At 63.3% G+C, this 57,671-nt stretch carries 49 protein-coding genes and 1 tRNA gene (2 of these 50 running past the window's edge); 11 read left to right on the top strand and 39 right to left on the bottom strand.

Annotated elements, in window-relative coordinates; genetic code table 11:
• The 3 genes in view from dapB to BLP76_RS08735 are tightly spaced (at most 28 nt apart) and all read left to right on the top strand, a layout consistent with a single transcriptional unit that may run on beyond the window.
• Positions 1-83, top strand: partial view of a 4-hydroxy-tetrahydrodipicolinate reductase gene (dapB, locus tag BLP76_RS08725; RefSeq protein WP_092812086.1) — the 3' portion only. Its footprint begins 718 nt before the window's first position; the window shows 83 of its 801 coding nt (coding positions 719-801); its start codon lies off the left edge, out of view; it ends in the stop codon at positions 81-83.
• Between the two features lie 28 nt (positions 84-111).
• Positions 112-744, top strand: coding sequence for a 2,3-bisphosphoglycerate-dependent phosphoglycerate mutase (locus BLP76_RS08730; RefSeq protein WP_092811694.1), 633 nt, complete (start codon positions 112-114; stop codon positions 742-744).
• Positions 741-1,340: a hemerythrin domain-containing protein gene (locus tag BLP76_RS08735; RefSeq protein WP_244514514.1), complete on the top strand. Its 600-nt coding sequence runs from the start codon at positions 741-743 to the stop codon at positions 1,338-1,340. Before BLP76_RS08730 ends, BLP76_RS08735 begins: the two co-directional genes overlap by 4 nt.
• 481 nt (positions 1,341-1,821) lie before the next feature.
• Here BLP76_RS08735 and BLP76_RS08740 read toward each other — a convergent pair whose 3' ends face one another.
• Both BLP76_RS08740 and mbfA read right to left on the bottom strand, forming a co-directional pair.
• Positions 1,822-2,691 (bottom strand): aldo/keto reductase family oxidoreductase, encoded by an 870-nt coding sequence (locus tag BLP76_RS08740; RefSeq protein WP_092811696.1) that lies wholly within the window; start codon positions 2,689-2,691, stop codon positions 1,822-1,824.
• 106 nt (positions 2,692-2,797) lie between these two features.
• Positions 2,798-3,775, bottom strand: coding sequence for an iron exporter MbfA (gene mbfA, locus BLP76_RS08745; RefSeq protein ID WP_092811698.1), 978 nt, complete (start codon positions 3,773-3,775; stop codon positions 2,798-2,800).
• Positions 3,776-3,891: 116 nt separating this feature from the next.
• Here mbfA and BLP76_RS08750 point away from each other — a divergent pair, with 116 nt between their 5' ends.
• The gene (locus BLP76_RS08750; RefSeq protein ID WP_111328818.1) at positions 3,892-4,734 is read left to right on the top strand and encodes a C40 family peptidase; all 843 of its coding nucleotides are present in this window, start codon (positions 3,892-3,894) and stop codon (positions 4,732-4,734) included.
• 65 nt (positions 4,735-4,799) lie between these two features.
• Here the strand turns inward: BLP76_RS08750 and rpoN are convergent, their stop codons facing one another.
• The 5 genes from rpoN to BLP76_RS08775 form a co-directional block, all read right to left on the bottom strand.
• A complete protein-coding gene (gene rpoN / locus BLP76_RS08755) occupies positions 4,800-6,296 on the bottom strand; it encodes an RNA polymerase factor sigma-54 (RefSeq protein ID WP_338081674.1) in 1,497 nt (498 codons plus the stop codon).
• Positions 6,297-6,423: 127 nt separating this feature from the next.
• Entirely contained in the window at positions 6,424-7,188 is a 765-nt protein-coding gene (gene lptB, locus BLP76_RS08760; protein ID WP_092812091.1) for an LPS export ABC transporter ATP-binding protein, read from the bottom strand.
• A gap of 163 nt (positions 7,189-7,351) precedes the next feature.
• Complete coding sequence (locus BLP76_RS08765; protein ID WP_092811702.1) at positions 7,352-7,963, bottom strand: LptA/OstA family protein; 612 nt, start codon at positions 7,961-7,963, stop codon at positions 7,352-7,354.
• Positions 7,964-7,974: 11 nt separating this feature from the next.
• On the bottom strand, positions 7,975-8,664 hold the full coding sequence (gene lptC, locus BLP76_RS08770) for an LPS export ABC transporter periplasmic protein LptC (RefSeq protein ID WP_092811704.1): 690 nt from the start codon (positions 8,662-8,664) through the stop codon (positions 7,975-7,977).
• A 75-nt stretch (positions 8,665-8,739) separates the two neighbouring features.
• The gene (locus BLP76_RS08775; RefSeq protein ID WP_092811706.1) at positions 8,740-9,354 is read right to left on the bottom strand and encodes a ribonuclease D; all 615 of its coding nucleotides are present in this window, start codon (positions 9,352-9,354) and stop codon (positions 8,740-8,742) included.
• A gap of 383 nt (positions 9,355-9,737) precedes the next feature.
• Between BLP76_RS08775 and BLP76_RS08780 the strand changes: the two genes are divergently transcribed.
• A complete protein-coding gene (locus BLP76_RS08780; protein ID WP_092811708.1) occupies positions 9,738-10,199 on the top strand; it encodes a GFA family protein in 462 nt (153 codons plus the stop codon).
• A 45-nt stretch (positions 10,200-10,244) separates the two neighbouring features.
• Here the strand turns inward: BLP76_RS08780 and BLP76_RS08785 are convergent, their stop codons facing one another.
• From BLP76_RS08785 to BLP76_RS08800, 4 genes are all read right to left on the bottom strand, one after another.
• On the bottom strand, positions 10,245-10,853 hold the full coding sequence (locus BLP76_RS08785; protein ID WP_092811710.1) for a DsbA family protein: 609 nt from the start codon (positions 10,851-10,853) through the stop codon (positions 10,245-10,247).
• A gap of 1 nt (position 10,854) precedes the next feature.
• On the bottom strand, positions 10,855-11,604 hold the full coding sequence (locus BLP76_RS08790) for a L,D-transpeptidase (RefSeq protein ID WP_092811712.1): 750 nt from the start codon (positions 11,602-11,604) through the stop codon (positions 10,855-10,857).
• A gap of 251 nt (positions 11,605-11,855) precedes the next feature.
• Positions 11,856-14,348, bottom strand: a complete 2,493-nt coding sequence (locus BLP76_RS08795) for a plasma-membrane proton-efflux P-type ATPase (RefSeq protein WP_092812093.1) — start codon at positions 14,346-14,348, stop codon at positions 11,856-11,858.
• Between the two features lie 300 nt (positions 14,349-14,648).
• Positions 14,649-15,272: a cupin domain-containing protein gene (locus BLP76_RS08800; protein WP_200170499.1), complete on the bottom strand. Its 624-nt coding sequence runs from the start codon at positions 15,270-15,272 to the stop codon at positions 14,649-14,651.
• Between the two features lie 270 nt (positions 15,273-15,542).
• Between BLP76_RS08800 and BLP76_RS08805 the strand changes: the two genes are divergently transcribed.
• The 4 genes from BLP76_RS08805 to BLP76_RS08820 all read left to right on the top strand — a co-directional run bounded on the left by BLP76_RS08805 (position 15,543) and on the right by BLP76_RS08820 (position 19,042).
• A complete protein-coding gene (locus BLP76_RS08805; RefSeq protein WP_092812097.1) occupies positions 15,543-16,286 on the top strand; it encodes a substrate-binding periplasmic protein in 744 nt (247 codons plus the stop codon).
• Positions 16,287-16,368: 82 nt separating this feature from the next.
• Positions 16,369-17,025, top strand: a complete 657-nt coding sequence (locus tag BLP76_RS08810; protein ID WP_092811714.1) for an amino acid ABC transporter permease — start codon at positions 16,369-16,371, stop codon at positions 17,023-17,025.
• The gene (locus BLP76_RS08815; protein ID WP_092811716.1) at positions 17,022-17,753 is read left to right on the top strand and encodes an amino acid ABC transporter ATP-binding protein; all 732 of its coding nucleotides are present in this window, start codon (positions 17,022-17,024) and stop codon (positions 17,751-17,753) included. The genes BLP76_RS08810 and BLP76_RS08815 overlap by 4 nt, the downstream gene beginning before the upstream one ends.
• Positions 17,754-17,776: 23 nt before the next feature.
• Entirely contained in the window at positions 17,777-19,042 is a 1,266-nt protein-coding gene (locus tag BLP76_RS08820; RefSeq protein ID WP_092812099.1) for an NAD(P)/FAD-dependent oxidoreductase, read from the top strand.
• Between the two features lie 162 nt (positions 19,043-19,204).
• Here the strand turns inward: BLP76_RS08820 and BLP76_RS08825 are convergent.
• The 12 genes from BLP76_RS08825 to BLP76_RS08880 all read right to left on the bottom strand — a co-directional run bounded on the left by BLP76_RS08825 (position 19,205) and on the right by BLP76_RS08880 (position 28,627).
• Positions 19,205-19,289, bottom strand: a tRNA-Leu gene (locus BLP76_RS08825).
• Between the two features lie 41 nt (positions 19,290-19,330).
• Positions 19,331-20,410: a hemolysin family protein gene (locus BLP76_RS08830; RefSeq protein WP_171904380.1), complete on the bottom strand. Its 1,080-nt coding sequence runs from the start codon at positions 20,408-20,410 to the stop codon at positions 19,331-19,333.
• A 59-nt stretch (positions 20,411-20,469) separates the two neighbouring features.
• Complete coding sequence (gene ybeY, locus BLP76_RS08835; RefSeq protein ID WP_092811720.1) at positions 20,470-20,970, bottom strand: rRNA maturation RNase YbeY; 501 nt, start codon at positions 20,968-20,970, stop codon at positions 20,470-20,472.
• Positions 20,971-20,976: 6 nt separating this feature from the next.
• Positions 20,977-22,008 (bottom strand): PhoH family protein, encoded by a 1,032-nt coding sequence (locus BLP76_RS08840; RefSeq protein ID WP_092811722.1) that lies wholly within the window; start codon positions 22,006-22,008, stop codon positions 20,977-20,979.
• Positions 22,008-23,384, bottom strand: a complete 1,377-nt coding sequence (gene miaB, locus BLP76_RS08845) for a tRNA (N6-isopentenyl adenosine(37)-C2)-methylthiotransferase MiaB (protein WP_092811724.1) — start codon at positions 23,382-23,384, stop codon at positions 22,008-22,010. Before miaB ends, BLP76_RS08840 begins: the two co-directional genes overlap by 1 nt.
• 67 nt (positions 23,385-23,451) lie before the next feature.
• Positions 23,452-24,297, bottom strand: coding sequence for a lyso-ornithine lipid O-acyltransferase (gene olsA, locus BLP76_RS08850; protein WP_092811725.1), 846 nt, complete (start codon positions 24,295-24,297; stop codon positions 23,452-23,454).
• A gap of 130 nt (positions 24,298-24,427) precedes the next feature.
• Positions 24,428-24,907, bottom strand: coding sequence for a GNAT family N-acetyltransferase (locus BLP76_RS08855; protein WP_092811727.1), 480 nt, complete (start codon positions 24,905-24,907; stop codon positions 24,428-24,430).
• Positions 24,904-25,623 (bottom strand): tRNA (adenosine(37)-N6)-threonylcarbamoyltransferase complex dimerization subunit type 1 TsaB, encoded by a 720-nt coding sequence (tsaB, locus tag BLP76_RS08860; RefSeq protein WP_092811729.1) that lies wholly within the window; start codon positions 25,621-25,623, stop codon positions 24,904-24,906. Before tsaB ends, BLP76_RS08855 begins: the two co-directional genes overlap by 4 nt.
• A gap of 62 nt (positions 25,624-25,685) precedes the next feature.
• Positions 25,686-26,240: a NifU family protein gene (locus BLP76_RS08865; protein WP_092811731.1), complete on the bottom strand. Its 555-nt coding sequence runs from the start codon at positions 26,238-26,240 to the stop codon at positions 25,686-25,688.
• Positions 26,241-26,380: 140 nt separating this feature from the next.
• A complete protein-coding gene (locus BLP76_RS08870; protein WP_092812101.1) occupies positions 26,381-27,046 on the bottom strand; it encodes an O-methyltransferase in 666 nt (221 codons plus the stop codon).
• A 78-nt stretch (positions 27,047-27,124) separates the two neighbouring features.
• Entirely contained in the window at positions 27,125-28,018 is an 894-nt protein-coding gene (locus tag BLP76_RS08875; protein WP_420867612.1) for a bifunctional helix-turn-helix domain-containing protein/methylated-DNA--[protein]-cysteine S-methyltransferase, read from the bottom strand.
• A 75-nt stretch (positions 28,019-28,093) separates the two neighbouring features.
• Complete coding sequence (locus BLP76_RS08880) at positions 28,094-28,627, bottom strand: DUF2244 domain-containing protein (protein ID WP_092812105.1); 534 nt, start codon at positions 28,625-28,627, stop codon at positions 28,094-28,096.
• 22 nt (positions 28,628-28,649) lie between these two features.
• On the opposite strand from BLP76_RS08880, the gene nth reads away from it, so the two are divergent.
• Positions 28,650-29,363 carry an endonuclease III gene (nth, locus tag BLP76_RS08885; RefSeq protein WP_244514515.1) on the top strand — a complete coding sequence of 238 codons (714 nt, stop codon included), beginning with the start codon at positions 28,650-28,652 and terminating at the stop codon, positions 29,361-29,363.
• A gap of 158 nt (positions 29,364-29,521) precedes the next feature.
• Here nth and cysK read toward each other — a convergent pair whose 3' ends face one another.
• The 7 genes from cysK to dut form a co-directional block, all read right to left on the bottom strand.
• On the bottom strand, positions 29,522-30,514 hold the full coding sequence (gene cysK / locus BLP76_RS08890; RefSeq protein WP_092811735.1) for a cysteine synthase A: 993 nt from the start codon (positions 30,512-30,514) through the stop codon (positions 29,522-29,524).
• A 205-nt stretch (positions 30,515-30,719) separates the two neighbouring features.
• Positions 30,720-31,178, bottom strand: a complete 459-nt coding sequence (locus BLP76_RS08895) for a hypothetical protein (protein ID WP_139163728.1) — start codon at positions 31,176-31,178, stop codon at positions 30,720-30,722.
• Positions 31,179-31,308: 130 nt separating this feature from the next.
• Complete coding sequence (locus tag BLP76_RS08900; protein WP_092811739.1) at positions 31,309-32,634, bottom strand: alpha-amylase family glycosyl hydrolase; 1,326 nt, start codon at positions 32,632-32,634, stop codon at positions 31,309-31,311.
• A gap of 185 nt (positions 32,635-32,819) precedes the next feature.
• Positions 32,820-33,842 (bottom strand): glycine betaine/L-proline ABC transporter substrate-binding protein ProX, encoded by a 1,023-nt coding sequence (proX, locus tag BLP76_RS08905; RefSeq protein ID WP_092812107.1) that lies wholly within the window; start codon positions 33,840-33,842, stop codon positions 32,820-32,822.
• Between the two features lie 92 nt (positions 33,843-33,934).
• The gene (proW, locus tag BLP76_RS08910) at positions 33,935-35,122 is read right to left on the bottom strand and encodes a glycine betaine/L-proline ABC transporter permease ProW (RefSeq protein WP_092811741.1); all 1,188 of its coding nucleotides are present in this window, start codon (positions 35,120-35,122) and stop codon (positions 33,935-33,937) included.
• Entirely contained in the window at positions 35,115-36,320 is a 1,206-nt protein-coding gene (proV, locus tag BLP76_RS08915; protein ID WP_092811743.1) for a glycine betaine/L-proline ABC transporter ATP-binding protein ProV, read from the bottom strand. The genes proW and proV overlap by 8 nt, the downstream gene beginning before the upstream one ends.
• Before the next feature lie 234 nt (positions 36,321-36,554).
• Positions 36,555-37,028, bottom strand: coding sequence for a dUTP diphosphatase (gene dut / locus BLP76_RS08920; RefSeq protein ID WP_092812109.1), 474 nt, complete (start codon positions 37,026-37,028; stop codon positions 36,555-36,557).
• A 226-nt stretch (positions 37,029-37,254) separates the two neighbouring features.
• Between dut and BLP76_RS08925 the strand changes: the two genes are divergently transcribed.
• Positions 37,255-38,145 (top strand): MBL fold metallo-hydrolase, encoded by an 891-nt coding sequence (locus BLP76_RS08925; RefSeq protein ID WP_092811745.1) that lies wholly within the window; start codon positions 37,255-37,257, stop codon positions 38,143-38,145.
• 43 nt (positions 38,146-38,188) lie between these two features.
• On the opposite strand, the gene BLP76_RS08930 is transcribed toward BLP76_RS08925, so the two are convergent.
• The 9 genes from BLP76_RS08930 to putA form a co-directional block, all read right to left on the bottom strand.
• Positions 38,189-39,820 carry an alpha-D-glucose phosphate-specific phosphoglucomutase gene (locus BLP76_RS08930; RefSeq protein WP_092811747.1) on the bottom strand — a complete coding sequence of 544 codons (1,632 nt, stop codon included), beginning with the start codon at positions 39,818-39,820 and terminating at the stop codon, positions 38,189-38,191.
• A complete protein-coding gene (gene glgA, locus BLP76_RS08935; protein WP_244514516.1) occupies positions 39,817-41,292 on the bottom strand; it encodes a glycogen synthase GlgA in 1,476 nt (491 codons plus the stop codon). Before glgA ends, BLP76_RS08930 begins: the two co-directional genes overlap by 4 nt.
• 8 nt (positions 41,293-41,300) lie before the next feature.
• Positions 41,301-42,581 carry a glucose-1-phosphate adenylyltransferase gene (gene glgC, locus BLP76_RS08940; protein WP_092811751.1) on the bottom strand — a complete coding sequence of 427 codons (1,281 nt, stop codon included), beginning with the start codon at positions 42,579-42,581 and terminating at the stop codon, positions 41,301-41,303.
• Between the two features lie 142 nt (positions 42,582-42,723).
• Positions 42,724-44,556, bottom strand: a complete 1,833-nt coding sequence (gene malQ / locus BLP76_RS08945; protein ID WP_092811753.1) for a 4-alpha-glucanotransferase — start codon at positions 44,554-44,556, stop codon at positions 42,724-42,726.
• Positions 44,557-44,613: 57 nt separating this feature from the next.
• Entirely contained in the window at positions 44,614-46,689 is a 2,076-nt protein-coding gene (gene glgX, locus BLP76_RS08950) for a glycogen debranching protein GlgX (RefSeq protein WP_092811755.1), read from the bottom strand.
• A gap of 36 nt (positions 46,690-46,725) precedes the next feature.
• Positions 46,726-48,945 (bottom strand): 1,4-alpha-glucan branching protein GlgB, encoded by a 2,220-nt coding sequence (glgB, locus tag BLP76_RS08955; RefSeq protein WP_092811757.1) that lies wholly within the window; start codon positions 48,943-48,945, stop codon positions 46,726-46,728.
• A complete protein-coding gene (gene treS, locus BLP76_RS08960) occupies positions 48,942-52,217 on the bottom strand; it encodes a maltose alpha-D-glucosyltransferase (RefSeq protein WP_200170509.1) in 3,276 nt (1,091 codons plus the stop codon). The genes glgB and treS overlap by 4 nt, the downstream gene beginning before the upstream one ends.
• 68 nt (positions 52,218-52,285) lie before the next feature.
• Entirely contained in the window at positions 52,286-54,292 is a 2,007-nt protein-coding gene (locus BLP76_RS08965) for an alpha-1,4-glucan--maltose-1-phosphate maltosyltransferase (protein ID WP_092811759.1), read from the bottom strand.
• Between the two features lie 157 nt (positions 54,293-54,449).
• Positions 54,450-57,671: the 3' portion of a bifunctional proline dehydrogenase/L-glutamate gamma-semialdehyde dehydrogenase PutA gene (putA, locus tag BLP76_RS08970; protein WP_092811761.1), read on the bottom strand. The gene runs 516 nt beyond the window's last position; 3,222 of the gene's 3,738 nt are visible here — the last part of the coding sequence; the start codon falls outside the window, past its right edge; its stop codon occupies positions 54,450-54,452.

Consider the following 57,671-nt stretch of genomic DNA (forward strand, 5'->3'; position numbering starts at 1 on the left):
GCGGGGCGCTTCGTGCCGCCTTGTGGGCATTCGACAAAAAGCCCGGCCTTTACGACATGGCCGACGTTCTCGGGCTGCACTGAAACCATTTGCCTAATTGAGGGAGACAATATGGATCGCCTTCTCGTTCTCGTCCGCCACGGACAGTCGGAATGGAATCTCAAGAACCTCTTCACCGGCTGGAAAGACCCTGGCCTCACGGAGAAGGGGATCGAAGAAGCCCGCAAGGGCGGCCGGCTTCTCAAGGAGGCAGGTCTCGGCTTCGACCTCACCTATACGAGCGCCCTGACACGGGCCCAGAAGACACTCGATCTCATCCTGGAAGAGCTCGGCGTGCCGCTCACCGGCGAGGGTTCTCTGCCGCGCCAGCAGGATCTCGCCCTCAACGAGCGCGATTACGGCGATCTTTCCGGCCTGAACAAGGACGATGCGCGCCAGAAATGGGGCGAGGAGCAGGTGCATATCTGGCGCCGCTCCTACGATACGGCCCCTCCGGGAGGGGAGAGCCTGAAGGATACCGGCGCCCGCGTGTGGCCTTACTACATGACGCACATCTTGCCCGACGTGATGAACGGCAAGCGGGTTCTGGTGTCGGCCCACGGGAATTCGCTGCGGGCGCTCATCATGGTGCTCGACCGGCTGACGCCCGACGCCGTCACCAAGCTTGAACTCGCAACCGGCGTGCCGCTCGTCTACCGGCTCAACGCCGACACCACCGTCGCCGAAAAGGTCATCTTGCAGTGAGCGATGCACCGCCGATCGATCCTGCGCTTAGGCTCGGTTCGCGGGCGCATCTGCCGGATGACCTCCTCGCCCTCCTGCGGAAATATCCGCGGGAGGTCTGGCCGGAGCACGAGAATTTGGGCGAGCTCGCGAAATTCTGGCTCGCCCGTCACGACATGTTCCGAGAGCTTTGTGCCATCCTCGCCAAATCGGCGGAGGATCTCCGGGAGGGACGCATCGATCCGGCCGAGTTCCGCGGCTTCTTCGCCCCGCGCATGCGTTTCTTTCTGCACCAGCTGAACGGGCATCACCAGATCGAAGACCACGCCTACTTCCCCGCCTTCATGGCAGCGGAGGCGAGCCTTACCCGCGGCTTCGAAATCCTGGAAAACGACCACGAGATCATCCACGGCGATCTCGTGCGGATGGGCGAAGCGGGCAATGCGCTCGTTGAAAGTCTTAGCCAAGACCGGGATGCGCAGATGCGCAGCGCCGAAACGATGAGCGGCGAACTGACCGGCTTTCTAACCGGCCTTCACCGCCATCTGGCCGACGAGGAGGACATCATCGTGCCGCTCATCCTCGATCGGACGGAAGAAAAGCTCGGCGTGAAGTAGACCCGCCGGGTCTTCAGGCGATCGCGAGACGCCACGACCGTTCCCGCGCTTTTTGATCCGGCCACTCAGTTGCGGATGCGCTTGACGAGTGACCGAACTAAAAAGAGAGGCTCCGGGGCTGGTTGCGGGCCGCACATGCGGGGCCGGCGCCGCGCATGTAGTGCTTTTCGGGCCGGTAGGCGGTAGAAAAGAAAGCGCGGGTGCTGTCACCCAGGCGGCGAACCCATTTTCTGAACAGCAGCATGGTCTTAACTCTCCCGTCCGACCGGACCTCAAGCGCGGGCGGAGCCTTTCGATATGGCTCAAGCGATAGCGCCGAATATCTGAACAGAAGATGACCTGGGGCTTGCGCCCGATGAATTCTTACCAATTCGATTAAACTGTTGTGCCGCGGCAACAGGTAGCAACGCCGCCAGGCGCCGTCCGGGCGGCGGATACTGGCGGCGAATACTGCCGGCGGTCGTGGCTATGCGGCACGCATTCAGGCCCCGTTGCCGATGTCCTCCAGCTCCTGGAGCACACCCTGCGGCAGACCGAGCTCGGCTGCGGCCAGATTCTCCTCAAGATGCTGCAGCGAGGAGGTGCCCGGAATGAGCAGGATATTGGGCGAACGCTGCAAGAGCCAGGCGAGCGCCACCTGCATAGGCGTTGCGCCGAGGCGTTCGGCAACCGCGTTTAAGGACGAGGATTGCAGCGGCGTGAAACCGCCGAGCGGGAAGAACGGCACATAGGGAATGCCCTCTTTCGCCAGTTCGTCGATCAGCTCGTCATCTGTGCGATGGGCGAGATTGTAGAGGTTTTGCACACAGACGATCTCGGCGATTTTGCGTGCCTCCGCGACCTGCGTCGGGGTGGCGTTGCTGAGCCCGATGTGATGGACGAGCCCCTCTTCCTGCATCTTTGCGAGAACCGTGAGGGCCGGCTCCACCGATCCTTCAGCCGGCCCCTCTGCGAACATCAGCCGGAGATTGACGACCTCAAGCCGTTCCAGCCCGAGATTTTTCAGGTTGTCGTGGACGGCCTGCCGCAACTCCTCGGGCGCAAAGGCGGGCAGCCAATTGCCCTTGTCATCACGGCGCGCACCGATCTTCGTGACGATGACGAGATCGTCCGGGTAAGGGTGCAGCGCCTCGCGGATGATCTCGTTGGTGACATGCGGTCCGTAAAAATCGCTGGTGTCGATGTGGTCGACGCCCGCCTCCACCGCCCGGCGCAGCACCGCGACCGCAGCATCACGATCCTTCGGCGGGCCGAAAACGCCAGGGCCTGCAAGCTGCATAGCGCCGTAACCCAGACGTTTGACCGTATGGCTGCCGAGCTTAAACGTGCCGGCCTTGTCGATATTGGGCATGAAACGAATTCCTCTCCGCAAGCGCTTGGCCCGAGACATAGCGCCGTGGGCGACAAAGTGCAGTGCGGAAAGTGCAGATCTCAGCCGTTCGCCGGACCGGCTTGGCTCAGGCGTTGCCGATCAAAACACCCGCGGCAAAGACGAGAGAGCCGCCCAAGATCACCTGCATGGCAGCCCGCCAGAAGGGCGTGTCCATCCAGCGCTGCTGGATCCAGGCGATCGCCCACAATTCCGCGATCACGATCGCAAAAGCGAGCGTCGTCGCCGTCCAGAAATGCGGGATGAGGTAGGGAAGCGCATGACCGAGCCCGCCAATCGCCGTCATCACGCCTGACGAAATGCCCCGCTTCAACGGCGATCCCCGGCCGGTCAGCGCGCCATCGTCGCTCGCCGCCTCGGTGAAGCCCATGGAGATGCCGGCGCCGATCGCAGCGGCAAGGCCGACGAGAAAGGTCTGCGAGGTGTCGTGCGTGGCAAAGGCGGCGGCAAAGATCGGCGCAAGCGTGGAAACCGAGCCATCCATCAGCCCGGCAAGGCCCGGCTGCACATAGGTCAGGAGAAAACGGCGATGCGCGGCCCGATCTTCTTCCGAACGCGCCTCTGCCGGCAGATATTCCGCCTCGAGCCGTTCTGCGGTGGCGATGTGGTGGCCTTCAGCGACGGCAAGATCGCCCAGGAGCTTGCGCGTCTCCGCATGGGCCGTGCGCGCAGCCGCCTTCTGATAGAAATTGCGCGCTTCCTCTTCCATCGCCGCAGCTTCGCTGCGGATCCGGTCGAGGCTCAAATTGGCGACGAGCCACACCGGGCGCCTTCGCATGAAGCCCGCCACATGCTCGCGGCGGATGAGCGGGATCGTATCGCCGAACGCGGCCCGGAAATGATCGATGAGCAGGCGCCGGTGGCCGTCCTCTTCCTTGCCCATCGCAGCAAACATCGCCGCCGTCTGCGGAAATTCGTCTTTCAGACGCTCCGCATACGTGCTGTAGATCTGGCTGTCCTCCTCCTCCGCGGAGATAGCGAGGGCCAGTATCTCCTTCTCTCCCAGCTCGGAGAAGCGAAGGCGGCGCTGCATGTTGATCAGCATGGGGATCCTTTCATCCGCTCCATGGCGCGCAATCGTCGCATGCGCAAGAGCGCCAGTCGCCGCAAGTTCAAGAGCCCCTTGACCAAGCCCGTCCGGATACTTCTTCTTGGCAGAGCATGACGCAGCAAGCTGACACCTTTCTGGAGCGCACGGGGCACGTCCTCGCAGGCTGGCTGCGCACCGAAACGCGCGACTACGAACCCTTCGCACCCTTCGACGCGGCGGCGCTGCGCAAAGTCTTGAAACCCGGGGACATCATCCTCGTCGAGGGGCGGGAGTATATTTCCCAGGTCATCAAATACCTGACCACGTCGACCTGGTCGCATTCCGCGCTTTATGTCGGCGATATCCCCGGCAAAACGGAAGAGGACGGCGAACCGCACTGCCTCATCGAGGTCGATGTCGGCGAGGGCTGCATCTCTCTGCCCTTGTCGCGCTACGACACCTACAACATCCGTATCTGCCGACCGGTCGGGCTCTCATCCGCCGATCGCGAGGAGGTGACGCGCTTCATGATTTCGAAGATCGGCCTTTCCTACGACATGAAGAACATCTTCGACCTGTTGCGCTATTTCTTCCCCCTGCCGCTGCCGGCGAGATGGCGGCGCCGGGCGATCGCCTTCGGATCGGGCGATCCGACGCGCGCAATCTGTTCCTCGCTGATCGCAGAGGCCTATCAGCGCGTGCATTACCCGATCCTGCCCATCATCCGCACGGAAGAGAGGCGCCGCTGGGGCATGGGCGCAAGGCGGCGCGAGATCTATTTCATCCGCCATCATTCGCTGTTCGCACCGCGCGACTTCGACCTCTCCCCCTATTTCGCCATCGTCAAGCCGACGCTCGAAAGAGGCTTCAAATACAAAAAGCTCGTCTGGGGAGAGGGCGATCCGCCGCCCAAGGAAGAAGAGGTGGTGCGGGCAACCGAAAAAGCCGTCGAAGAGGCCGCCGCGCACGGTTAGGCCCTGTCATAGATGACAGCCGCTTTGATAAACTGCCGCCTTCTCACGCGGCCATATCAGCCCTTTCAGGATGCAAGCTTCTGGCGCTGCATGCGGCGGCGATTGACGGATGAGGGAATGCCCATCGCTTCGCGGTATTTGGCAACCGTGCGGCGGGCGATGACGATGCCCTCGTCCTTCAGGATCGCCACGATCTGGTCATCGGAGAGGACGCGCTCGCCCTCGCCTGCGACGAGGACGCGAATGCGCTGGCGCACCGCCTCGGCGGAATGGGAATCGCCGCCATCCGTCGCAGCAAGCGCGACGGAGAAGAAGGCCTTGAGCGGAAAGATGCCGCGCGGCGTCGCCATCGCCTTATTGGCCACGGCGCGGCTCACCGTCGATTCGTGCATGCCGATCTCGTCGGCCACCATGCGCAGCGTCAAAGGCTTCAGATAGGCGGCGCCGTCATGCAGGAAACGATCCTGCCAGCGTACGATTTCGGCCGATACGGCGAGCAGCGTGCGGGCGCGCTGATCGAGGCTCTTCTCGAGCCAGGTCGCCTTCTGCAGGCATTCGGAGAGAAACTTGTCGGTCGCCTGGTCACGGCGGCGACCTTTAACTTCCGTATGGTAGCGCCGATCGATGAGAAGCCGCGGCAGAACCGCATCGTTGAGATCGATCAGCCAGGCGCCTTCCGGCCCCGGCCTGACGACGATGTCCGGCACCAGCAGCGCCACGGGATCGCTCAGATAGCGCAGGCCCGGTTTCGGATCGAGCGCCCTCACCTCGGCGATCATCTCGATCATGTCTTCCATACCGACGCCGCAGGCGTTGCACAAAGCGGCTCGATTGCCCGAGGCGAGAAGCTCCAGATTGTCGATGAGGGCTGCCATGGCCGGGTCGCAACGATCGAATTCGGCCAACTGGATCTTCAGGCATTCCTTGAGCGAACGGGCGAAGACGCCGGCCGGCTCGAAACCCTGGCAGCGAGAAAGGACGCGCAGCACATCTTCCACGGCCACTTCGAGGTTCGCCGCGAGAATCTCCGGCTCGGCGCGCAGATACCCGGCCTCGTCGATTTCGCCCAGAAGTGTGAGCGCGATCATGCGCTCCGTGGCGTCGGAAAAGGCCGCATCGATCTGCTGCTCGAGAACCGCGAGAAGCGTGGGCGTGGACGCCGCGTAGCTGTCTTCGTCGGGGAATTCGGACGTGTCGCGGCTGCCGGCGCGGGCAAAATCGCTCGAACCGGAAAGACTGCGGTCATCATCTGGGTAGAGATCTTCGCGGGCGACGTCGGTGTCGCTGACGGACGCAGCCGCCGTCTCTGCCGTGAGCTCTCCGCCCGCACTTTCCGCGGCGGACGCCTCTCGGGTCTCCTCGGCTGCCTCAGATGCGCGCTCCCCCGCATCGGCGCTCCCCTCACCGCTCTCGTCGCGCGAAAGCAGCGGGTTTTCTTCAATCTCACGGTCGATGAAGTCTTCGAGCTCCGGCGCCGACATCTGCAGGAGCCGGATCGCCTGCATGAGCTGCGGCGTGATGACCAGTGACTGCGACTGCCTGAGCTGAAGTCTCGCCGACATGTTCATCGTTGACGCCCCACGCCTTGGGGCCAGACGCCAACACCCTGCCGATGACCTTCAAATGACCTTCAGAGGAGGCAGCTGGCCCGTTCCTTGCAGGGAAAGCTTAACCGGCTTTTGGAGCGTGTCAAAGCCGGAAGTGCTCGCCCAGGTAAACGCGTCGCACCTCTGGATTGGCGACGATCGCTTCGGGGCTTCCTTCCGTCAAAACCTCGCCGGAATGGATGATATAGGCGCGGTCGATGAGCCCCAGCGTCTCCCTGACATTGTGGTCGGTGATGAGGACGCCGATGCCGCGCGAGGTCAGATGGCGCACCAGTGACTGAATGTCGCCGACGGCGATCGGGTCGATGCCGGCGAAGGGCTCATCCAGCAGCATGAAGGCAGGGCGGCTCGCCAGCGCCCGCGCAATCTCGCAGCGCCGGCGTTCGCCGCCGGAGAGCGCAATCGCGGGCGATTTGCGCAGATGCCCGATATGGAATTCTTCGAGAAGCGAATCGAGTTCCTCCCGCCGCTTCTTGCGGTTGGGCTCCACCACTTCGAGGATGGCGAGGATGTTGTCCTCCACGCTGAGCCCACGGAAGATCGACGCTTCCTGCGGCAGATAGCCGATGCCCAGCCGCGCACGCCGGTACATCGGCAGACGCGTCACGTCGTAGCCCTCGAGTTCGATGCGGCCGCCTTCGGCACGGATCAGGCCGGTGATCATATAGAAGACCGTGGTCTTGCCGGCACCGTTTGGCCCGAGGAGCCCGACGGCTTCTCCCTGACGCACGGCGAGAGACACGTCCTTCACGACCGTGCGCCCCTTGAACGATCGCCTGAGGCCGCTCGCAACGAGCCAGCCGTTGCGATCAAGGGCTTCGGAGCCTCCGGATTCTTCGCCGGCCATGCCGGTGTCCTTGTCGAAATCGGAGGCTTCTGCGGTCGAGGCGGCCCCGTCGGCGGGGCGGGAGGAATCACGCGACAGGCCAAAGAGACCTCGTCGCGAGCCCCCCTCAGCCTCGGTTTCGGCGGGGGCGCCTTTCGCGGCGCGGCGCATCAGCATTGCTCCGTTACTGTCCGCTTTGACCGGACGAACCCGGCGCGAGGATTGTCTGCACGCGCCCGCCCTGCATCTGCGCCTGCTTGGTCTTCAAATTGACGACGAGCTTTTCTCCGCGCAGCACGTTGTCGTCCTCCGTCAGGACGACATTGCCGTAGAGGGTGACCATGTCGGTCGCCATTTCGAAGTCCGCCCGGTCGCCCGTCGCGGTGCGGTTTTCGGAGGTGACGAGGACGCCGCCTTCCGCCTCGATACGGGTGATGGAAGAGCCCGGCGTTGCGGAGGCGTTCGAGGAGGCCTTGCCGCTGTTTCCGCCACTCTCCCCCGTGCTGCCTCCGTTGCCCCCGCCGCCATTGAGGCTTTCGCTGGGGTTGCCGGAGTAATGAACTGTCAGTTTGGCCGTCTCCAGCACGGTTTCGGCCTGGCGGACTTTCACATTGCCGCTGTAGATCGCAACCTTGTCGTTGTCGCGCACCTCCAGACGATCGGCTTCCACCATGATCGGATCGTTGGAGCTTGAGGAGAAACCCGAGAAGGTTTCCCCGAAATCCTGCGCCGGCGCCATCGAAACGAAGGGCAGAACGCAAAGCGCGGCGAGAAGCGCCGTAAGCCGCAAAGACATCAGCAAAGACCTCAATTGACGGCCGCCCCTTGGCCACGTTTCGGCGGCATGATGCGCGTGCGCACATTGCCCTGGATAATGATGCGTTGACCGCCGTCGGTGGCGTCGATCGAATTCCCGGTCGTTTCGCTATCTTGATAGGTGATCGAAACGGGGTTGTCGGATTTGAGCGTGCCGCTCTTCGTATCGATCTGTGCGCCAGTCAGCGTCAGACCGTAACCGTCGGCGGAATCGACGACGATGTTGCCGCCCATCTGGAGATCGCCCTTGGCATTGTCGAAATCGGCCGTGACGGCGTCGATCGCCACCGGCCCGCGGCCTGGCGAGTTGATGTGCGCGGTGATGTTCTCCAGCGTCACGGCGTCGGGCGAGGTGAACTTCTGGATGGCACGATCGGCTTCCAGACGGAATTCGCGATCGTAGCGATCGAAGCCCGTGAGCTTCGGATTGTCCATGATGATGGCGTTCTTGGCGATCGTCGTCTTGGCGATCGACAGGTCGAACTGTTCATCGCTCGAGAATTGCCCGATGAGCGCAAGGACTGCGATGCCTGCAACACCGCCCACCGGCAGAAGGACGCGCAGAAACCGCACGAAGGCCGAATGACGCTTCGCCTTGCGGAAAGCCTTGTCGCGCGCAGAAAGCCGGGCACGCCCGAAAATCTGCGGCTGCGCCGTCGCGGTTGCTGTCGCAGCTGCCATCAACTCACCTTCTGGTGTCGGGGTCGCCACACTTCATGCCGTCCAACATGGTGATTTTTGGGCGGACGCCAACCTTTAGGCATGCGCGAAGATATCCGAATCCTCCCAACCGAGCAAATCGAGCTCGGCGCGCACGGGCACGAAACGGAAGCAGGCTTCGGCGAGCTCAAGGCGATGCTCGCGGGTCAGCCTTTCCACGAGAACCTCGCGCATGGCGTGGAGATGGAGAACGTCGGCGGCCGCATATTGGAGCTGCGCTTCACTCAAAGTGTCGGCGCCCCAATCGGAGCTCTGCTGCTGCTTCGACAATTCGAGACCGAGGAGCTCGCGCGCCAGATCCTTGAGACCGTGGCGGTCGGTGTAGGTGCGCACGAGTTTGGAGGCGATCTTCGTACACCAGATCGGCGTCGTGATCACGCCGAACGCATAGCGCAAAGCCGCCACGTCGAAGCGGGCGTAATGAAAGATCTTCGTGCGCTCCTGATCGGCCATCAGCGCCGTCAGATTGGGTGCCGCGTCCTGACCCTGCGCGATCCGCACCACATCAGCGGTGCCGTCGCCCGGAGAAAGCTGCACGACACAGAGCCGGTCGCGGCCGGGCCGGAGCCCCATCGTCTCGGTGTCGATCGCGACGAACTCGCCGTAATTGGAAAGATCCGGCAGATCGCCTTCGTGAAAGCGGATGGTCATGTCTTAGCCTCTTCGTTGGCAAAGCTCCTGACATGATCTGCGCCCTCCGACAATGGGTGACGGCCGCCTCGCCCGCGGGGCCGGCGCCCGGAACGGACGCCCAAAGAGCCCGCTCGCGTGGCCTCACTCTCCTTGCCCCGTTCACCATTGCCATTGTGCCGGCAACCTGATCCCGGCAGATCTTCTCTCTTATTCCAGCGGATCTTCTCTCCGCCGTGATGCTTTTCAGCGTGGTTCCTGCCATCGTCGTTGCAAACGATCCGCAATCAGCGAGGCGGCCGATTGCAGGACGAAGGGGTCAGAGCCGCAGCCCCTCTCTTGCACGCAGCCAATCCTTGCTGTTGCCCTCCGCCCCTCTCAACAGCCCATGAAAGGCCACGCCCATGACTTCGACCGAATGGAAAACACGCCAAGGCTCGTGTCGCTGCGGCAGGCTGCGCTTCGAAATCACCTCGCCCCCGCTCGTCACGACGGCGTGCCATTGCAAGGGATGCCAGCGGATGAGTGCGAGCGCTTTTTCCCTGAGCGTGGCGGTGCCTGCAGCTGGATTCCGAATTCTCTCCGGCGAGCCCGTCATCGGCGGCGCGCAGGAAATGCAGGGGATCGTCCATTCGTTCTGCGGTCACTGCATGAGCTGGGTCTTCACGCGCTTTCCCGAAGTGATGGGCGAAATCGTCAATGTTCGCAGCACGATGCTTGACGACACAACCGGTCTGGAACCCTTTATCGAAACCTGCACGGCCGAAAAGCTCGACTGGGTCACAACGCCGGCAAAGCACAGCTTCGCCCATTTCCCCGCACCCGAGGAGTTTCCTGCGCTGATCGAAGAATATGGCAGGCGCTGAGCATCTCTCTCCGCCGATGGCGGAAAGCGATCGCTTGAAAACGCCTCAGCCGCGGGCCTTGGCAAACGCCTCCAGCAGCGCCTTTTCGTCCATCACGCCGGGATAAAGTGTGGTCTCGGCGACGAAGGCCGGGGTGCCGGGAAAGCCAAAAGCTTCCGCCTGATGCGAATTGCGCATGATGAGCGCGTCGATCTCGCCCTTGCGCTCACGGTAGGCGTTGCGAAGCGTTTCCACGTCGAGCTCAGCTTTCTCCAACGTCGTCTCGACCGCCTGCCGGCTGAGCGCCCCTTTCGTGTTCAAAAGCGCTTCCTGAGCATGGGCGTAGCCGCCGGTCGGTACGGCGGCGAGGACGAGATGCGACGCATAGACGGAGGCCTCGCCGAAGATCGGCCAGTCTTTCATGACGAGGCGCACCTTGCCGTCTGTTTCGACCGCGCGCATCACCTCCGCATGGCTGCCCTTGCAGGCCGGACATTGGTAGTCAAAGTATTCGACCAGCGTCACGTCACCGTCGGGGTTGCCGCGCACGGGGGCGGTCGGATCGGAGAGGACCTCCTCGACGGTCAGTCCCGTCTGCCCCCGCGCGAAGCCCGGCAACAGAGCAAAGCCGGCCGCGCCTGCGGCCAGCATCATGAAACGGCGGCGATCCAGCATGTCAGCTCAGCCCTCCCGACGCCGCGGCGCCGGTCAGAGGTCCCGCAGCCATCGGGCCATTCGGCACCGTTCCCTGACCGGATTGCGAACGATTCAATACCACGACGCGCGACCCTGGGGGGACGCGGCTGGCGAGATCGATGATATCCTGGTTGAACAATCGGATACAGCCTGACGAAACCGCCTTGCCGATCGACCAGGGCTCGTTCGTGCCATGAATGCGGTAGAGCGTGTCCCGGCCGTTCTTATAAAGATAAAGCGCGCGGGCCCCGAGCGGATTGGAAACGCCACCGTCGAGCCCGTCGGCAACCTTGCCATATCGATCCGGCTCGCGTTTGATCATCGCCTGTGTCGGCGTCCACCGCGGCCATGCCGCCTTGCGCGCAACTTCCGCCTTGCCGGCAAATTCCATTCCCGAACGGGCGACGCCGATGCCATAGCGCATGGCCTTGCCGTTCTCCATCACGAGATAGAGAAAGCGTTCGTAAGGATCGACGACGATGGTGCCGGCCGGATAAGGCGAATTGTAATCGACCATCTGACGCAGATAGCGGGGATCGACTTTCGACACATCGATTGCAGAGACGTTCCAGCCATCATCTTGCACCGGGCCATACATGCGCACATAGCTTTGATCGATGCGCGGCCCCTCAGGTGGTGCAGGACGTGTCGTCGTGCAGGCGGCGAGCGCCAAGACAAGCGCAGCGACGGCCGGAAGCCGCAGGGCCACCCCGCGGCTTTTCTCAAACATCCAGTTCGGCAATTCTTTCTCCTTCTTGCGCGTTCAGCCGACCCAACCCCGCCCATGAATGGGAGCAAGGCCGTGATGGCCGGCGGGCCGCGCCCTCGCAGTGCGGACAAAGCTCCCGACTGCGGCCCCGCGCGGATGGCCATCGCTTCAAGGCGAAGATGTGACCGAACCATCATTTGTCGAGAGAGATCACGTTCTTATCACTGCAAGTGAGAACGAACGCGGCGCGCGTGCAACACATGGCAAGCCGTTCAGCGCCCGGCGAGACGACCCTCCGTCCGCGCCAGATGGCTCGCCTGATGTGCAGCCTTCATGTCGAGGGCGCGACGCAGGGCAATCGCAATCGCGCTCTCGATCGGAAGCCAGGCAAGCGCATAAGCCCAGACGCCAAGCGCATAGGTCCAGCCGATCGGCGTCACGAAGATGCCGTAGACGGCCACAAGCGTGCCAAGAATCTGCGTCGCCTCCGTCGTCAGGAACAGCTTGAGGCTCGGGAAAGGCCTTGACCAGAACCAGCGCTGGTTACGCGTAACGTAGAGGGTCAGGTGGCCAGCGACGAGAAGCTTGAGGAAAATCACCGTCTGGATGACCTCGCGCGGCAAATGCATGACCGTGTCGACGTACCAGAAGAGCAGAAAGGTCTCCGCCACGCCTAGGAGGCCGAGGCAGCTCGCGATGGTGAGTACCCGCGGCATATTCCAGCGCACAGGCTTTTCGGCGACATTGGCGTTGTCGTAGGCAATCATCATGATCGGGAAGTCGTTCAGGACCGCCAGAAGCACGATCATGACGGCCGTCACCGGATAGAAGTCGAAGATCAGGATCGACAGGCTCATGAACACCAGAACCCGGATCGTCTCGGCGATGCGGAAGGTGGCGTAGCTCGTCATCCGTTCGAAGATCCGCCGCGCCTCTTCGATCGCCGAGGAGATGACGCCAAGACCTGAACTCGTCAGCACGACATCGGCGGCGGCACGGGCGGCATCCGTCGCCCCGCTGACCGCGATGCCGGCATCGGCCTGTTTCAAGGCCGGGGCATCGTTCACGCCGTCGCCCGTCATCGCCACGATGTGGCCGCGGTCCTGCAAGGCGCGCACGATCTTGAATTTGTGCTCGGGCAGGACGCGGGCAACGCCGTCGGCCTGTTCGATGCGCTCGCTGACCTCGCCGTCGCTGCCATCGGCGAAGACGGTGTCGGCGGAGCGGATGTTGCGACGAAGACCGAGCTTGGCCGCGATCTGGCGCGCGATCGCCTCATGGTCGCCGGTGATCATCTTGACGGCGAGGCCCATCCGGCCGGTTTCGGCAATGGTCGCGGCCGCATCCTCACGCGGCGGATCGAAAATCGAGACGAGGCCGATGAACTGCCAGACATCGCCCTCGCGGCGGGCCACGCCGAGGGCGCGGTAACCTTCCTCGGCCAGGCGGTCGACCTCTGCCTCGATGCGCGCACGGATCTCCGCCGGCGGCGTGGCGAGATCGAGAATGACCTGGGGAGCGCCCTTGGAGAAGGCGATTTTGCGATCGCCCAACGTCGCCTCCACCATCGTGCGTTTCGACACCGGGTCGAAGGGCGTGAAATCGCCGATCACGTAGCCGGCACCGGCGGCTGCGCCTTCGGCGGCGAGCACCGCCTTGTCGATCGGATCGGGATCATTGGCGTTGCTTGCAAGCTGCGCGGCAAGGACGACATCGGACGCCTCCACCCCCTGTTCGGGGAGGATGTCGGCGACAGTCAGCGCGTTCATTGTCAAGGTGCCGGTCTTGTCGACGCAAAGGACATCGACGCCGGCCAGTTCCTCAATCGCCACGAGGCGAGAGACGATCGCCTTCATCCGGGCGAGCTTTTCCGCGCCGACCGCCATCGTCACCGACAGGACCGTCGGCAGAGCGACCGGGATCGCCGCCACCGTCAGAATGAGCGAAAATTGCACGGTCTCCCAGAAGGGCGTACCGCGGAAGACGGCCACGAGCACGATCACCGCGACGAGGACGAGCGTCGTCAGGATCAGGAAATTGCCGATAGAAAGCACCGCGCGCTGGAAATGCGAGCGCGTCTCGGCAGAGGCGACGAGCTGCGCCGTCTTGCCGAAATAAGTGTTCATGCCCGTCGCCGTCACAACGCCCGTCATCTCGCCGAGCTTGACGACAGAACCGGAATAGGCGGCGTCGCCGACAGCCTTATCGACCGGCATGGATTCACCCGTCAGCGCCGCCTCGTCGGCGCTCAGATAATCGCCGGCGACGAGCCGGATGTCGGCGGGCGTGACATTGCCGATGCGCAAAAGCACGACATCGCCCGGCACCAGATCTTTCGCCGGCAGCGTCTGCCAGGTGCCGTCGCGCAAGACGCGGGCGGTGAGCGCCAGGCTCTCCTTCAAAAGCTCGATGGCGTTGCCGGCCTTCCTTTCCTGCCAGAAATCGACGGCCGCATTGACGAGAAGCATGGTGACGATGATGGCGAAACCGGCCCAGTCACCGAGTGCTGCGGAGAGGATCGCCGCCGCCTCGATCATCCACGGGATCGGCGCCCAGAAATAGCGCATGAGCCGCTGGAGAGGGCTCGTCTTCTCTTCGCTGATGGCGTTTTCGCCGAACGTCGCCAGTCGCTCCTGGGCCGTCTCGCTCGTCAGGCCGGTTTCGAGATCGGTCTCCGGCAGGGGCGCTTCTGCCGGTGTCGCACCCTCCGGCAGTTCTTGAGGGGGCTGTTTTTGAGGGGGCTTCGCGGCCGTTTTATCGTTCATGTCTTCGATCCTCCGCCAGATCACGACCAGGGGAAACAGCGCTGCGCGCCCCCGCCGTATCCGCGTCATCTCCTGTGATGAAGGATCCTCCTTAACGTCTCACTGCACCGGGCCGCCGCAGGTAAATTCGGCGTTCGCCGGCGGTGCGGCTTATGCTGCCGCAGCGTCACCAACGCCTCAGAAAAGGCGATCTTGTGGAGACAAGATTAAGTTCGCGAAAGATTGGGGCGCGGATGCCCGTCTCCTCCCACATGGAGCGGAATCAACGGGCCACGCGACTGGCGGCCAGGCTTTGCCCTCTCACCAGACCGGCGGCGTGGTGACCCAGAGAATGCGGGTCCTCACCTCTGCAAGGTTGCGGAAGCGGTGCGGCAGTCGGCTTTCGAAGGCGAAGGAATCGCCTTCCTTCAAACGGTAAACACTGCCGTCGACAAAGAGCTCCAGGCGGCCTTCGAGCACGACACCCGTCTCTTCGCCATCATGGCTGTAGGCTTCCTCGCCCGAGCCGCCGCCAGGCTCGAGGACGATCTCCATCATCTGAAGCGTGCCTTCTTCGTTCGTCGTCAGGAAGGATTTGATCATGCCCTTGGCACCGAAATCCACCTGCCGGCGTTCGGCCGCACGAACAATGCGCCGGGCTTCGAGTTCGGACTTCGCCTCCATGTCGCCAAAGAGCGTGAAGACCGGCATGTCGAGCACATTGCAGATCGCCCTCAGTGCCCGCACGGAAGGCGAAGAAATGCCCCGCTCGATCTGACTCAAGAGACCGACCGAGATGCCGGCGCCGTCGGCGACCTGCTTCAGCGAAAGACCGCGGCCGCGGCGTGCTTCGCGGACCGCCGAACCGAGCGAACGGTCCTCTTCACCCGGCTCGTTGTCGAGTTCGTGGACGGCCAAAGCTTCGCGCGGGTTCGAACCCATCATCCGTGCGCTCTCTTTTTCATCACCATGAACACAATATGGGATTTCTGCTGTCTGGGAAACTGTTCAGCGGCGGTGTTCGCCATTCCAACTCCTTGGAGACAAAGAAGGCGCGGGACGCTGCCACAAAATCGTTCAATTCGCGGGTTTGCGCGTTTATCGGATTTCATGATAATGAACCTACGCGCGTTTTCCTGACGCGCCGGATCACCAAGCTCCGCCCGATTGCGGCGCTTTTATCGATCGTAGCGGAAGAAATAAATGGGGAATTTCATGGATATGAAACACGTCGCCTCGCTCGCCTTCGGTCTCGCGATGGCGTTTGCAGCCCCTGCCTATGCCGAATCCGTCAATGTCGGCGTCACCACGACAGGCGTTCCCTTCACCTTCGTCGACACGGCAACCCAAGAGCCGACGGGCGCGATGGTCGATCTCGCCAAGGCTATCACGGCGGATATCGGCGACGAGGCCGAGTTCAAGGTGGTGGCGTTTTCCGCGCTGATCCCGGCGCTTTCCAGCGGCAAGATCGACCTCATCTCGGCCGGCATGTTCGCCACCGACGAGCGCAAGAAAGTGGTCGATTTCTCCACCCCCGTCTATTCCTACGGCGACGCCATGTTCGTCGCGGCGGACGATGCGACGAACTACACGCTCGATGATCTGAAGGGCGAGACGGTGGGCGCGCAGATCGGCACGACCTTTGCCGACAAGCTTCAGGCTCTCGGCACGTTCGGCGAGGTGAAGCTCTACGATTCGATCGCCGACATCATGCGCGACGTGAAGCTCGGGCGCATCAAGGCGGGCTTCGGCGACAAGCCTATCGTCGCCTACCAGATATCTGAAAAGCCGCAACTCGGCGTGCGCCTTGTGGAAGGCTACGAGCCCATGCAGAAGGGCGATGTCGCGGTGGCCGTCTCCAAGGAAAATCCCGCCTTTCTGGAAAAGGTCAATGGAGCGATCGCAAAGCTGAAGGAGAGCGGCGAGCTCGACAAGATCTTCGCCAAATACGGCCTGTGAGAGACCCACGAGAGCGTTTCGGTCTCATGATCCTTATCATGCGTGAGGCGGCCTTCGGGCAGCCTCACCAGCGAGGTCTCGCATGAGCGACTTCTTCGTCAGTGCGCAAATCTACCTGCCCATCCTCCTCAAGGGCATGTGGCTGACGATCTCCGTCACGCTTCTGTCGCTCGCGCTTGCCACCGCGCTCGGGCTGGTCTGGGCACTGTTTCGGACCTCCGGCGTCCGCTGGCTTTCCATCTCGACACGCATCGTGGTGGAATTTGTGCGCGGCATCCCGATCCTGGTCGTCCTCTTCTACATCTATTTCGTGATGCCGGAATTCGGCCTCGACCTCACCGCCTTCCAGGCGGGCGTCGCGGGCCTCGCGCTCACCTATTCCTGCTATATCGGCGAGACGTTTCGGGCGGGCATCGAAGCCGTCGACCGGGGCCAGGTGGAGGCCGCCAAATCGATCGGCATGAAAACGCCCTTGATGATGCGCCGGGTGGTGCTGCCGCAGGCCTTCAGGATCGTGGTGCCGCCCTACGCCAACAACATGGTGATGCTTCTAAAGGATTCCTCGCAGGTGTCGGTGATTTCGGTCGCCGAACTCACCATGCAGGGCAAGATGCTCGCCTCCTCCACCTTCGACAACATGACTGTCTTCACGCTCGTCGCGCTTCTCTATCTGTGCCTGACGGTGCCGCTCAATTTCGCCATGCGCTATGTCGAAGTGAAGATGGGACAGGCGCGATGATCAAGCTCGAAAACGTACACAAGAGCTTCGGCGATCATGAAGTCCTGAAGGGCGTCCACGCGGAGATCGACAAGGGGCAGGTCGTGTGCCTGATCGGCCCGTCGGGCTCCGGAAAATCGACGCTTTTGCGCTGCATCAACGGGCTCGAGACCTATCAGGCGGGCAGGATCAGCATCGACGACGAGACCGTCGACGTCACCGCCCCTTCGATCCACGACCTGCGCACGCGCGTCTCCATGGTCTTCCAGCGCTTCAATCTCTTCCCGCACAGGACGGCGATCGAGAACGTCATGGAAGGGCCGCGCTATGTCCTGAAACAGGGCAAGGCGGAGGTGCGTGAGAAGGCGGAGCGGCTTTTGACGCGGGTCGGGCTCGCCGACAAGCTCAACTCCTATCCCGCAGCACTCTCCGGCGGCCAGCAGCAGCGCGTGGCGATTGCCCGGGCCCTCGCCATGGAGCCGGAGGCGATCCTCTTCGACGAGCCGACATCGGCGCTCGATCCCGAAATGGTCGGAGAAGTTCTGCAGGTGATGCGGGCGCTGGCGGAAGAGCACATGACCATGCTCGTCGTCACGCACGAGATCCTGTTTGCGCGCGAAGTCGCGGACCGCGTGCTTTTCCTGGACGGTGGCCGCATCGTCGAGGAAGGTGCGGCCGATGAGGTCCTGCGGCAGCCGAAGAACGAACGCACCCAGGATTTTCTACGCCGCGTCACCCATCCGGTTTGATCATCGAACCTTCGGACACTGCCATGTCAGAACATGTTGCTTCTCTTTGGGCCGCCACCGCCACGCCGGCGCCGGACACACAGCCGCTCATCGGCGAGGTCAGTGTGGATGTCGCCGTCATCGGCGCGGGTTTCACGGGTCTTTCCACCGCGCTCAGGCTCGCCGAAGGCGGGGCCAAGGTCGTCGTCATCGACGCGTACGAGCCGGGCTTCGGCGCGAGCGGGCGCAATGGCGGCCAGGTGATACCCGGTCTCAAATACGATCCCGAGACGCTCGACAAGCTTTACGGCGAGGCCACGACAGAATTTGCCGGACGCACGGCGGACGCGACATTCGCGCTCATCGCCAAACACGGCATCGCCTGCGACGCCCAACAGCACGGCTGGATCCAGGCTTCGCTCAAACAAAGCCATCTGCCGCTCCTTCGCACCCGCATGGAAGAATGGCAGCGACGTGGGGCGCCGGTGGAAATGCTCGATGCGGCGGGCATGGCGGAGAAGACCGGCAGCGAGCGCTTCGCAGGCGGCTGGATCGATCGCCGCGCGGGGCGCCTGCACCCGCTCAATTACGCCCGCGGGCTTGCCAAAGCGGCAATCGCGGCCGGCGTGCGCGTCTGCGGCGACAGCGAGGCGCGTTCGCTCACACGCACGGAGAGCGGCTGGATGATCGCGGTCGGCTCAAGGGGCAAGCTCCGCGCCAATGAGGTGGTGGTGGCGACCAACGGCTATACCGGCAGGCTGTGGCCCAAGCTGAAGGCGACGGTGGTGCCGGCCACCAGCATCCAGATCGCCACGAGACCGCTTCCCGAAGACCTTCTCGCCAAGATCCTGCCGGAGCGCAGCGTCGTCTCGGACAGCCGGCGCATCGCCAATTATTTCCGCATCGGCCCGGAGAACCGCTTCATGATCGGCGGGCGCGGCCCCTTCGGCGCGCCAGAAGTGCCAGGCCATTACCGCCGGCTGATTGCGGCCATGCACACGCTCTATCCCCACACGCGGGAGCTCGCGATCGACTATTTCTGGGCGGGCCGCGTGGCGATGACGCGCGATCACCTTCCGCATGTGCATCAGCCGGCACCCAATCTCACCATGGCACTCGGCTACAATGGCCGCGGCGTCGGCCTTGCGACCTCGCTTGGCCAGGCGATCGGTGCGCATCTTCTCGACCGCTCAGCACCCCTGCCGCTGAAGCTCACCGACATCACGCCTTTGCCGGTGCACGGCTTGCACCCGATCTACGCCACGGCGATGATCAACTATTACCGGCTGAGAGATTTTTTCGAGAAGTAAGAGCGAACGATTCCGGCGCCCGTTCGTGGGATGGGCGCCGGGCGTCTCCGCCAAGCCCAAGCCGCACACACGCCTAATCAGGCGGCAAAGCACCGAAAATGTCGTTGGATGAACGCTTTGGCGGGGTGCCGGCGCGCCTTATTCGGCGCGCCTCCCGAAGAGTGGTGCCCAGGAGAGGACTCGAACCTCCACGCCTTGCGGCACACGGACCTGAACCGTGCGCGTCTACCAATTCCGCCACCTGGGCTCGGGAGCGGGCACCCCCTTAAGCCCTGGCGAGGGGTGAAGTCAATCGGAAGTGTCGCTTGATGACGGACTTTCCGTCGCGCGCGGCTTATCGGCGATCTGGAGGGCCGGCGGGGACCCGGACGGGGCCGGCAAAGCGGGCTCCGTGGCCTGGCGGCTCTTCACCCTTTGCACCAGCCGTCCCTTGCGCCGTTCGCGGATCCTGACGCGCTTGATGCGGCGCGGATCGGCCTCCAGGATCTCGATCTCGAAGCCGTCGAGCGCATTGACGATCTCGCCCCGCACCGGGATGCGACCAAGCAGCGTATAGATGAGCCCGCCCACGGTCTCGACCTCCTCGCCGAGCTCGCCCATCTGGAAGGCGGGACCGATCACATCGGCCAGCTCGTCGAGTTCGGCACGTGCATCGGCGACGAAGACGCCTTCCGCCACTTTGGCGATATCGGCGTCCTCCTCGTCGTCATGCTCGTCTTCGATCTCGCCGACGATGGTTTCAACGAGATCTTCAAGCGAGACGAGCCCGTCGGTGCCGCCATATTCGTCGATGACGAGCGCCATCTGCGTGCGTCCCGCCTGCATCCGCTCCAGGAGCATGCGTGCGGGCATGGAGGGCGGTACGAAGAGGATGGGGCGGATAATGCCGGATGAGCGCAAAGGCTGGCTGAGATCGACGGGCGAGAAATCCAGCGAGGCAGAGAAACGGAAGCGGCGTTCTGTCTCCTCCTCGGCCGCCGCCATGCTTTCAGGCTGCTCCAGATCCTTGCGCGCGTGCTCCAGCATCCAGCCCACGACGTCCTTCAGATGGACCATGCCCATCGGATCATCGAGCGTTTCGCGATAGACGGGCAGGCGCGAATGCCCGGCCTCCTTGAAGGCCATGAGGACGGTGGCGAGCGGCACGTCATGGTCGACCGCGTCGATATCGGCGCGCGGCACCATGACATCGTCGACACGCATATCCCCGAGCTTGAGGACGGCGCGCAGCATGGCGCGCTCTTCCGGCGCGAAGGCTTCTCCGTCGACTTCGTCGGCGGCGAGCACATGTTCGATTTCGGAGCGCGCGGAGCCGTTCGACTTGCCGCCGATCAGGACCTTGAAGCTCGCGCGCAGGCGATCTCCCACACTTTCGGGCGTAGATTCATCGTAAGAAAGTCCCGCAGGACTTCGAGATCGGTCGTCGTTCATGATCCTAGGACCGGGAAGGCCGCATCGACCTGACGGTAGGGATCGGCAATGCCGAGCCTGGCCAGCGCTTCCTTCTCCAGCGTTTCCATCTCCTCTGCTTCGCTGTCTATTTGGTGATCATGGCCCACCAGATGCAAGCAGCCATGCACAAGTAAATGGGCGAAATGGTCGAGAAAAGCTTTCTGCTGCTCTTCGGCTTCACGCTCAATCGTCTCAAAAGCGAAGACGATGTCGCCCAAAAGGGGGCCCGGCGGCTGCGGATAGGACAGGACGTTCGTCGGCTTGTCCTTGCCGCGCCAATCGCGGTTGAGGTGCGCAATCGTCGCATCGTCGGTCAGGACGATGCTAAGTTCGACAGGCTCAAGGACGCCTTGTGGAGGCGTCCAGCCGGCCACGGCAAGGGCCGCGTCGACGGCCTTGTCCATCAACGAGTCGAGCTCGGTCTGCGAAGGCCAGGCCTCCGTCTCGCGAATCACGTCGATCACAACGGGAGACATGTGCCCTCAGAGCTCGCCCTTGGAGACGGCACGGCTTTGCTTGTCATAGGCGTCGACGATGCGCTGCACGAGAGCGTGGCGCACCACATCCTCCGCACCGAAGCGCACGATCTCGATGCCTTCCACGCCGTTCAGGATGCGCGTCGCTTCCATGAGGCCGGAAATGTCGCCTTCCCTGAGATCGATCTGCGTCGGGTCGCCCGTCACCACCATTTTCGACCCCTCGCCGAGGCGGGTCAAAAACATCTTCATCTGCATCGCCGTGGTGTTCTGCGCCTCGTCGAGAATGACGACGGAATGGGCGAGCGTGCGCCCGCGCATGAAAGCGAGCGGCGCGATCTCGATCGTGCCGGAGGCCAACAGCCGCTCCACCTTGTCGGCGGCCATCATGTCATAGAGGGCGTCGTACAGCGGCCGGAGATAGGGATCGACCTTCTCACGCATGTCGCCCGGCAGAAAGCCGAGCCGCTCGCCGGCTTCGACGGCCGGGCGCGACAGGATGATGCGCTCGATGTCGCCGCGCTCCAGAAGGGCGGCGGCGAAAGCGACGGCGAGATAGGTCTTGCCGGTGCCGGCCGGACCGATGCCGAAGATGAGCTCGCAGCGGTCCATGGCCCGAATATAGACGTCCTGGCGCGGCGTGCGGGCGGTGACGGAGCGCTTGCGCGTGCCGATCTGGGCAAGCTGCACCCGCGAGCCCGTCTCCAGGCTCGGCAGCGACCATTGTGCGCCCGGCGTGTCGGCCATGCGGATCGCACCCTCGACGTCGCCCTGGAGCACGTCATGGCCTTCCAGGAGGCGCTGATAGAGCGTGTTGAGAATGGCGCGCGCCTGACGCAGCTCATCCGGCTCGCCGATGAGACGCACGACATTGCCGCGGGCCACGGCTTCGACACCGATCCGCCGCTCGATCAGGGCAAGGTTCTGGTCGTATTCGCCGAAAAGAGCGCTCGCCAGACGGTTGTCATCGAAAACGAGTTCGATTTCTTCCGACGTGGCGGATCTTTCCCGCTTCGGCCGCGGACGCGACACTGCCATCAGGCCGAAAGCCTTTCCAATGGGGGGCTCATCAGGCTGGCGAAGAGCGAGTTGGAGCCGATCTCATCCACCTTCACCGATACGATCTCGCCGATGAGATGCGCCGGCGCATCAACATGCACGGCCTGCAGGAAGGGCGAGCGGCCGACGAGCTGGCCCGGATGCCTGCCGGGCTTTTCCAGGAGCACATCGATCACCCTGCCCTGCATCGCCGCATTGAAGCGCGTCTGCTGCTCGCTCAAAAGCGCCTGAAGGCGCTGCAGACGTTCCGACTTCACCGCTTCGTCGACCTGCTCACGCTCGGCTGCCGGCGTGCCGGGACGCGGCGAATATTTGAAGGAATAGGCCGAGGCGTAACCGACGCGGGCGACGAGATCCATCGTGGCGGCGAAGTCTTCCTCGCTCTCGCCCGGAAAGCCGACGATGAAATCGCCCGACAGAGCAAGATCGGGGCGCGCCTCACGCAGCCGGTCGACGAGACGGAAATACTCATCGCGCCCATGACGGCGGTTCATGGCGGCCAGGATCTTGTCGGAGCCCGACTGCACGGGAAGATGCAGATACGGCATCAGCGTGTCGCAGTCGCGGTGGGCTGCGATCAGATCGTCCGCCATGTCGCGCGGATGCGAGGTCGTGTAGCGGATGCGCTCCAGCCCATCGATGTCCGCCAGCTCCAGCACGAGACGGGCGAGCGACCAGTCGGAACCGTCTTCGGCCTCGCCGTGATAGGCGTTGACGTTCTGGCCGAGGAGCATGATCTCGCGCACGCCGGAGCCCACGAGACGCCGCGCTTCGGCGAGGATCTTGGCGACCGGACGTGAGAATTCGCCACCTCGCGTATAAGGCACCACGCAGAAGGTGCAGAACTTATCGCAGCCTTCCTGCACGGTCAGGAAGGCCGTCGGATTGAGCGCAAGTCCGGGACGTGCGCGGGCCCGCGAGGGAATATGGTCGAATTTGTCTTCCGCCGGGAATTCGGTCTCCACCGCCGCGCCACCTTCACGGGCGCGAGCAAGCGCGGCGCCGAGACGATGATAGCTCTGCGGGCCGACGACGACATCGACGATCGGCGCGCGGCGGATGATCTCCTCGCCCTCCGCCTGCGCCACACAGCCGGCGATGGCGATCTCCACCCGCCGGCCTTCCTCCTTCGCCGCCTCTTTCAAGGGGCGCAGGCGGCCGACCTCGGAATAGACCTTCTCGGCGGCCTTTTCGCGGATATGGCAGGTGTTCAGGACAATAAGATCGGCGTCTTCCGCCGTCTCGACAGCATCATAGCCGTCACGTGCCAGCACGTCCGTCATACGATCGGAATCGTAGACGTTCATCTGACATCCGTACGTCTTGATGAAAACTTTGCGTCTCGCCGTGTTCATGAAAAACGGCGCGTGCTCCTCGCCAAGCGCATCATATACCAGCTTTAACCGAATTAAGCCGCGCTCGCTAGGCCCTTTCAGGCTCAGGTTCAAGCGATATTTCTTCCGCCATACGCATCACTTTTTGGGGATCGCGGCCGGCATTGAGCTCGGCCACCACCTCTTTGACGAGGGCACCCGCCGCACGCGTGACGCGCTTGCGATCGCCGTCGCGGGTGATCGTCACGGGCGGCAGGAAGGCGACGTGCACATCGACGGCCCCCTGTGACATCAACCGGCTCAAATGCGGCAACAGATCCATGCCGCCATACCAGGCGACCCACGTTCTGTGCTGACGACCGAAAGGCATGCCGAGCATGCGAGTATAGGCGATGGCGACCGGCTGCAGCGTGACGGGCCGGCCTTCGGAAAAACTGCGCTGGGCTGCACCGACGATGGCAGAGCGAAAGGCGAGCACCTTGTTGCCATCGGAGGACGTGCCTTCCGGGAAGAGCACCATGACATCGCCCGCGACGAGGCGCGCAGCGATTTCATCGGCCGCCTTGCCGGTTTGATGGCGTTTTTCGCGGTCGATGAAGACGGAGCGCTGCAATTTGGCGAAAAGGCCGAAAAGCGGCCACTCAGCCACCTCCTTCTTGGCAATGAAGGAGACGGGCGCGATCGCGCTCAGAACGGGGATGTCGAGCCAGGAAATGTGATTGGCGAGGAGAAGCAGCGGGCGGTCGGCGGCGATGGTCCCATGCACGAAAAGGCGGACACCGAAAAGGCGCAGAACGAAGCGATGCCAGTAGAGCGGCACGATCTTCGCCCAACGGCCGCCGAGCCAGAGGCCGAGCACCTGCGCCGGAATGGCGAAAGGCAGAGACAGGAGGAAGAGAAAGGTCGCCGTTGCAAGCCGCAGATATGCAAACATCGGCCCCTACCCTGCGGCCGGCGCTGATTGAGCGCAGATGGACGACCGCAAGAGACCACCGCAACGGCAGGCACTCGCATGGCGCAGGCAGCACGGCTTGTCTCGCATGGGTTTGTCTCCGGAGCTGCGGCTAGATGAGATCCCGACGCATGACAAGCGCCGGCAGGCGGGTCTGATCATCGCGGGCGTAATAGGCGGGCCTTTTGCCGACCTCCTCGAAGCCGAGCTTGCGGTAGAGCGAAACGGCCGCCGCGTTGCCGGCCTCCACCTCCAGATGCAGTGTCGCCACCCGCTCATGGTAGAGCCGGCGCATCGTCTCCTCGACGAGCCTCTGGGCGATGCCGCGCCGCCGATAGGAGTTCAGGACGGCGAGCGTCAGAACCTCCGAATCGTCCGCTGCCTGACGATAAAGGATGAAGCCCGCCGGCGCCCGGCGCGTGACGCGGCCGGCATGGAACGCTAACAGCGCCTTGACGCCGTTCTGAGACAGGAAGGAGGCGAAGTCGCCATCGGTCCAGGCGTGGCGGAAGGCGTCGGCGTGGATGCGGGCGAGAATCGGGCTGTCCTCGGAGGTCGCCTCGCGCAGGGTGATCTCGATACGGGGAATCATGGTGTCTTAAGGCGCCGTCTCAGGGATTTGTCCGTCTGCGGTTTGGCGTCGGGAGGACGCAGATAAAGCGGCACGGGCGGGTTCACCGCATGTCCTGAAAGGGCAAGACGGGCGACCATGGCGATATCCGCCGAAGGGCGCTTATCGGCGACGATTGCGGGAAGGCCGTCGCCCGCAAGCACCCCGGCAATTCCATCCGCGCCTGCGCCACATAGCACGAGCCCTTCGAACGCATAGGGCGCAAGAAAGGCAGCCGCCTCGTCCTGCACCTCCCGTTGCGAGGCGATGATCTCCTCTCTGGAGGAAATCTCTTCCATGCGCAGGAAGACATTGCCGCGGCCGGCATCAAGGATTGCTGCGACGAGACCCGCCGCACAATGCCCGGCCTCGCTGTGGCGAATGCCCTCGCACAGCGCCTCAAGGACGTCGACGCCGAGGGCTGGGATTTGGAGCGCGAGAGCAAGGCCGCGTGCGGCCGCAACGCCAATACGAATGCCGGTGAAGGAGCCCGGGCCGAGGGTGGTCGCAACCGCCGTCAGATCGGAATAGGTGGCGGAAGCGTCCGCCAGGCATTCCTCGATCAAGGGGAAAAGCCGCTCGGCATGACCGCGGCCGATTTCCACCTCGCGGCGGGCATGACAATTGATCTGGCCGTCTTCGAGGGTCGCGAGCGCGACGGCGCAAAAAGGTCCGGCAGTGTCGAGGGCGAGAAGCATCACCCCGCTCTACTCACGGGGGCAATCGCTGTCGAGATGAAGAAAGCGAAGGGCTGACCCGATCAGACCGGGCGCACCTCCTGAACATCCGGCACGAAGTGGCGCAAAAGGTTCTCGATGCCGTGCTTCAACGTCGCCGTCGACGACGGGCAGCCAGCGCAGGCACCGCGCATGTTGAGGAAGACGATGCCGTTCTTGAAGCCCTTGAAGGTGATGTCGCCGCCGTCATTGGCCACGGCCGGACGAACGCGCGTTTCGATCAATTCCTTGATCATGCCGACGGTCTCGCTATCGGCATTGTCGAAGAATTCGTCGCCGTCCTCTTCCTCATGTGCATCGGCCAGCACCGGCTCGCCGGAGAGGTAATGCTCCATGATCGCGCCGAGAACGGCTGGCTTCATGTGCTGCCATTCAGCACCGTCCTTGGTGACGGTGATGAAATCCTGGCCGAGAAAGACCCCGGCAACGCCGTCCACGGCGAAGATCCGTTCCGCCAAGGGCGAGGATGCGGCTTCTTCCGCTGTGCGGAAGTCGCGCGTATCGGCCGGCAGCACGTCCCGCCCGGGCAGGAACTTCAGAGTTGCTGGGTTAGGCGTTTCTTCGGTCTGGATGAACATCGAAACCTCATCGCACGCGACAAATGCGCGCCTTCACGTCGTGGACCGGAAATGGACCCGGCGCCCCTCTTCGTCAAGGGCGGCGCAACGAGCGGCATCTCGCGGCAAACCTCTGATCCGCCTGCCGAAGCGGCAGCCGTTCATGCAACGACGGCGAGAACGAAGCCGTCCCAACCCTTGGCGCCGACGGTCTGGATCGCCGTCGCGGAGAGCCGCGGCTCCTCGCCGATCATCTCCAGGAAGCGGCGCGTGCCGACGACACCCGGCTCGGAGGATTGCGGGTCTCTCACCTTCCCGTCGCGCACGACATTGTCGCCGAGGATGACGGTGCCGGGCCGCGAGAGCTTCAACGCCCATGTAAGATAGGCTGGGTTGTTCGGCTTATCAGCGTCGATGAAGATGAAATCGAAAGGTTCCTGGCCCTCCTCGACAAGGCGAGGCAGGATCTCGAGCGCGGGGGCGACACGGATCTCGACCTTCTCCGCAAGTCCCGCCCGGACGATGTTGGCACGCGCCACCACGGCATGCTCTTCCGCCGCTTCGAGGCTCACGAGACGGCCATCATCCGGCAGGGCCCGGGCAAGCCAGATGGTCGAATAGCCGCCGAGCGTGCCGATCTCCAAAATGCGTTTCGCTCCTGCCATGCGGGCGAGAAGGTGAAGGAGTTTTCCCTGGGCCGGGGAGACATCGATTGCCGGCAGATCGGCCGCCTCGTTCGCGGCGAGAGCCGCCTGAAGCGTGTCGTCGGACCCTACGACGGTCGCTTCGAGATAGGCGTCAACCGCCTGCCATTCCTTTGTCGTCATCGTCATCTCCCGCTCGGCGGGCAGACTATGCGGATGGGCGGTGCCGAGGTCCAGTGTGAGCGAGACGTGCAGACGGGTTCAATCCTTCGTGAGGAGCCCCGATTCCCAGCCGAGCATGGCGCGTTTGCGGGTGATGCCCCAGTGATAGCCGGTGAGCGCGCCCTTTGCCCCGACAACGCGATGACACGGCACGACGAAAGAAATCGGATTGCGCCCGACAGCGGCACCGACGGCACGAGCCGCCTTCGGCCGTTCGAGCTTTTTCGCCAAAGCACCGTAGCTCGTCGCCGCGCCGACTGGAATTTCGAGGAGGCTCTCCCAGACGCGCACCTCGAAGTCGGAGCCGATGAAGACGACACGCAGCGGCTCCTCGGCCCGCCAGGCGGAGGGCTCGAAGACGCGCTCGGCATAGCGCACCGTCGCGTCCGGCGCGTGGCGATAACGTGCCTGGGGAAAACGCTGCATCATCTCGGCAAGCGTCGCCTCTTCCTCGCCCGGATCGGCGAAGGCGAGGCCCGCCAGGCCGTAATCCGTCACCAGAAGCAGGGCTTTGCCGAAGGGCGAGGCGTGGAACCCATAGGCGATCTCAAGGCCCTCGCCGCGGCTTTTATAGGCGCCCGGTGTCACCGCGTGGTGGGTGACGAAGAGATCGTGCAGACGCCCGGGCCCGGAAAGGCCGAGCTCGTAGCTCGTGTCGAGAAGATTGGCGGATTGGTCGAGAAGCCGCTTGGCATGATCGAGCGTGACGGCCTGCAAAAACCCCTTCGGCGACAGACCGCACCAGCGGGTGAAGAGCTTGTGCAGGCGCGTCGGGCTCATGCCAACCTCGGCTGCGATCTCCTCAAGCTCCGGCTGGTCGCGGTAGTTTCTGCTGAGATAGGCGATCACCGCGCAAACGATCGCGTAATCCGCCTCGGGGTTCATCGGGTCGCGGTTCGTCATGGAAGAAGCAAGGGGGCTGTGCATGGTCATAGCGGTCCTCCAGGCTGCAAGATGACCGCTGTTCGCCATTGCAGCCACCCGTTTCTTGCGCCTCAGGTGGACGACCTAGCCCGCCTCCATCATGGTCTCGGCAAGGGCAGGCGGCCGCCTGACCGCGTGAAGCGCGTCGCGCAAAGCGTCCGCAAGGCTCGCCCGGTCGTCGGGGTTGAGGAATTCGCCTATGGTTACGTTCTCGCCCCGGCTGACGAGGTGAAGGCGCACCACGCCTTCGTCTTCAAGCTCGCGCACCTCCAGCCGGCTCCAATAAGGATCGAGCCTCAACTCACGCGCCCGCCCGTTCGGGGCGACCTTGCGGATGAGGAGATCTCTGCGGCTCACGGTCACGTCCTCGAAGGCCCGGCCGGAGCGGTAACTGAGCGCGAAGGCGCCCCACAAGATCAGGAAGTCGAGGCCGAAAAAGGCGCCAATCGGCCAGGCTCCGAGACGCCAGAACAACAGGCCGGATAGAAAACAGGTCGCGCCGAAGACGGCCATGACCGCAACGAAGCCCCGCGGGCCGAGCGAACGGTGCGGCGTCAACGTGGCCGAAAAGATCTCCGCGTCGCCCGACGTGGCGACAGGCGCGTTGCTCTCATTCATTTGGAATGATTATAGGGAGAAGATGGGCAAAAACACGAGTGTCAAAAGGAAGAAAGCGGCGCCCGCCGCCTCCCTCCTATCCAAAGACGAAATCACCACCCTGTTCTCGAGGCTGAAGGCGGAGCGGCCGGAGCCGACGAGCGAGCTCGTGCACACCGACCCCTATACGCTGCTCGTTGCCGTGGTTTTGTCGGCGCAGGCGACGGATGCCGGGGTCAACAAGGCGACCAAAGAGCTCTTCCGCGTTGCCCCGACGCCAGACAAGATGGTGGCGCTCGGCGAGGAAGCGGTGCGCGAGCACATCAAGACGATCGGGCTTTACCGCAACAAGGCAAAGAACGTCGTGGCGCTGTCTCAGCAGCTCATCGACGAATATCAGGGCGAAGTGCCGCCGAGCCGCGAAGCCTTGGAAAAGCTGCCAGGCGTCGGACGCAAGACCGCCAATGTCGTGATGAACGTCGCCTTCGGCGAGAAGACCATCGCCGTCGACACGCATATTTTCCGGGTTTCCAACCGAACGGGGCTCGCGCCCGGCAAGGATCCTCTCGCCGTGGAGCTGATGCTCGAAAAAGTCGTGCCCGACGATTTCAAGCTCCACGCTCATCACTGGCTGATCCTGCACGGGCGCTATGTCTGCGTGGCTCGAAAACCGAAATGCCCCGATTGCGTCATCGCCGATCTCTGCCGTTACGGGGCGAAGACGGAGCCTGCCGGATTGGTGCTGGACAAAGGATAAGCGGTCCGATGTGACCGCCCTGCCCGTCCCTCCGCCTCAGACCGCGAAAACTGGCGCCAGCACGCGCCACCTGCCGCCGCGATGAAAAAAGCGGCCCAACGAAAAAGGCGGCCCGAAGGCCGCCTTTCCCGCAGAGTATGTTGGTGTGATCCTGGCGCTTATTCTCCAAGACCTTCGAAAAGCGGCGTCGACAGATAGCGCTCCGCGAAGGAGGGGATGATCACCACGATGTTCTTGCCCTCAAATTCCGGACGCTGGCCGAGCTTGACCGCAGCCGAGAGGGCCGCGCCTGAGGAAATGCCGACCGGCACGCCTTCAAGCTGAGCCACGAGGCGGGCATATTCGAAGGATTCGTCGTTGGTCGCCGGAATGATCTCGTCATAGACCGACGTGTCGAGAACCTTCGGGGCGAAGCCTGCGCCGATGCCCTGGATCTTGTGCGGGCCGGGGTTGCCGCCGGCGAGGACCGGGCTGTCGGCCGGCTCGACCGCCACGATGCGGATATCGGGCTTGCGCTCCTTCAGCACCTGGCCGGTGCCGGTGATGGTGCCGCCCGTGCCGATGCCGGCAACGAGAGCGTCGATCGCGCCGCCAGTGTCGTTCCAGATCTCCTCGGCCGTCGTCTTGCGGTGGATCTCCGGATTGGCCGGGTTGTCGAACTGCTGCGGCATAACGGAATTCGGCGTCTGCTCAAGGAGCTCTTCCGCCTTGGCGATGGCGCCCTTCATCCCCTTCGGTCCTTCGGTGAGGACGAGCTCGGCGCCCAAGAGCGCCACCATCTTGCGCCGCTCGATCGACATCGTCTCGGGCATGACGAGGATCAGCTTGTAGCCCTTGGCGGCGGCCGCGAAGGCGAGCGCGATGCCGGTGTTGCCGGACGTCGGCTCAATCAGCGTCGTCTCGCCGGGCTTTGCCTTGCCGTCGCGCTCCAGCGCTTCCAGCATGGCAACGCCGATGCGGTCCTTGACCGAGGCGATAGGGTTGAAGAACTCGAGCTTCGCCAGAAGATTGGCCTTAACGCCCTTCTCCTTGGCGAGCTTGTCGAGGCGTACGATCGGCGTGTCGCCGATCGTCTCGGTGATCGAATTGTAGATGCGGCCACGGCCCGGCTTGCGGGCAGTGACGTCGCGCTGAAGCGCCTGATCGTTCATGGCGTCCTCCGTCGGAAATTTCGGAAATCTCTAGGCCAACAACCTAGGCCCCGCCGCTGTTCCCGGCGAGGTGCAGCGCCGCGATTCGTGCGCTAGGAAAAGAACGGGATTTCAGAAACCCGGTCGCGCGGAGCACCACATTCCATTTCGTCGACGCGCAAGGCGCACCCGGCTTCCGTGCTCGCCGATGCGGCCAGACGATGACTTATCGGCGGCGCCGCTCGATCATATCGGTGGCAAGCGCGGTCGCTACACCAAAGATCACGTGCATACCGAGGCGCTTGCCGGCCTGCCCCTCCGGCGCCCGAAAGCGGCCATGGGCGATGCCGACGGCATGACCGAGACCGGCCGAAGTCACCACATGCAGGAGTGCGCCGAAACCTGCGCCGAGCAGGGCTGGCGGAGCGGTCGGAAAGCGCTCACGCACAACCGAATAGGCCTGTCCGAAGCCGGCAGCCGCGAGGAGATGATTGCCCTGGGCCGAGGCCCAGACGCGCGCATTGTGCCGGCGCGAGAGGGCCTGCGAAGGCCGATCGAAGAGCGCCTCCTCCTCTTCCGGAAGAGCGATGTCGGCCAGTCCGCTCTGACGGCCGGCAGCGATCACGGCGGTCACGATCGCGCCGCCGATGAGGCCGCCCAACATGGCGTTGATGGTGCTAGTCAAGGGCTGCTCCTTTTCTTCCACCTCGTCGTTGTCCGTACCAACTGCCAGGCGAGCAAAAGGATGCGCACGGGGTGCACCGGCAATAAACGCCGCGCGCCCGCGCCGTCATTTCACCTGTCGGAGAGACACGTCAGAAGCCAAGCACCGCAAAGCCATGCGCCGGCACCACGGCGACCCTCTCCTCACCCTCTCCTTCCAGGTTCGCTTCGCCCGCGAGCAGCTCACGCGCGGCCGGCACCGGCAGGCGGGCGGGCGCCTCCTGCAGATTGAGGGCAACGAGGATCTTCTCTCCCTCCGCGGCGCTCTCATAAACGAGGGCCTCGTTTTCGAGGTGGTGCACGGTGACCCGCGCGCCGTGCAGCCAGGCATGGCGCCGACGAAGGCCGATCAGCTCCTGATGCAGGCGGAAGATCGGAGCGCCGAGGTCTGAAAGCTCACCGGGGCTGTCGGGAAACGCCGGGCGGATCGCATCATCGCCGCCGACCCTGTCTTCCTTGATACCGCGGAAGGCCTGCTCGTCGCCATAATAGACGAAGGGCGTGCCAGGCAGGGTGAAGAGAAGCGCCACGGCATGCGGCAGATGACGTTCATCGCTGAGCTTGGAGGCGATGCGGGTCACATCGTGATTGCCGAGGAAGGTGACCGGCACGAAACCGTCCAAGAGCGCGTCATTGCGCTTCAAGGCCCAGGCGAGTTCGAAGAAATTGCGGTCGTTGAGAGCGCTCCATAAGGCCTTCCACAATTCGTACTGGGTGAGCGAATCGAAGCCCGATTCGCTGACGACGGCCGGATAATCGCCATGGATGACCTCGCCGAAGATGAAGACGTTCGGGTGCTTTCGGCGAAGTCCGGGCAGGATCTTCGCCCAGAACGCCGGCGGCACGGCATAGGCCGCGTCCAGACGCCAGCCGTCAGCGCCGCGCGCCAGCCAGTGATCCATGACCGAGGCGACGTATTCTGCCACCGCCGGCTCATCGTGATTGAGTGCGACGAGCTGATCGTGGCCTTCAAAGCTCTCGTATTGCGGCTCGTTCCCGGACTGCCAGCCCTGCGGCCATGTCAGGCGAAACCAGGCTGCCTTGTCGCTTTGCGGACCGCGTTCGCACACATCGCGGAAGAAGGGATGGTCACGGCCGACATGGTTGAACACCCCATCGAGAATGATCTTGAGGCCGCGGGCATTGGCTTCCCGCACGAGGCGATCGAAGTCGTTCTCGTCGCCGAGACGGCGGTCGATGGCAAAATAATCGAGCGTGTCGTAGCCGTGAGTGGCGGATTGAAAGATGGGCCCGAGCGCAAGTGCCGAGGCGCCGAGTTCGACGGCGTAGTCGAGATAGCTTTCCAATCGCGGAAGGCGGTGCGCCACCGGGGCGGCGCGATCATTCTCACTTTCCGCGCCCGCAAAACCCAGCGGATAAACGTGCCAGGCAATGGCGTGCTTCACCCAATCGACCATGCTTCGCCCCCCTTCGTTTCAGCCTTTCGCCGTGCCACAGCAAAGAGCGCGAAGACGAGATTTGACCACCCCGGGGCGCCGAAAGAACCCGGACGCGGCCAAAGAAAAAAGGCCGGCTCGCTATGAGCCGGCCTTCCAGAATGCTCGGAGGCGGCCTTAAGGCCGCATCCTTTGAATGCTGTCGCTTACTCAGCCGCGGCGCGCGCCTGATCCAGCCAATCGTTCCACTCTTCCTGATGGCCCTTGATCCAGGCATCGGCGTGACGAGCGATGTCTTCCTCAGAATCCTCGCCATCACGCATCAGAAGGTTTTCAGCCGAGATGTCGTTGGCCGAAATCTTCATGAGGGAGAAGAGCTTCGCAGCAGCCGGGTTGGCTTCCGCAAATTCGCGGTTGGCAGCGATTTTCTGCTCGTTGGCCTGGAAGCCGTAGTTGGAGCCGTCCGGCAGCGAGGTGTCGACGTCCTTGCGCTCACCCGGAAGAGAGGAGAACGGCACGTTCAGCCAGACAACGTCCTTGCCCGGGACGAGCACGCCCGACACCCAGTAAGGCGTCCAGGTGTAGTAGAGGACCGGCTCGCCCTGCTTGTAGCGGGTGATCGTGTCGGCGATGATCGCGGAATAGGAACCCTGGTTGTGGGTGACCGTGTCGCGCAGATCGAACGCGTCGAGCTGATGCTCGATCACCTTCTCGCAGCCCCAGCCCGGGGTGCAGCCGGTCAGATCGGCTTTGCCGTCGCCGTCATGGTCGAAAATCTTGGCAATCTCCGGATCCTTGAGCTGGCCGAGATTGGTGATGTCGTGCTCTTCGGCCGTCTTCTTGTCGATCAGATAGCCCTGCAGGGCACCCGGCGAGAAGACGCCTTCGCGGTAGATCTTATCCTTGCCGCCGGCTTCCTCGTAGAAATCCTTGTGCAGCGGATCCCAGCTGTCGGCCATGAAAGTGCCATCGCCATTGGCGAGCGCCACATAGGCCGTCGCATATTCCAGCTCCTTGATCGGCTGGACGTCGTAGCCCAGCTCTTCAAGCGCCTTGTTGACGAGAACGGTCTGGAAAGTCTCCTCCGCGATGGAGGATTTGAGCGGAATCACTTCCACGCCTTCGCCCGGCTTGTCCTGGGCAAGCGCAGAGCCTGCGGCGAGCGCGGCCGTAAGGCCGGCAGCAGCCGCAAGCCCGCGCAAAGCTTTCGGTGTCATCGGGTAGTTCATGATGTGATCTCCCTTCGGGGTTTTCATTGTGACCGCAAAGCGGCCGTTTCTGCAGGCCCGGCTGGGTGCCGCCGGGCCCACGCTTCTCTGGGCTAGGTCTTCGCCTCTTGCGACGCTTGAGACCCGCGCCCGGTGAGGCGGCGCACCAACCCGATCGGGCCGGTGTCGTACCAGGCAATATTGCCCCGCTCGCGCTTGGTGATACCAAGCGACTGTGTCATCCGATCGATGATGATCGCCAAAAGCACGATGCCGATACCACCCACGGTGGCAAGGCCCATATCGAGGCGACCGATCCCGCGCAGAACCATCTGGCCGAGCCCGCCGACCGCGATCATCGAGGCGATCACCACCATCGACAGCGCCAGCATCAGCGTCTGATTGACGCCGGCCATGATCGTCGGCATGGCGATCGGAAGCTGCACCTTATAGAGGAGCTGCCGCTTCGATGCGCCGAAGCTCTTGGCCGCCTCGATGAGATCGCCCGGAACCTGACGGATGCCGAGGTTGGTGAGGCGGATCAGAGGCGGCAGTGCAAAGATGATTGTGACGATGACGCCCGGCACGTTGCCGATACCGAAAAGCATCACGATCGGCACAAGATACACGAAGGCCGGCGTCGTCTGCATCGCATCAAGGATCGGACGGATGATCTGCGCGGCGCGGTCGTTGCGCGCCAGGAATATGCCTGTCGGCAACCCGATCAGAATGCAGAAGAAGACGGAGGTGAAGACCAGCGCCAGCGTCACCATGCTCTGATCCCAGGCACCGATCGCGCCGATGAAGGTCAGAGCGATCACGGCACCGATCCCGAGACGCGGACCTGCCGCCTGCCAGGCGAGCAGACCGAGCAGGAGGATCATCACGACCGCCGGCACGCCGAGAAGCGCCGTCTGAATGGCCGACAGAACCCAATCGATCGGCAGGCGAACGGCCTGGAAGATCGGGCGGAAGTTGGCGACCACCCAGTCGAGGAAGTGCTCGACCCAACCTTCGATCGGGATGATCGCCCGATCGAACGGATGCATGATGTCGAAATGGTGCTGCTGCGGGGGCGCCGCCTGGCTCAACCAGTCCGGCGTGGACGATCCCGCACCGGCTGGCACGCCGGCATCGGTCCCGCCGCTCGCGCCCCAGGGATTGGCCGCACCGGCAGCCGCATCGGCACCGCCGGAGGCGGCTCCGTCTGGCGTCTGTGCAACAGCGTCGGCGCCGGAAGACGCAGCGCCGTCAGCACCGCTTTGGGCCGACGTAGCCCATGGATTGCTGGTCTCAGGCATCTTGCGCGGTCTCCCTGTCCAAGGCTTGCAAAAGCAGCGCCCTTGAGACGACGCCGAGATAGCGCCCATTGTCGTCGACAACCGGCAGGCCGCAGGGCGCGGCCGCAACGGCACCGATGATCTCTCCGATCCGCGTATCCGCCTTCAAGGGCTCGATGCCTGGAAGGAAGGCATGCCGCAGCTCGGGGCTCCCCGACTTCACCTGCTCTTCGAGCGAGGCCGCGGAAACCACACCGTGGAAGTGCTTGCGGCGGTCGAGGACGTAGGCGTAGTCGCGGTCGGCCTTGCCGATACGCTGCAAAATGCTGCGGATCTGGCCGTCGCGCTCCACCGTCGTGACCTGTTCCCGCACGGCCACGTCGCCGGCGGTGAGGACGTTCGACACGTTCACGCCGCGGAAGAAGGAGGCGACGTAATCATCGGCCGGATTGTTCAAGATCTCGTCAGGTGTACCGACCTGAACGACGCGGCCGCCTTCCATGATCGCGATGCGATCGCCAATGCGCATGGCTTCGTCGAGATCATGAGAGATGAAGATCACGGTGCGCTGCTGCTCTTCCTGCAACGTCACCAGCTCGTCCTGCATCTCCGTGCGGATCAATGGATCGAGCGCAGAAAACGCCTCGTCCATCAAAAGGATGGAGGGATCGTTGGCGAGTGCGCGCGCCAGACCGACGCGCTGCTGCATGCCACCGGACAGTTCGTTGGGATAACTGTCGCCGCGCGCCTCGAGCCCGACCTGGGCGAGTGCTGCACGTGCCCGCTCCTCGCGCTGCGCTGCCGGTACGCCGGCAAGTTCCAGCCCGAAAGCCGCGTTCTGCACCACAGTCAGATGGGGCAGCAGTGCGAAGGATTGGAACACCATGCTGATGTGCTTGCGACGGAAATGCATGAGCTCCTTTTCGGACATAGCCGCAATGTCGGAGCCATTGACGATGATCTCGCCAGCGGAAGGGTCGATTAGCCGGTTCAACATGCGCACAAGCGTCGATTTGCCGGAGCCGGAAAGCCCCATCACGACAAAGATTTCGCCCTCGTGAACCGTGAAACTGGCGTCACAGACGCCGACCGTCATACCCGTCTTTTCATAAATCCCGTCTTTATCGAGTCCCTCACGGTGGAGGGAGATCGCCTTGGCGGGGTCGTCGCCGAAAACCTTAAAAAGATTTTTGACAACAAGCGTCTCGCTTTCGCTCAAGTCGCTTGGTCCTTTGCGATTTCAACTAAAAGAGGATTGGGTAGCAGGACAGGTATGGCCGAGGGGCTAGTGAGTCAACAGTTAGCCGCCATCTTTCCGCCCCAAAGACGACAAAATCCGTGCTTTTCCGGCGCTTCGTGCCGCCTCGGAGAGAAGCGCATAAATTGCATCTTCTAGAACAATTTTCATCCCGTGAAGCGGGCGCGCGCGGTCGTGTGAATCGGTCCGACGCGATCAGCCAGTCGAGCCGAAACCGCCCTCACCCCGCTCGCTAAGGCCCGAAAACTCCGCCACTTCCTGCAAGCGCGGGGTCAGAACCGGCACGAAGAGCATCTGCGCGATGCGTTCTCCGGGTTCGACCAGGATGGCGTCACCCGAGGCGTTGCGGTTCCAGGCGCTGATCATGATCGGCCCGTGATAGTCCGCGTCGATCAGTCCCACGCCATTGCCGAGCACAAGACCCCGTTTATGCCCGGCTCCGGAACGCGGCAGGATCAGGGCCGCGATATTGGGATTGGCAATCGAAAGAGCGAAGCCCGCCGGAATGAGCACCGCGGGCGCTCCCGCATCAAGCGTGAGGGGCGCGTCGAGACACGCCCTGAGATCGACGCCGGCCGCCATTGCGGAATGCGCGAGCGGCAGGCCCCAATCCCGAAGACGTTCATCCAGGATCTTGATTTCAACGCGGGGCGACGCATCGACGCTCATCAGCATTCTTCCTCATCACAGCCGGACATGGCGCATCGAATCCGACAGGGCTCACCAACGCCCGCTAGCACGCCGGCGCGTCTGGCGGCAGGCGCTCTTCGCAGACAGGTCCGGTCGCACGGCGTTGCAGGAAGGGTCCCGCGGGTCAAGGGAGCAGACGCCGGACATCACATTTGCAATTTTCTGAATGTGATCCATGTGGTGGGCGTCAGAAACAAGAGAGGACATGATGCGCCATTCCGCAAAGCCCGCCGTCACCGCTTTTTTCGATAAGCGAACGTTTTCCGTGCAGTATGTCGTGGCAGATCCCGCAACGAAGCGCTGTGCGATCATCGACCCGGTGCTCGATTACGATGAGAAGTCCGGGGTAACTGCCACCTTCAACGCCGACAAGATCCTCGCGTTCATCGAACGCGAAGGGCTCGTCCCGGAGTGGATCCTCGACACGCATCCGCATGCCGACCATCTGTCGGCCGCCCATTACCTGCAGGAAAAGACCGGCGCTCCGCGCGCCATCGGCGCGCATGTCACCGACGTGCAAGAGCTCTGGAAGGGCCTCTACAATTGGCCGGATTTTCCGGCTGACGGGCGGCAGTGGGACCGGCTCTTCGCCGATGGCGACGATTTCCGCATCGGTGAGATCGAAGGCCGCGTCATGTTCTCGCCGGGCCATACGCTCGCCTCCGTCACGTACGTGATCGGCGATGCGGCCTTCGTGCACGACACGCTGTTCCAGCCGGATTTCGGCACGGCACGGGCGGATTTTCCCGGCGCCGATGCCGCCACGCTTTGGAACTCGATCCAGGAAATTCTGAAGCTTCCCGAGGAGACGCGCCTCTTCACCGGCCACGATTACATGCCGGACGGGCGCGAGCCGCAGTGGGAATCGACGGTCGGCGAGCAAAAGGCGAAGAACAAACACCTGCAGCAGGCACAAACGCAGGCGGCCTATGTGGAACTTCGCAACAAACGCGACAAAAGCCTGCCGATGCCGAAGCTGATCCTGCATGCGCTGCAGATCAATATGAATGGCGGGCGCCTGCCCGAGCCTGAGGCAAACGGCCGGCGCTATCTCAAAATTCCACTCAACATCCTCGAAGGCGCGGCCTGGGAGTAAGTCTCAGGGCCGCGCTTTTCTCTTCAAGCGGACGCTCGGGCGCTCAGGTGATCACGTCCGGCTCGGTGCGGCCGGTGTGTTTTTCGATACCGGCCACCTCACCTGCCGCTGCGATGATCTCGGCGAGCGCCTGCTGCGGCTCCTGGGCGTGATCGCCGCCTGCCGGCTCGAAACGCTCCAGATATACGCGTAAGGTCGCGCCCTCCGTGCCGGTGCCCGACAGCCGGAAGACGGCGCGACCGCCGCCCTCGAAGAGGACGCGGATCCCCTGATGTTCGGCGAGAGAGCCGTCGATCGGGTCGTGATAGGCGAATTCGTCGGCGCCTTCGATGGTGAGCGAGCCGGCCTTCTCGCCCGGCAAAGACCCGAGACGCGCCGTCAGCTCCGACATCAGCGTTTCCGCCCGCTCCGTCTCGATCGCCTCGTAATCGTGGCGGGTGTAATAATTGCGCCCGAAGCGCGCCCAATGCTCGCGTACGATCTCAGGGATCGACTGGCGGCGGACGGCGAGGATGTTGAGCCACAAAAGCACGGCCCACAGGCCGTCCTTCTCGCGCACATGGTCGGAACCAGCGCCGGCGCTTTCCTCGCCGCACATGGTGATCTTGCCGGCATCGAGGAGATTGCCGAAGAATTTCCACCCGGTCGGCGTCTCGTAGAGCGAGATACCAAGCTCCTCTGCCACACGGTCGAGGGCACGGCTCGTCGGCATGGAGCGCGCCACGCCGGCAAGGCCGCGCTTGTAGCCCGGCGCGAGATGCGCATTGGCGGCAAGGATCGCGATGGAATCGGACGGCGAGACCGGCAGGCCGGGACCGAGCACGAGATTGCGGTCACCATCGCCATCGGACGCGGCACCCATGTCGGGCGCCTCCGGTGCCGCCATGAGATCGAAAAGTGCCTTGGCATGGACGGGGTTCGGATCGGGGTGCAACCCGCCGAAATCCGGCAGCGGCTCACCGTTTCGCACTGTGCCCACCGCAGCTCCGAGGCGGCCTTCCAGGATCGCCTTTGCGTAAGGGCCGGTCGCGGCATGCATCGCATCGTAGGCGAGACGGAAGCCGCCGGCGAAGAGCCCCGAGATCGCGTCGAAATCGAAGAGCTCTTCCATGAGCGCGGCATAATCGGTGACCGGATCGATGACTTCGATGACGAGGCCGTCATGCTCGACCGTCGCCACTTTCGAAAGGTCGATCTCATCGAGCTCGGCGATCTTGTACGAGGACAGCGTCTGCGTCGCCTTATAGATCGCGGAGGTGACGTTCTCGGGAGCCGGCCCGCCATTGGCGAGATTGTATTTGAGGCCGAAATCGCCGTGCTCGCCGCCCGGATTGTGGCTGGCGGAGAAGATGAAGCCGCCTGTCGCCTGACGCTTGCGGATGACGCAGGAGGCTGCGGGCGTCGACAGAAGCCCGTTCTGACCGATGATGAGGTGCTTTGCGCCTGCGGCGCCAAGCATGCGCACGAGCGTCTTGATCGCCTGACGGTTGCCGAAGCGGCCGTCACCGCCGATCACCATCGTGGCGCCTTCGACGCCCCCGATGCCTTCGATGATCGCAGCGATGTAGTTTTCCAGATAGCCGGGCTCCAGAAAGGCCGCCGTCTTCTTCCTGAGGCCGGAAGTGCCGGGCTTCTGTCCGGCGATCGGCTTTGTCGACACGGTCTCAATGTTCACCTTGTCTCTCCCATCTTCTTCTGGCGCGCTTCCTTGAGCATGCGCCGGTAGAGGTTTCTGTAAAGCCGGGCCGAGGCGGACCAGCCGAAATCGGTTTGCATCGCTGCACGCCGGGCAGCACGCCAGGCTTTTCGGTCGCCCCACAGATCAAAGGCGCGGTCGAGCGTGTGGCGCAACCTTTCGGGGGTCACAGGCGCAAACTGGAAGCCGGTCGCCGTTCCGGCCTGAACGGCCGCGGCATTGGCGTCGATGATCGTGTCGGCAAGCCCGCCAGTGCGCGAGACGAGAGGCAAGGTGCCATAGCGCAAACCGTAGAGCTGGGTCAGGCCGCAGGGCTCGTAGCGCGAGGGAATGACGATCGCATCCGCTCCCGCCTGCAGGAGATGCGACAGCGGTTCGTTGTAGCCGATGACGGTCGCCACCCGGCCTGGATTGTTGAATGCCGCCTCACGAAAGCCCGCTTCCAGATCCGCCTCACCGCTACCCAGAACGGCAAGCTGGCCACCGCGCCATAAGAGCTGCGGCAGGTTTTCCAGAAGGAGGTCCATTCCCTTTTGCTGAGTCAGGCGACTGACGACGCAAAAGAGCGGCGCCTCGGAATCCTTCTCGAGGCCGAGACGCTCCTGCAGCGCCTCCTTGTTGCGCGCCTTTGCTGCCGGTTTCTCGGCCGAATAGGGCGCCGCGATCAAAGGATCGTTCGCCGGGTCCCAGACGCCCGCATCGATGCCGTTCAAGATCCCGCACATATCGGCCTGGCGGTGGCGGATGAGGCCGTCAAGGCCCCAGCCGAATTCGGCGCTTTCGAGCTCGCGCGCATAGGTCGGGCTTACCGTCGACACCTTGCTCGACATGGCGATGCCCGCCTTCAGGAAGGAGATCTGGCCCCAAAATTCCGTCAGGTCGCGGTGGTAATAGCGCCCCGGTAGCCCGAGGCGCGTGATCTCCGCCGCCGGAAAGACGCCCTGGAAGGCGATGTTGTGAATGGTGAAGAGGGTCGGCAGATCGATCTCATCCGCAGAGAGATAGGCCGGCACGAGGCCGGCCTGCCAGTCATGAATGTGCAGAAGCTGCGGTCGCCATCGACCGACGCCCTGGGCGGCGATATCGGCGGCGACGCGCGACAACGCCGCAAAGCGCAGATGATTGTCCGGCCAGTCGTGCCCGTTCGGCCCGACATAGGGGTTGCCGACGCGGGCAAAAAAGGCGGGCACGTCGAGCGCCCAGACCTTGAGCCCTTCCTCCGTCGTCGCAGCAAGAAGGCGGCCGTCCTGGCCGAGAACTTTCCCGCCCGGCAAGGGAAGCGCTTCCGCTTCCGTGAGCCTTTCGCAAACTTCCGGGTAAGCCGGCAGCAGAACGCGAGCATCGACCCCGTCGCCGGCAAGCGCGAGCGGCAAGGCGCCGATGACATCGGCGAGGCCCCCGGTCTTGACCAGGGGATAGCATTCGGAGGCGACGAAAAGTACCTTGTTCACGGCAGCACTTACGATTGGGAATCGAGGCGATCGAGCATCCGCTGCGTGATCAGACATATGCCACTTTCCGTGCGGCGGAAGCGGCGTGCGTCTTCTTCCGGATCCTCGCCCACGACGAGACCGCGCGGGATGACGACACCACGATCGATGACCACGTTGGTGAGCCGGGCGTGCCGGTTGATCGTCGTATGCGGCAAAGCCACGGTGCGGCAGAGCTCGCTGTAGGAATGGGCGTGGACACCGGTGAACAAGAGCGACTTGTCGATGCGCGCGCCCGACAGGATGCAGCCGCCGGAAACCAGCGAGCTGACGGCCGAGCCGCGGCGGCCTTCCTCGTCGTGCACGAACTTGGCCGGCGGCGTGACCTCGCTGTAGGTCCAGATCGGCCAGTTATGATCGTAAAGGTCGAGGCCCGGCACGAAATCCGTGAGATCGATATTGGCTTCCCAGAAGGCATCGATGGTGCCGACATCGCGCCAATAGGGCTCCGGCTCCGCCCCCGACATCACGCAGGATTCGGCGAAACGATGCGCCACCGCACCGCCTTCCTTGACGATCCGGGGAATGATGTCACGGCCGAAATCGTGACTTGAGTCCGGATCGTCGGCGTCGCGCCGCAGATGCTCAAACAGCACCTTGGTATGGAAGACGTAGATGCCCATGGAGGCAAGCGCCATATCCGGGTTGTCGGGCATGGCCGGAGGATCGGACGGCTTTTCGACGAAATCGACTATGCGGTTGCTGGCATCGACATGCATGACGCCAAAACCCGTCGCTTCCATGCGCGGCACCGCAATGCAGCCGACGGTGACCTCCGCCCCGCTGTCGACATGCTGGGCCAGCATGATTTCATAATCCATCTTGTAGACGTGATCGCCCGCAAGAATGATGATCAGTTCCGGCCCATAGTCTTCGACGATATCGATGTTCTGCGTCACCGCGTCGGCGGTGCCGACATACCATTTGTCTTCCGCCACACGCTGGGAGGCGGGCAAGAGATCAAACGTCTCGTTGCGCTCGGGCCGGAAGAAATTCCAGCCCCGGTTGAGATGCCGGATAAGGCTGTGGGCCTTGTATTGCGTGGCAACCGCGATGCGCTTGATGCCCGAATTCAAGGCATTCGACAGCGCAAAATCAATGATTCGGCTCTTGCCCCCAAAATAGACAGCCGGCTTTGCTCTGTTGTCCGTCAGCTCCATCAGACGGCTGCCCCGGCCCCCAGCCAGGACAAAAGCCATCGTGCGCCGGGCCAAGCGGCCGCCCAGCGCATCCGGATCGATTCTGCTCATTGAAAATCTCCCCCGCCGAACCATCCCCCGCCGGCGCGCGGACTCACCATGGGCCGAACGCAAGCGAGGCTCAAGGGCGAGACCGCGTTCTGCGTGAACGTCTTAAGGCTGCACATCGGGTTCCCGCCAGGACATCACCGCATCACCGCTGCGGCCTTTCTTCGCGGAGAGCTTCGATCGTGCGCCGATAGAGTTCACTGGCACGCAATTCGTCGAGATCGACGCGAAGACGCCGGCGCCAATTCGGGTGTTCGTCCATCGTCCCCGGCACGTTCGGCTGATCCCGCGCGCCGGCGAGATCGTCGAGGGAGACGGCAAGAAGCCGCGACGGGCTTCGTGCGAGAAGCGTCGAAATGCGCAAGGCGGCCTCTCCTGCGGAGCCTTCCGCATCTTCGGCATCGATCTCGCCAAGCCCGTGCTCGGCCAGGAGACGTGCCACCGCCCGGCGGTCGCCCGCCCGCTGCTGCCTTTCGCCGTCGGCCTGATCAGGCCGCAGGAGATCAAGCGACAGGCGCACGTCGATGTCGTGGCCGGTCCACCAGCCAAGAAGGCTCGGCGTGTCGTGGGTGGTGACACAGGCAAGCGCTGCCGGCGGATATTCCTGCGGGCCCCGGAAACGGCTCTCGTCGCGCTCGAAAAGGAAAACCTTGTAGGCATGCAGCGCCGTGTCGCGCATCACTTCGCGGAAACCGTCCGGCACAACGCCCAGATCCTCGCCGATGACGAGACTTTCATAAGCCTGCGAAACTTCGGCGAGAACGGCGAGCATCGCCTTCAGCGGATAGCGCATATAGGCACCCTTCGCGGGGCCTAGTCCCTGCGGGATCCAGAACTGGCGGTAGAGGCCCATCGCATGGTCGATGCGGATCGCGCCGGCATGGCACATCATGCTGTCGAGCAGCGCACGGAAGGGTTCAAGGTCGTCTTCCAACAGCCCCGCAGGCGAGAGCGGCGCCAGCCCCCAATCCTGGCCGTTGGCGTTGAAATAGTCCGGCGGCGCACCGACCGTGATGCCGTTCACCGTCGTGCGGGTGTCGGTCCAGGTGGCCGAGCCGTCGGGGGCGACGCCGACGGCAAGATCGAGATAGAGCCCGATCCGCATTCCTGCGCGCCGAGCCCGCCGCTGGGCCTCGGCAAGCTGCGCATCGGCGGTGAATTGCAGCCACATCTGAAAGAGAACGGCATCGCTGTTTTCTTCCGCATAGCCACGCGACGCCGCACTTTCGGGGCTGTGAAACTCTTCGCTCCAGATATGCCAGCCGCCAGGCATCGGTGACGCGAGCCCGCCGAGCGACAAGGCCTCGAACAAGGCATGGTCGTAGAGCGCCTGACCTCCACGCTCGCGAAAACGCGCGAAATCCTGATCGACCAGGATCCGCTCACGCTCGCGGTTGAAGATCCGCCACAACGCTGAGAGCTTGTGGCGCGTCACGCCCGGATAATCGACGAGCGTCGCCGCACGCGCCTCGTCGAGCCAGCTTTGCGGCGGCCGGTCCTCCTGCGTAAAGCCGGCCACGTCGTCGACTGCGATATAAAGCGGGTTCAAAAAACGCCGGCTTGAGGGATAAAACGGGCTCACCCGCTCCGGCAGAGCCAGGAAAAGGGCGTGCAGCGGATTGACGCCCAAAAAGTCGGCGCCATCGGCCGCGAGCATTTCCGCAAGCCGTGCCAGATCCTCAAAATCGCCCATGCCCCAGTTGCGCGACGTGCGCAGCCCATAAAGCTGGCAGGCGACGCCCCAGCAGCGGCCTTCGTCGAGAAAACCGGGCACGAAACAGCGTTTCTCAGGCGCTTCCAGGCCCCCGAGAGCCGGCCGCAGGCTCGGCCTTTCCCCGGTCTCCGAGACGTCGATACCAAGAGCGTTCAGGATCGCCTCCTTGGTGTCGTCGCCCGCGAAGACTTCTTCGCCTGACAATGCCCAATAGCGCGTCTCGATCCCGAGGGCGTCGGCCAGCCTGTCGAGAGTGTCACTCATTCCTTCGCCCTTTCGCCGAGGTCAGCCCCGGTCTCTTTGGTCAATTTTCACGGAGGATCATCCCTCGAGAAGGATCATCGAGCGCGCCGTCATCGTCAGCTCCGACTCAGGTGCAAATTCCGCGCCGCCGACTTCGCCATGAACGGTCTCAAGTCGCCTCTGCCACATCTCCACGCCCTTGGCGGTCGGCAACCGGAAGCTCAAATCGTTTGGCGCTGCGTTTATGAGGATCAACACGCAGCTGGTGCCTTCGTCGCACAGCATCAGGCCGATGCATTTGCGCAAACCGTCCTGCCAATCCTCCGCGGCCATGAAGCCTCCCTCTGGCTTCAGCCATTGAACGTTCGGGATGTCGCGACCGGGAACCTCCTCGCCGTGCAGGAAGCGGGTCTGGCGCAGAAGCGGATGGGCCTTGCGGAAGGCGATCGCGGCCGCGGTGAAGTCCCGCAAGGCAAGATCGCGTTCGGGCAGGTCGGCCCATTTCATCCAGCTCGTTTCATTGTCCTGGCAATAGGCGTTGTTGTTGCCGTTCTGCGTGCGCCCCTGCTCGTCGCCCATGACGATCATCGGGGTGCCCTGGGACAAAAGAAGCGTCAGAAGGAAGTTGCGCCGTTGCTGATCGCGCAGCTGCAGGATGGCCGGATCGTCCGTCGGACCTTCGACGCCGCAATTCCAGCTGCGATTGTCGTCGTGCCCGTCGCGGCTGTCCTCGCCGTTCTCCTCGTTGTGCTTGTCGTTGTAGGAGACGAGGTCGTTCAACGTGAAACCGTCATGCGCGGTGATGAGGTTGATGCTCGCCCACGGCTTGCGGCCACGATGTTCGAAGAGGTCGGCAAAGCCGAGAAGACTGCGTGCGAGATCGGGCAGCATGCCGTCGTCGCCCTTCCAGAAGGACCGCACGACATCGCGGTAGGCGCCGTTCCATTCCGTCCAGCCGGGAGGAAAATTGCCGAGCTGGTAGCCCCCCGGCCCGATATCCCAGGGCTCGGCGATCAGCTTGGTGCGCGACAGGACCGGATCCTGGCGGATGGCATCGAAGAAGGCCGCATCATTGTGGAAGGTGTCGCGGTCGCGCCCGAGCGCGGTCGCGAGATCGAAACGGAAGCCGTCGACATGGCATTCCTCGACCCAATAGCGCAGCGAATCCGTGACCATCTGCAGAACGCGCGGATGGCGCAGATTGAGCGTGTTGCCGGTCCCGGTCGTGTCGAAATAGTACCGCGGATCGTCGCCCAGAATGTAATAGCTGGCGTTGTCGATGCCGCGGAACGACAAGGTCGGGCCGAGACGGTTGCCTTCGGCGGTGTGGTTGTAGACCACATCGAGGATCACCTCGATATTCGCCTCGTGCAGCTTGCGCACCATGGTCTTGAATTCATGGATGCTGGCGCCTGGCGAGATGAAGCGGGGCGCCGGGGCGAAGAAGGCCGCAGTGTTATAGCCCCAATAGTTCGACAGGCCTTTGCGCACCAGGAATTCGTCATCGAAGAAGGCCTGAACCGGCATGAGCTCGATGGCGGTGACGCCGAGCTTGACCAGATGGTCGATGACATCCGGATCAGTGAGAGCGCCGAACGTGCCGCGCACCGGTCCCGGGATTTCCGGATGCAGCGCCGTCAAGCCGCCGACATGCGCCTCATAGATGATCGTATCCGACCAAGGCGTCTTCGGCGCCACGTCGGGACCCCAGGTCACGGCCGGGTCGATGACCACGCATTTGGGCATCGAACGCGCCGAATCGCGCCGGTCGAAGGAGAGGTCCTCCCGCGAAGACGACACGCGATAGCCGAAACAGGCCTCGTGCCACCGCAATTCGCCATAGAGCGCCTTGGCATAAGGATCGATCAGAAGCTTGTGCGGATTGAAGCGGTGGCCGGCCTTGGGCTCGTAGGGACCGTAGACGCGATAGCCGTAAAGCTGACCCGGACGCAGGTCCGGAAAATAGCCGTGCCAGACCTCATGCGTGTGTTCGGGCAGCGGGATACGTTCGAGCTCGCGTCGCCCTTGCCGGTCAAACAGGCACAGCTCGACCTTTTCGGCATGCGCCGAAAAGAGGGCAAAATTGACGCCAGAGCCGTCCCAGGTCGCCCCCAATGGATGGGGCGTACCGGGCCTCACGCGAAGCCGCGACATGCATTGATCCTTCTAAAAAGAAAGTCGAAATAGGTTTCAGGGCTGGTATCTCAAGACGATCACGCCGAGCGGCGGCAGGGTGAGAGCGGCCGATGCCGGCTGGCCGTGCCACCCGACATCCTCGGCGCGCACTTCGCCGTCATTGCCGACATTGGAGCCGCCATAGACGCCTGCATCGGTGTTGAGGCATTCCTCCCAACGTCCCTGGAAGGGCAGGCCGACGCGGTAGCCATGCCGCACGACCGGCGTGAAATTGCAGATCACGGCAACGACATCCTCGCCACGCTCGCCGCGACGCAGATAGGAAAAGACGCTCTGATCGGCATCGGAGGCGTCGATCCACTGGAACCCGGCCGGCTCGCAATCGCGCTGATGGAGTGCGGGCAGATCTCGATAGAGATGGTTGAGGTCGCGCACCAGCCGCTGCATCCCGGCATGGCCCTCGCCGCCGAGGAGATGCCAGTCGAGCGACTGATCGTGGTTCCATTCCCGGTCCTGGGCGAATTCGCAGCCCATGAAAATCAGCTTCTTGCCGGGATGCGTCCACATGAAGCCGAAATAGGCTCTGAGGTTGGCGAAGCGCTGCCATTCATCGCCCGGCATTTTGCCGAGGAGCGAGCCCTTCCCGTGCACCACCTCATCATGGCTGATCGGCAGAACGAAGTTCTCCGAGAACGCATAGAGCAGGCCGAACGTCATCTGATGATGATGATAACGGCGATGCACCGGGTCGTTGTGGATATAGGCGAGCGTGTCGTGCATCCAGCCCATGTTCCACTTGTAGCCGAAGCCGAGACCGCCCGTTTCCACGGGCCGCGAGACGCCCGGCCAGGCCGTCGATTCCTCGGCAAAGGTGGTCGCACCCTCAAAGTCGCCGAAGACATTGGTGTTGGTGTCGCGCAGGAAGGAAATGGCCTCCAGGTTTTCGCGACCGCCATGGACGTTGGGCACCCAGTCGCCCGGCTCGCGGCTATAGTCGAGGTAAAGCATAGAGGCCACGGCATCGACGCGCAGCCCGTCGATATGGAACTCGTCCATCCAGTAAAGGGCGTTCGCCTCCAGGAAGTTGCGCACCTCCCGCCGGCCGAAATTGTAGATGAGCGTGTTCCAGTCGCGGTGGAAGCCCTGGCGCGGATCGGCATGTTCATAAAGTGCGGTGCCGTCAAAACGCGCAAGACCGTGCTCGTCCGTCGGGAAATGCGCCGGCACCCAGTCGATGATCAGGCCGATGTCTTCGGCGTGGCAACGCTCCACGAACCGGGCGAACGCCTCCGGCGAGCCAAAGCGCGAGGTCGGCGCATAGAGCCCGATCGGCTGATAGCCCCAGGAGCCAGAGAAAGGATGCTCGGAAATCGGCAAGAGCTCGATATGCGTGAAGCCCATATCCTTCACATAGGGGATGAGCTGATCGGCAAGCTCATCGTAATCGAGATAGGAATTGCCGTCGCCACGGCGCCACGAGCCGAGATGCACTTCGTAAATCGAGATCGGCTGGGCGCGATCGTTGCGCGCGCGCCGGGTCTGCATCCATTGCTCGTCGTGCCATTGGCGATCGGGAAGACCTGTGACACGCGACGCGGTCGAGGGGGGCACTTCCTGAGAGAAGGCGAAGGGATCGGATTTCAGCGGCAGGAGCCGCCCTTCGGGCGAGAGGATTTCGTACTTATAGTATTCGCCCGGCCCGATACCCGGCAGGAAGATTTCCCAGACGCCGCTTTCGACGCGCTTGCGCATGACGTGGCGGCGCCCGTCCCATTCGTTGAAGCTGCCGACGACGGACACACGCTGCGCATTCGGAGCCCATACCGCAAAGGTCGTGCCCTGAACGCCGTCGATCGTGGCCGGATGCGCGCCCATCTTCTCGTAGAGGCGGCGATGGTTCCCCTCCGAAAAGAGGTGCAGATCAAGCTCACCGAGGATCGGCGGAAACCGGTAGGGATCGTCGACGGTCCAGGATTGATCGCCGGCATAGAAGCGGATGCGGTAGGCGAGACCCGGATCCTGCCCTTCGAGCAGCGCCGCAAAGAAGCCCGCCTCGAGGCGCTCCATTTGAGCCAGAACCTCGTCACCCCCCATGCTGAGGATTTCGGCTCGCTCAGCGCCGGGATGAAACGTGCGGATGCTCAGGCCGGCAGCGGCCCGGTGCGGGCCGAGAAGGGAAAACGGGTCGCCATGGCGCCCTTCGATCAGCGCAGCAATCGCAGAGCGGTCGATCTCCGGAAAGGAGATCAGGATCTCTTTGCGCCAGGTGTTCATAGCTTTGCCTCAGTGGTGATCAGGTTAAGAACGCCGCGCAGCGGAATGTCGATCCAATCGGGGCGATTTGCCGCCTCATAGAGGATCTCGTAAAAGCCCTTCTGCAGAAGGAAGAGCCGCAAGAGGCGCTCTGCCGCCGCCTCGTCGTCCGGGAGTGTCGATACGCCTTCCATCCGGGCGAAGTAGCTCGCACGGAAATCGGCGACGGCCTTGTCGCGCCATTGCTGGGCCCGTTCACGGATCGCCTCGGGCACCTCCATATGCCGTGCCAGGAACTGGCGTTCGGCCGCGGCCGCGGCATAGTCGAAGGAGCGCAGCATGCCGGCGACGTCCCGCAGGGGCGAGGACTTCGCGCGCCGTTCCGCGAGCGAGCGTTGCGGCTCGCCCTCGAAGTCGATGATGACGATATCAGCCTGGGAAACGAGGACCTGGCCAAGATGATAATCGCCGTGGATGCGCGACTTGCCACCCGACGGGGGACTTGAGGCCAGGTCTTCCAGCTCGGCCTGAAGCGCCCCGCGCCGTTCGGCAAGGTCGGCCGCCATCTCGCGCGTTTCGGCAGGCAGCGTCGCCGCCATCGCCTCAAGCCGCTCGATCGCCTCATCGGCGAGGCTTGCGACATCGACAGCCATCGCGCCCACATCTTCCTGCTCCAAGGATTCCACCTTGAAGGCCGGCAGATCGGTTTCGGCCGCGAGCGCCACATGCATTTCGGCCGTGCGCAGGCCCATAGTCATGGGCAGGTCGAGCGGATGCCCGAAAGGAATCGGGGCTGCCGCCGGGGCGGTCTCCGCGGCGGCCACCGCATTGAGCGCCGTCGCCTCCAGATCGCGGTCGAGCGCATCGACGAGAACGGCCCAGCCGTCACCCTGATTGCGCACAAAGGAGAAGACCGCGGCAAGCGCCGTCGGCTCGCCTTCGTTCGGACGGTATTCGACCGTGCCAAGGAGTTGCGGCGTGTTGTCGAAACCTGCGACATCGGTGAGGAAGCGCGCCACTTCGACTTCGGGCTGATCGCCCTCGCGCAGCCGGCGATAGACTTTGAGGAGCGCGCGATCGCCGATGATGACGGACACGTTCGACTGCTCGACGCCGAGCGGACGGACATCGGTTTCCTCCGCCGCTTCTGCAAGATCGGCCTGACCGGCAAAGACGAGTTCGCCGTCCTTGGCGGCGACCGGCTCACCGGCCGCCATCGCCCTCAACAGAGCTCTCGCGAAATCCTCGTCGAAAGCCGCATCGACAAGCGCGCCTACGCGCGGTCCGCGTCTGATCTTGGCCAGCGTGTAGGAGAGTTTCGGCGCGCCGAAATGGAGGTTCTCTTCGCCCCACAAAGCGGAGAGCGGCAGGAAGTAACGCTGCGTCTCCTCGTTGCGGAGCGTCACATCGACGGTCGCAATAGCGGTGCGCCCCTCCGCCACGCTCGTCAGAGGCGACAGTGAAACCCCGTCGATGGTGCCGCCCTTGCCGGCGAACCAGCGCTGGCGCTGCAGGAATTCAGGCAGCGCCTGGGATTCGAGCTGGCGGCCGTCGCGGCCGGAGAGCGCAGCGTCGAGATCGGCGCGCGTGGTGACGGTAATGAATTCGGGCATAACGTCGGGTGCGGGCGTGTGCCATTGCGGCACGTCCGTCTCCTCGGTGAGAAGGAACCAGAAGAAACCGTAGCCGGGCAGCGTCAGCATGTAGGGCAATTCACCGATCGCCGGGAAAGCCGAATGGCCGGAAAGCTCTACCGGAACCCGGTGACGGAAACGCGACAGGTCGAGCTCGACGGCCTGGGCGGAACGGGAAAGATTGGCGACGCAGAGAATGTCTTCGTCTTCGTAACTGCGGATATAGGCGAGGATCTTCCGGTTCCCCGGATAGAGAAAGGTCATCTCGCCGCGGCCGAAGACCTTGTGCTGCTTGCGCACGGTCACCATGCGCCGCATCCAGTTCAGGAGCGATGACGGATCGGATTGCTGCGCCTCGACATTGATCGCTTCATAGCCGTGGATCGGGTCCTGCACCGGCGGCAGATAGAGCTGCTGCGGATTGGCACGCGAGAAGCCGCCATTGCGGTCGCCCGACCATTGCATGGGAGTGCGCACGCCGTCGCGGTCGCCCAGGAAGTAATTGTCGCCCATGCCGATCTCGTCGCCGTAATAGAGCACCGGCGTGCCCGGCATCGACAACAGGAGCGCATTCATCAACTCGATCTTGCGGCGATCGTTTTGCATGAGCGGCGCCAGACGGCGGCGGATGCCGAGATTGATGCGCGCCTTCTGATCGGACGCATAGGTGCGCCACAGATAGTCGCGCTCCGTATCCGTCACCATTTCGAGCGTCAGCTCGTCGTGGTTGCGCAAAAAGATCGCCCATTGGCAGGGATCCGGAATTTCCGGCGTCTGACGGATGATATCGGTGATCGGATGGCGGTCCTCCTGCGCCAGCGCCATGTACATGCGCGGCATCAAGGGGAAGTGGAATGCCATGTGGCATTCGTCGCCCTCGCCGAAATAGGGACGCGTATCCTCGGGCCATTGATTGGCTTCGGCGAGCAGCATCCGATCGGAATAATTCTCGTCGAGGTCGCTGCGGATCTGCTTCAGGACGACATGCGTCTCCGGCAGGTTCTCGTTGTTGGTGCCGTCGCGCTCCACGAGATAAGGAATCGCGTCGAGCCGGAGCCCATCGACCCCCATATCGAGCCAGAAGCGCATCACCGAGAGCACTTCCTTCATCACCCGCGGATTGTCGAAATTGAGATCCGGCTGGTGGGAATAGAAGCGATGCCAGAAGAATCCTTCCGCGACGGGATCCCACGTCCAGTTGGAGGTCTCCGTGTCGAGGAAGATGATGCGCGTGCCCTGGTATTTCTGATCGGTATCGCTCCAGACGTAATAATTGCGCGCAGCCGATCCGGGCTTCGCATTGCGCGCCTTCTGGAACCAGGGATGCTGGTCGGAGGTGTGGTTGATGACGAGCTCGGTGATCACCCGGATGCCGCGCTGATGGGCTTCCGACACGAAGCGACGGAAATCGCGCATCGTGCCGTAAGACGGATTGATGGCGCGGTAGTCCGCGATGTCGTAGCCATCGTCACGCAAGGGCGAAGGATAGAACGGCAGAAGCCAGATCGCGGTGACGCCCAGGCTCTCGATGTAATCGAGCCGGTCGAGAAGACCACCAAAGTCGCCAACGCCGTCCCCGTTCGAATCGAGAAACGCTTTGACGTGCAGCTGATAGACGATCGCGTCCTTGTACCATTCGGTGTCGGAGCGATCGATCACTCCGTCGATGCGATGATGGGGGCGCTCGGAACGATTGGATTTTTGCATGTTTTCTGTCGGGCCTGCGTTCACGTGAGCCGCTCTTGAGGCGAAATCAGGCGCCAGGCCGCATAGGTGCGCTCGGACGGGTTGAGCCAGACGTGTTGCATCTTGCCCTGCCAGGTGAAGCGCCTGTCGAGGACCAGATCCTCGGCCATGATCGGCGCATCGTCAGACAGCCCGAATTCCCAAAGCGGCACCTCGAAATGCGCGCCCTGCGCGTTCAAGGGATCGAGATTGACGGCAAACAGCAGGAAGCTCGACAGATCGTCGGTATATTTGCCGTAATAGAGAATGTTGTCGTTGTAGGCGTTATAGAACGACAGATTGGTGAATTGCTGCAACGCCGGATGAGCCCTGCGCCAGGCATTGAGGCGGCGCACGTCATCCTTGATATGGCCGGGCCTGTCCCAATCCCAGGCGCGGATCTCATACTTTTCGGAATCCAGATACTCTTCCTTGCCAGGCATCGCGGCGGCCTCGCAAAGCTCATAGCCTGAGTAGATGCCGTAATTGGTGGCAAGCGTCGCCGCCAGGAAGAGACGCACCTGGAAGCCGGCGCGTCCGCTGTTCTGAAGATAGAACGGATTGATGTCCGGCGTATTGGTGAAGAAGTTCGGCCGCATGTAATGGCGGCATTCCTCGGTGGTGAGCTCCGTCAGATATTCTGTAAGCTCGACCTTGTTGTTGCGCCAGGTGAAATAAGAATAGGACTGGGTGAAACCCACCTTGGCGAGGCGCTTCATCATCTTTGGTCGCGTGAAAGCTTCCGCCAGGAAGATCGTGTCAGGATGGCGGCGGCGCACCTCCGCGATCATCCACTCCCAGAACGGCAGGGGCTTGGTGTGCGGATTGTCGACACGGAAGATTTTGACACCGTGCTCGACCCAGAACAGCACCGTGTCACGAAGCTCGTGCCAGAGCCCCGGGATGGCATCGCGGTAGAAATGGACGTTGACGATGTCCTCGTATTTCTTCGGCGGGTTTTCGGCAAACCTGATGGTGCCGTCGGGACGCCAATCAAACCATTCCGGGTGTTCCTTGATCCAGGGATGGTCGGGCGAACACTGGATGGCGAAATCGAGCGCGATCTCCAGCCCGTGCTCCGCCGCCGCCTTCACCAGACGGTGGAAATCCTCAAACGTGCCGAGCTCGGGATGGATGGCCTTGTGACCGCCTTCCTCCGAGCCGATGGCATAGGGACTGCCGGGATCGTCGGGGCGCGCCGTCAGCGAATTGTTGCGCCCCTTGCGGTTGGTCTTGCCGATCGGATGGATCGGCGGAAAATAAAGCACGTCGAAGCCGAGATCGCGCACGTAAGGGAGCTGCGCGATGACATCGTCGAAGGTGCCGTGGCGGGCAGGATCCCCCGACTGCGAGCGCGGCATCAGCTCGTACCAGCTTGAGAATGCGGCACGCTTGCGATCGACGAAGAGATCGAGGAGCCGCAGGTAATAAGAGAGATTGCTCCGCGGTCCGCCGGCCGTCATCAGACCGAGAAGATCTTCGCCCATGAGCACGGAAAACTGCTGGGCCGGATCGGCAAGGCGGGCGATATCTTCGGTGACGCGCTGCAGCCTTGCCCGCCTTTCGGGATCGAGCCGGTCGCTTTCCGACAGCGCCTTCTTCAGAATATGCAGCCCCTCCTTGAGTTCGGAGGCCACATCCTGACCGGCATTTTTCTTTTTCGCGACATCGGAACGCCAGCTTCGAAAGAGATCGCGCCAGGCAATCACGGTATATTCGTAGGTCGTGTTCTCGACGGGCACGAAGGCTGCGCGCCAGCGGTCATTTTCGTAGAGGCGCATCGGCGTTTCAGACCACGCCTTATCACCCTTTCGGCGCGTCAGAAGCGCCGCGTCGATGAGGTCGTGGCCATCGGAAAAGATATCTGCCTCCACAACCACGACTTCCCCGACCGCGGCCTTGGCGGGAAAGCGGCCGCCGTCGATCTCGGGCGTCACCGCCTCGATGGCGATGCGGTTGTCGGCGAGGGCGTGCAGCAGGCGATCGGCGGGTTTGAGAGCCTGTTCCATGATCCTGTCGGCTTGGACGTTTCCAATAGGGCGCCGCCGGCGGGAGGCCGCCGGCGATACAATTCGAGCTAGGTCAGGCCGGAGCGAGGTCCAGCCTGTTGTGTAGGCTAACGAGGTACTCGGTGGAGAGTTGCAAGCGTTTTGCCTGCAACTTCCCTCAACTGCCGGCGAGCGTCAGAAGCGTCGCATTGCCGCCCGAAGCGGTGGTGTCGATCGACACGACGCGCTCGGTGGCGAAAGCCGCCACGCCTTCCGCCAGGGACAGAAGCGGCAGCCGCGCCCCCTGGCGTTCGGCAAGAGCGATGCGCAACGTTCGTGCCTGCGTGCCACCGCCCTCATACGCGACGAGACCGAGGCCCCGAAGGCCGGCAGCGAGCGCCACGGGCTCGCCCTCCACCACGACAACGAGACCCGCCGGGGCGCCGACACGTTCCAGCGCTGTCTTGAACGCCACCACGGCGGCATCGACGATGCCGGCCGGCACGACGGCGCGATTGCCAGCGGCAAGGGCCGTCACGACCTGCGCCAGAAGCGCGCCCGCCCGTGCTCCGTCTCCATCGGCCGGGCCTTCATCGGCTGGGGAGGCGCCCAGACAAAGCGCCAACCCGCGGCCATGCAGCGACAGGCGATTGGCCTCGCCCGTCGGGCCCGGCAACGCCACGACGCCGGCGATCTCCGGCCGTGCCGCCTCGATCACCTCATGGGCAACCTTTCGGGCAGGTTCCGGCAATTCGCCGGCAGCGCTCGCCAAGACCATGATGCGAGCGGAGTTAGCCTCCCATTCGCTCATATCCGGAAGAGCCGCGAGATCGGCCGGAGCCAGGGCGGCAACCTGCGGCCTCTCCTCGTCCCTCGGAAGCGGAACGGCGGTCACGTCGACCGGCCGCGTGAAGCGGGCGAGATAATGCGGGCCGCCGGCCTTCGGGCCGGTGCCGGAAAGCCCTTCGCCACCGAAGGGCTGCACACCGACGACCGCACCGATCTGATTGCGGTTCACATAGATGTTGCCGACATGGGCGTGGTCGCAAATGCGCTCCACCCGCTGGTCGATACGCGAATGGATGCCGAGAGTGAGGCCATAGCCCGACGCGTTGATAGCAGCCACCACCGCGTCGATCTCCTTCGCCTTGAAGGTGATGACGTGCAGGACGGGCCCGAAGATCTCGCGCTCGAGCTCGTCGAAACGATCGAGACGAAGCGCCACTGGCGCGACGAAATTGCCCTCCCCCGGCATTTTTTCGTGCGTGAAGAGGAGCCGTCCTTCGCCCGTGAGCTTTGCCACATGGGTTTCGATCGTCTGCCGCGCTTCCTCATCGATCACCGGCCCGACATCGGTTGCGGGATCCCACGGATCGCCAATGACGAGCTCTTCGGTCGCTCCCTTCAGCATCTTCAAAAGCGCCGGTGCGACGTCCTCCTGCACGAAGAGAGCACGCAGCGCCGAACAGCGCTGCCCGGCCGATTGGAAGGCCGATTGCACGATGTCGCGAACCGCATGCTCTGGAAGTGCGGTCGAATCGACGATCATCGCATTGAGGCCGCCCGTCTCGGCGATGAGCGGCGCACGCACGGGCCCCGCTTTCGCCAAAGCCCGGTCGATCAAAATCGCTGTGTCCGTCGAACCGGTGAAGCAGACGCCACCGACCCTCGGATCGGAGGTGAGTGCGGAACCGACCACAGATCCCTCTCCCGGAACGAGATTGAGCACGCCTTTCGGCACACCCGCCTCGTGCAAAAGCGCCACGGCCTTTGCCGCCGTCAGAGGGGATTGCTCGGCGGGTTTGGCGACGACGGCATTGCCGGCGACGAGCGCGGCCGAAAGCTGACCGGTGAAAATCGCCAGCGGGAAATTCCACGGCGAGATGCAGACGAAAACCCCGCGGCCGTGCCGCGTTGCGCCCTCTTCGGCGAAAAGCCGGCGGGCTTCGCTCGCGTAATAGCGCAGAAAATCTGCGGCTTCGCGCACTTCCAACACACCGTCGAGGCGCGTCTTGCCCGCTTCGCGGGAGGCAAGGGCGATGAGTTCGGGCGCGTTCTCCTCATAAAGCGTCGCGGCACGCTCCAAGATCTCGGCGCGCGCCTCCGCCCCGATCTCCTGCCAGGCCGCCACCGCATCGGCAGCCACGCCGAGAGCGCGTTTGGCGGTGTCCGCGTCGGCATCTACGACAACGCCGACTTTTTCGGCCGGATGCGCCGGATTGAAGACATCCCGTGCGCTTCCCGGGCCTTCCTCGCCGCCGATCAGGGGTGCTGCGCGCCATTGCACCGCCTCAAACGGCCTCATGGCTTCGGAAAGCGTCTCCAGATCGAGCGGATTGTTCAGATTCCAGCCTTTGGAGTTCTTGCGATCCGGCTCATAGATGTCGGGCGGCAGCGGGATCAGCGGATGGGCGACCGGCTTTGCCTGCTCGACCAGCGAAATCGGGTCTTCGACCAGCTTTTCCGCCGGCACCTCCTCATCGAGGAGCTGGTGGACGAAGGAGGAATTGGCGCCGTTCTCGAGCAACCGGCGGACGAGATAGGCAAGCAGATCCTTGTGGATGCCAACCGGCGCATAGATGCGGCAGGGACGGCCCGTCTCTTTCCTCAGGCGTTCGTGCAGCGCCTCGCCCATGCCGTGCAGACGCTGGAATTCAAAGCGCGCCTCGGGCGGCGCGATTTCCAGAATGGCGCAGGCCGTATGGGCGTTGTGCGTGGCAAACTGGGGGAAGATACGGTCGCAATGTGCGAGCAGAAAACTCGCGCCGGCCAGATAGGAGACGTCGGTCGATGGCTTGCGGGTGAAGACCGGATAGGCGGCAAGACCGAGGATCTGCGCCTGTTTGATCTCGTAATCCCAATAGGCGCCTTTGACGAGACGCACGGCAAAGCGACGGTCGAGACGTTCCGCGAGATCCACGATCCAGTGAAGGACCGGCAGGGAGGCTTTCGAGAACGCCTGGACGACGAAACCGAAGCCGTCCCAATCGGCAAATTCCGGCTCTGAAAGCGCGCGTTCCATGACCTGAAGCGACAGATCGAGACGGTCGGCCTCCTCCGCATCGACGGTGAGACCGATGCCGGCGGCCTTCGCCTGACGCATCAACTGGACGAGCGTCGGCACGAGTTCGGCCAGAACGCGCTCCTTCTGCACCGTCTCATAGCGCGGATGGAGCGCCGAGAGTTTGACGGAGATCGACGGATTGTCGGTGACGCGCTCGGCATTGGCGGCCTTGCCGATGGCGCTGATCGCGTTCGAATAAGAGCGAAAATAGGCCTCGGCGTCTTCGCGCGTTCGCGCCGCCTCGCCCAGCATATCGTAGGAATAGCGATAGCCCTTGGCGCGCATCGACTCGGCACGACGCAGCGCCTCCTCGATGTTGCGCCCGAGCACGAACTG

The organism is Afifella marina DSM 2698 (assembly GCF_900102695.1).
Classification (GTDB): Bacteria; Pseudomonadota; Alphaproteobacteria; order Rhizobiales; family Afifellaceae; genus Afifella; species Afifella marina.

Bases quoted from the DNA above. Each gene is read 5' to 3' on its own strand.
- BLP76_RS08805 (WP_092812097.1), top strand. From the start codon at position 15,543: ATGGATATGAAACACGTCGCCTCGCTCGCCTTCGGTCTCGCGATGGCG.
- glgC (WP_092811751.1), bottom strand. From the start codon at position 42,581: ATGAGCAGAATCGATCCGGATGCGCTGGGCGGCCGCTTGGCCCGGCGC.
- BLP76_RS08900 (WP_092811739.1), bottom strand. From the start codon at position 32,634: ATGGTCGATTGGGTGAAGCACGCCATTGCCTGGCACGTTTATCCGCTG.
- cysK (WP_092811735.1), bottom strand. From the start codon at position 30,514: ATGAACGATCAGGCGCTTCAGCGCGACGTCACTGCCCGCAAGCCGGGC.
- olsA (WP_092811725.1), bottom strand. From the start codon at position 24,297: ATGTTTGCATATCTGCGGCTTGCAACGGCGACCTTTCTCTTCCTCCTG.
- proX (WP_092812107.1), bottom strand. From the start codon at position 33,842: ATGAACTACCCGATGACACCGAAAGCTTTGCGCGGGCTTGCGGCTGCT.
- BLP76_RS08775 (WP_092811706.1), bottom strand. From the start codon at position 9,354: ATGACCATCCGCTTTCACGAAGGCGATCTGCCGGATCTTTCCAATTAC.
- glgX (WP_092811755.1), bottom strand. From the start codon at position 46,689: ATGTCGCGGCTTCGCGTGAGGCCCGGTACGCCCCATCCATTGGGGGCG.
- BLP76_RS08790 (WP_092811712.1), bottom strand. From the start codon at position 11,604: ATGTTTGAGAAAAGCCGCGGGGTGGCCCTGCGGCTTCCGGCCGTCGCT.
- BLP76_RS08785 (WP_092811710.1), bottom strand. From the start codon at position 10,853: ATGCTGGATCGCCGCCGTTTCATGATGCTGGCCGCAGGCGCGGCCGGC.
- BLP76_RS08925 (WP_092811745.1), top strand. From the start codon at position 37,255: ATGATGCGCCATTCCGCAAAGCCCGCCGTCACCGCTTTTTTCGATAAG.
- BLP76_RS08875 (WP_420867612.1), bottom strand. From the start codon at position 28,018: ATGACCATGCACAGCCCCCTTGCTTCTTCCATGACGAACCGCGACCCG.
- mbfA (WP_092811698.1), bottom strand. From the start codon at position 3,775: ATGCTGATCAACATGCAGCGCCGCCTTCGCTTCTCCGAGCTGGGAGAG.
- BLP76_RS08810 (WP_092811714.1), top strand. From the start codon at position 16,369: ATGAGCGACTTCTTCGTCAGTGCGCAAATCTACCTGCCCATCCTCCTC.
- rpoN (WP_338081674.1), bottom strand. From the start codon at position 6,296: ATGTCGGCGAGACTTCAGCTCAGGCAGTCGCAGTCACTGGTCATCACG.
- BLP76_RS08855 (WP_092811727.1), bottom strand. From the start codon at position 24,907: ATGATTCCCCGTATCGAGATCACCCTGCGCGAGGCGACCTCCGAGGAC.
- BLP76_RS08820 (WP_092812099.1), top strand. From the start codon at position 17,777: ATGTCAGAACATGTTGCTTCTCTTTGGGCCGCCACCGCCACGCCGGCG.
- BLP76_RS08880 (WP_092812105.1), bottom strand. From the start codon at position 28,627: ATGAATGAGAGCAACGCGCCTGTCGCCACGTCGGGCGACGCGGAGATC.
- proW (WP_092811741.1), bottom strand. From the start codon at position 35,122: ATGCCTGAGACCAGCAATCCATGGGCTACGTCGGCCCAAAGCGGTGCT.
- BLP76_RS08730 (WP_092811694.1), top strand. From the start codon at position 112: ATGGATCGCCTTCTCGTTCTCGTCCGCCACGGACAGTCGGAATGGAAT.
- tsaB (WP_092811729.1), bottom strand. From the start codon at position 25,623: ATGCTTCTCGCCCTCGACACTGCCGGACCTTTTTGCGCCGTCGCGCTC.
- BLP76_RS08865 (WP_092811731.1), bottom strand. From the start codon at position 26,240: ATGTTCATCCAGACCGAAGAAACGCCTAACCCAGCAACTCTGAAGTTC.
- BLP76_RS08965 (WP_092811759.1), bottom strand. From the start codon at position 54,292: ATGGAACAGGCTCTCAAACCCGCCGATCGCCTGCTGCACGCCCTCGCC.
- BLP76_RS08870 (WP_092812101.1), bottom strand. From the start codon at position 27,046: ATGACGACAAAGGAATGGCAGGCGGTTGACGCCTATCTCGAAGCGACC.
- ybeY (WP_092811720.1), bottom strand. From the start codon at position 20,970: ATGTCTCCCGTTGTGATCGACGTGATTCGCGAGACGGAGGCCTGGCCT.
- glgB (WP_092811757.1), bottom strand. From the start codon at position 48,945: ATGAACACCTGGCGCAAAGAGATCCTGATCTCCTTTCCGGAGATCGAC.
- nth (WP_244514515.1), top strand. From the start codon at position 28,650: ATGGGCAAAAACACGAGTGTCAAAAGGAAGAAAGCGGCGCCCGCCGCC.
- BLP76_RS08795 (WP_092812093.1), bottom strand. From the start codon at position 14,348: ATGAACGATAAAACGGCCGCGAAGCCCCCTCAAAAACAGCCCCCTCAA.
- dut (WP_092812109.1), bottom strand. From the start codon at position 37,028: ATGAGCGTCGATGCGTCGCCCCGCGTTGAAATCAAGATCCTGGATGAA.
- BLP76_RS08800 (WP_200170499.1), bottom strand. From the start codon at position 15,272: ATGATGGGTTCGAACCCGCGCGAAGCTTTGGCCGTCCACGAACTCGAC.
- BLP76_RS08765 (WP_092811702.1), bottom strand. From the start codon at position 7,963: ATGTCTTTGCGGCTTACGGCGCTTCTCGCCGCGCTTTGCGTTCTGCCC.
- miaB (WP_092811724.1), bottom strand. From the start codon at position 23,384: ATGAACACGGCGAGACGCAAAGTTTTCATCAAGACGTACGGATGTCAG.
- BLP76_RS08750 (WP_111328818.1), top strand. From the start codon at position 3,892: ATGACGCAGCAAGCTGACACCTTTCTGGAGCGCACGGGGCACGTCCTC.
- lptB (WP_092812091.1), bottom strand. From the start codon at position 7,188: ATGGCCGGCGAAGAATCCGGAGGCTCCGAAGCCCTTGATCGCAACGGC.
- BLP76_RS08840 (WP_092811722.1), bottom strand. From the start codon at position 22,008: ATGGCAGTGTCGCGTCCGCGGCCGAAGCGGGAAAGATCCGCCACGTCG.
- lptC (WP_092811704.1), bottom strand. From the start codon at position 8,664: ATGGCAGCTGCGACAGCAACCGCGACGGCGCAGCCGCAGATTTTCGGG.
- malQ (WP_092811753.1), bottom strand. From the start codon at position 44,556: ATGAGTGACACTCTCGACAGGCTGGCCGACGCCCTCGGGATCGAGACG.
- BLP76_RS08740 (WP_092811696.1), bottom strand. From the start codon at position 2,691: ATGCCCAATATCGACAAGGCCGGCACGTTTAAGCTCGGCAGCCATACG.
- BLP76_RS08815 (WP_092811716.1), top strand. From the start codon at position 17,022: ATGATCAAGCTCGAAAACGTACACAAGAGCTTCGGCGATCATGAAGTC.
- BLP76_RS08780 (WP_092811708.1), top strand. From the start codon at position 9,738: ATGACTTCGACCGAATGGAAAACACGCCAAGGCTCGTGTCGCTGCGGC.